The sequence below is a fragment of the Phaeobacter sp. B1627 genome (assembly GCF_006265095.1).
In the GTDB taxonomy this organism is placed as follows: domain Bacteria; phylum Pseudomonadota; class Alphaproteobacteria; order Rhodobacterales; family Rhodobacteraceae; genus Epibacterium.
In genome coordinates, this window is record NZ_VCNK01000026.1 from 1 (window position 1) to 57,671 (window position 57,671).

General features: G+C 62.1%; 47 protein-coding genes, 1 tRNA gene, 4 pseudogenes and 2 riboswitches (1 of these 54 running past the window's edge). Of the genes and pseudogenes, 29 read left to right on the forward strand and 23 right to left on the reverse strand.

Annotated features, from left to right (window positions below; translation table 11 throughout):
• Positions 1–53: 53 nt before the first annotated feature.
• From FGE21_RS14430 to FGE21_RS14440, 3 genes and pseudogenes are all read right to left on the reverse strand, one after another.
• A complete protein-coding gene (locus tag FGE21_RS14430) occupies positions 54–1,292 on the reverse strand; it encodes a hypothetical protein (protein WP_139664019.1) in 1,239 nt (412 codons plus the stop codon).
• A 134-nt stretch (positions 1,293–1,426) separates the two neighbouring features.
• Positions 1,427–1,833, reverse strand: a pseudogene (locus FGE21_RS14435) (transposase); the annotation flags it as partial.
• A gap of 402 nt (positions 1,834–2,235) precedes the next feature.
• A pseudogene (locus FGE21_RS14440) lies at positions 2,236–3,312 on the reverse strand (IS110 family transposase).
• A 25-nt stretch (positions 3,313–3,337) separates the two neighbouring features.
• On the opposite strand from FGE21_RS14440, the gene FGE21_RS14445 reads away from it, so the two are divergent.
• A complete protein-coding gene (locus tag FGE21_RS14445; RefSeq protein WP_139664020.1) occupies positions 3,338–3,643 on the forward strand; it encodes a hypothetical protein in 306 nt (101 codons plus the stop codon).
• A gap of 330 nt (positions 3,644–3,973) precedes the next feature.
• On the opposite strand, the gene FGE21_RS14450 is transcribed toward FGE21_RS14445, so the two are convergent.
• Positions 3,974–4,063: transfer RNA gene (locus FGE21_RS14450), tRNA-Ser, on the reverse strand.
• Between the two features lie 283 nt (positions 4,064–4,346).
• On the opposite strand from FGE21_RS14450, the gene FGE21_RS14455 reads away from it, so the two are divergent.
• From FGE21_RS14455 to FGE21_RS14485, 7 genes are read left to right on the forward strand one after another with little or no spacing between them, the layout of a single operon-like run.
• Positions 4,347–5,261: an SPOR domain-containing protein gene (locus FGE21_RS14455; protein WP_139664021.1), complete on the forward strand. Its 915-nt coding sequence runs from the start codon at positions 4,347–4,349 to the stop codon at positions 5,259–5,261.
• Between the two features lie 56 nt (positions 5,262–5,317).
• Complete coding sequence (locus FGE21_RS14460) at positions 5,318–6,505, forward strand: D-alanyl-D-alanine carboxypeptidase family protein (RefSeq protein WP_255731599.1); 1,188 nt, start codon at positions 5,318–5,320, stop codon at positions 6,503–6,505.
• On the forward strand, positions 6,502–7,146 hold the full coding sequence (gene tmk, locus FGE21_RS14465) for a dTMP kinase (RefSeq protein ID WP_139664023.1): 645 nt from the start codon (positions 6,502–6,504) through the stop codon (positions 7,144–7,146). The genes FGE21_RS14460 and tmk overlap by 4 nt, the downstream gene beginning before the upstream one ends.
• Complete coding sequence (locus tag FGE21_RS14470) at positions 7,143–8,264, forward strand: DNA polymerase III subunit delta' (RefSeq protein WP_139664024.1); 1,122 nt, start codon at positions 7,143–7,145, stop codon at positions 8,262–8,264. Before tmk ends, FGE21_RS14470 begins: the two co-directional genes overlap by 4 nt.
• A gap of 55 nt (positions 8,265–8,319) precedes the next feature.
• Positions 8,320–9,135, forward strand: a complete 816-nt coding sequence (locus tag FGE21_RS14475; protein WP_139664025.1) for a TatD family hydrolase — start codon at positions 8,320–8,322, stop codon at positions 9,133–9,135.
• Positions 9,135–9,932 (forward strand): MBL fold metallo-hydrolase, encoded by a 798-nt coding sequence (locus FGE21_RS14480; RefSeq protein ID WP_139664027.1) that lies wholly within the window; start codon positions 9,135–9,137, stop codon positions 9,930–9,932. The genes FGE21_RS14475 and FGE21_RS14480 overlap by 1 nt, the downstream gene beginning before the upstream one ends.
• A 54-nt stretch (positions 9,933–9,986) precedes the next feature.
• Positions 9,987–10,919 carry an AEC family transporter gene (locus tag FGE21_RS14485; protein ID WP_139664029.1) on the forward strand — a complete coding sequence of 311 codons (933 nt, stop codon included), beginning with the start codon at positions 9,987–9,989 and terminating at the stop codon, positions 10,917–10,919.
• Positions 10,920–11,112: 193 nt separating this feature from the next.
• Here FGE21_RS14485 and FGE21_RS14490 read toward each other — a convergent pair whose 3' ends face one another.
• The 16 genes and pseudogenes from FGE21_RS14490 to cobO form a co-directional block, all read right to left on the reverse strand.
• Complete coding sequence (locus tag FGE21_RS14490; RefSeq protein WP_139664030.1) at positions 11,113–11,847, reverse strand: amino acid ABC transporter ATP-binding protein; 735 nt, start codon at positions 11,845–11,847, stop codon at positions 11,113–11,115.
• A complete protein-coding gene (locus FGE21_RS14495) occupies positions 11,844–12,518 on the reverse strand; it encodes an amino acid ABC transporter permease (protein WP_139664031.1) in 675 nt (224 codons plus the stop codon). Before FGE21_RS14495 ends, FGE21_RS14490 begins: the two co-directional genes overlap by 4 nt.
• A gap of 3 nt (positions 12,519–12,521) precedes the next feature.
• The gene (locus tag FGE21_RS14500; RefSeq protein WP_139664032.1) at positions 12,522–13,289 is read right to left on the reverse strand and encodes an amino acid ABC transporter substrate-binding protein; all 768 of its coding nucleotides are present in this window, start codon (positions 13,287–13,289) and stop codon (positions 12,522–12,524) included.
• Positions 13,290–13,613: 324 nt separating this feature from the next.
• Entirely contained in the window at positions 13,614–14,531 is a 918-nt protein-coding gene (locus tag FGE21_RS14505; RefSeq protein WP_139664034.1) for an MYG1 family protein, read from the reverse strand.
• A gap of 294 nt (positions 14,532–14,825) precedes the next feature.
• Positions 14,826–15,062, reverse strand: a pseudogene (locus FGE21_RS20645) (glycosyl transferase family 3); the annotation flags it as partial.
• A gap of 124 nt (positions 15,063–15,186) precedes the next feature.
• Positions 15,187–17,892, reverse strand: coding sequence for a nitrate reductase (locus FGE21_RS14515; protein WP_255731600.1), 2,706 nt, complete (start codon positions 17,890–17,892; stop codon positions 15,187–15,189).
• 220 nt (positions 17,893–18,112) lie between these two features.
• A pseudogene (locus FGE21_RS14520) lies at positions 18,113–19,403 on the reverse strand (NAD(P)/FAD-dependent oxidoreductase); the annotation flags it as partial.
• Between the two features lie 7 nt (positions 19,404–19,410).
• Positions 19,411–21,087 carry an ABC transporter ATP-binding protein gene (locus FGE21_RS14525; RefSeq protein ID WP_139664039.1) on the reverse strand — a complete coding sequence of 559 codons (1,677 nt, stop codon included), beginning with the start codon at positions 21,085–21,087 and terminating at the stop codon, positions 19,411–19,413.
• A 5-nt stretch (positions 21,088–21,092) separates the two neighbouring features.
• Positions 21,093–22,175, reverse strand: a complete 1,083-nt coding sequence (locus tag FGE21_RS14530) for an ABC transporter permease (protein WP_139664094.1) — start codon at positions 22,173–22,175, stop codon at positions 21,093–21,095.
• Between the two features lie 112 nt (positions 22,176–22,287).
• Complete coding sequence (locus FGE21_RS14535) at positions 22,288–23,655, reverse strand: CmpA/NrtA family ABC transporter substrate-binding protein (protein ID WP_139664040.1); 1,368 nt, start codon at positions 23,653–23,655, stop codon at positions 22,288–22,290.
• Positions 23,656–23,927: 272 nt separating this feature from the next.
• Positions 23,928–25,103, reverse strand: a complete 1,176-nt coding sequence (locus tag FGE21_RS14540; RefSeq protein ID WP_139664041.1) for a CmpA/NrtA family ABC transporter substrate-binding protein — start codon at positions 25,101–25,103, stop codon at positions 23,928–23,930.
• Positions 25,100–25,684, reverse strand: a complete 585-nt coding sequence (locus FGE21_RS14545; protein ID WP_139664043.1) for an ANTAR domain-containing response regulator — start codon at positions 25,682–25,684, stop codon at positions 25,100–25,102. Before FGE21_RS14545 ends, FGE21_RS14540 begins: the two co-directional genes overlap by 4 nt.
• A gap of 210 nt (positions 25,685–25,894) precedes the next feature.
• Positions 25,895–27,097: a GAF domain-containing sensor histidine kinase gene (locus FGE21_RS14550; protein ID WP_255731601.1), complete on the reverse strand. Its 1,203-nt coding sequence runs from the start codon at positions 27,095–27,097 to the stop codon at positions 25,895–25,897.
• A 269-nt stretch (positions 27,098–27,366) separates the two neighbouring features.
• Positions 27,367–29,475: a catalase gene (locus FGE21_RS14555; protein ID WP_139664045.1), complete on the reverse strand. Its 2,109-nt coding sequence runs from the start codon at positions 29,473–29,475 to the stop codon at positions 27,367–27,369.
• A 103-nt stretch (positions 29,476–29,578) separates the two neighbouring features.
• The gene (locus FGE21_RS14560) at positions 29,579–31,228 is read right to left on the reverse strand and encodes an FAD/NAD(P)-binding protein (protein ID WP_139664047.1); all 1,650 of its coding nucleotides are present in this window, start codon (positions 31,226–31,228) and stop codon (positions 29,579–29,581) included.
• A gap of 172 nt (positions 31,229–31,400) precedes the next feature.
• Positions 31,401–32,048 (reverse strand): cob(I)yrinic acid a,c-diamide adenosyltransferase, encoded by a 648-nt coding sequence (gene cobO / locus FGE21_RS14565; protein ID WP_139664048.1) that lies wholly within the window; start codon positions 32,046–32,048, stop codon positions 31,401–31,403.
• Between the two features lie 53 nt (positions 32,049–32,101).
• Positions 32,102–32,337, forward strand: a riboswitch (cobalamin riboswitch).
• Between the two features lie 111 nt (positions 32,338–32,448).
• Between cobO and FGE21_RS14570 the strand changes: the two genes are divergently transcribed.
• From FGE21_RS14570 to cobJ, 7 genes are all read left to right on the forward strand, one after another.
• On the forward strand, positions 32,449–32,886 hold the full coding sequence (locus FGE21_RS14570; RefSeq protein WP_139664050.1) for a DUF1636 domain-containing protein: 438 nt from the start codon (positions 32,449–32,451) through the stop codon (positions 32,884–32,886).
• Positions 32,887–32,889: 3 nt separating this feature from the next.
• Positions 32,890–33,924 (forward strand): cobalamin biosynthesis protein CobW, encoded by a 1,035-nt coding sequence (gene cobW / locus FGE21_RS14575; protein WP_139664051.1) that lies wholly within the window; start codon positions 32,890–32,892, stop codon positions 33,922–33,924.
• A gap of 125 nt (positions 33,925–34,049) precedes the next feature.
• Positions 34,050–37,295 (forward strand): cobaltochelatase subunit CobN, encoded by a 3,246-nt coding sequence (gene cobN, locus FGE21_RS14580; RefSeq protein ID WP_139664053.1) that lies wholly within the window; start codon positions 34,050–34,052, stop codon positions 37,293–37,295.
• Positions 37,292–38,560: a precorrin-3B synthase gene (cobG, locus tag FGE21_RS14585; RefSeq protein WP_139664055.1), complete on the forward strand. Its 1,269-nt coding sequence runs from the start codon at positions 37,292–37,294 to the stop codon at positions 38,558–38,560. Before cobN ends, cobG begins: the two co-directional genes overlap by 4 nt.
• A gap of 1 nt (position 38,561) precedes the next feature.
• The gene (locus tag FGE21_RS14590) at positions 38,562–39,191 is read left to right on the forward strand and encodes a precorrin-8X methylmutase (RefSeq protein WP_139664056.1); all 630 of its coding nucleotides are present in this window, start codon (positions 38,562–38,564) and stop codon (positions 39,189–39,191) included.
• Positions 39,188–39,913, forward strand: coding sequence for a precorrin-2 C(20)-methyltransferase (locus FGE21_RS14595; protein ID WP_139664057.1), 726 nt, complete (start codon positions 39,188–39,190; stop codon positions 39,911–39,913). The genes FGE21_RS14590 and FGE21_RS14595 overlap by 4 nt, the downstream gene beginning before the upstream one ends.
• Positions 39,910–40,782 carry a precorrin-3B C(17)-methyltransferase gene (gene cobJ, locus FGE21_RS14600; RefSeq protein WP_139664058.1) on the forward strand — a complete coding sequence of 291 codons (873 nt, stop codon included), beginning with the start codon at positions 39,910–39,912 and terminating at the stop codon, positions 40,780–40,782. Before FGE21_RS14595 ends, cobJ begins: the two co-directional genes overlap by 4 nt.
• Here cobJ and FGE21_RS14605 read toward each other — a convergent pair.
• Positions 40,779–41,537 carry a cobalt-precorrin-6A reductase gene (locus FGE21_RS14605; RefSeq protein ID WP_139664060.1) on the reverse strand — a complete coding sequence of 253 codons (759 nt, stop codon included), beginning with the start codon at positions 41,535–41,537 and terminating at the stop codon, positions 40,779–40,781. The genes cobJ and FGE21_RS14605 overlap by 4 nt on opposite strands.
• Here FGE21_RS14605 and cbiE point away from each other — a divergent pair.
• From cbiE to cobF, 7 genes are all read left to right on the forward strand, one after another.
• Positions 41,536–42,732, forward strand: a complete 1,197-nt coding sequence (cbiE, locus tag FGE21_RS14610; RefSeq protein ID WP_176695449.1) for a precorrin-6y C5,15-methyltransferase (decarboxylating) subunit CbiE — start codon at positions 41,536–41,538, stop codon at positions 42,730–42,732. The two genes, FGE21_RS14605 and cbiE, sit on opposite strands and share 2 nt — an antisense overlap.
• Entirely contained in the window at positions 42,729–43,100 is a 372-nt protein-coding gene (locus FGE21_RS14615) for a cobalamin biosynthesis protein (protein ID WP_139664062.1), read from the forward strand. The genes cbiE and FGE21_RS14615 overlap by 4 nt, the downstream gene beginning before the upstream one ends.
• A complete protein-coding gene (gene cobM, locus FGE21_RS14620) occupies positions 43,097–43,891 on the forward strand; it encodes a precorrin-4 C(11)-methyltransferase (protein WP_139664064.1) in 795 nt (264 codons plus the stop codon). The genes FGE21_RS14615 and cobM overlap by 4 nt, the downstream gene beginning before the upstream one ends.
• A gap of 69 nt (positions 43,892–43,960) precedes the next feature.
• A complete protein-coding gene (locus tag FGE21_RS14625) occupies positions 43,961–45,277 on the forward strand; it encodes a cobyrinate a,c-diamide synthase (protein ID WP_139664066.1) in 1,317 nt (438 codons plus the stop codon).
• A complete protein-coding gene (gene cobA, locus FGE21_RS14630) occupies positions 45,274–46,014 on the forward strand; it encodes a uroporphyrinogen-III C-methyltransferase (protein WP_139664068.1) in 741 nt (246 codons plus the stop codon). Before FGE21_RS14625 ends, cobA begins: the two co-directional genes overlap by 4 nt.
• 48 nt (positions 46,015–46,062) lie before the next feature.
• Positions 46,063–46,297, forward strand: a riboswitch (cobalamin riboswitch).
• Between the two features lie 32 nt (positions 46,298–46,329).
• Positions 46,330–47,007: an energy-coupling factor ABC transporter permease gene (locus FGE21_RS14635; RefSeq protein ID WP_139664070.1), complete on the forward strand. Its 678-nt coding sequence runs from the start codon at positions 46,330–46,332 to the stop codon at positions 47,005–47,007.
• A gap of 146 nt (positions 47,008–47,153) precedes the next feature.
• Positions 47,154–47,930: a precorrin-6A synthase (deacetylating) gene (cobF, locus tag FGE21_RS14640; RefSeq protein ID WP_139664071.1), complete on the forward strand. Its 777-nt coding sequence runs from the start codon at positions 47,154–47,156 to the stop codon at positions 47,928–47,930.
• A 187-nt stretch (positions 47,931–48,117) separates the two neighbouring features.
• Here cobF and kynU read toward each other — a convergent pair whose 3' ends face one another.
• Together kynU and FGE21_RS14650 are read right to left on the reverse strand one after the other, a co-directional pair.
• Complete coding sequence (gene kynU / locus FGE21_RS14645) at positions 48,118–49,308, reverse strand: kynureninase (RefSeq protein ID WP_139664073.1); 1,191 nt, start codon at positions 49,306–49,308, stop codon at positions 48,118–48,120.
• A 1-nt stretch (position 49,309) separates the two neighbouring features.
• Entirely contained in the window at positions 49,310–50,149 is an 840-nt protein-coding gene (locus FGE21_RS14650; protein ID WP_139664075.1) for a tryptophan 2,3-dioxygenase, read from the reverse strand.
• Between the two features lie 1,654 nt (positions 50,150–51,803).
• Between FGE21_RS14650 and FGE21_RS14655 the strand changes: the two genes are divergently transcribed.
• The 7 genes from FGE21_RS14655 to FGE21_RS14685 form a co-directional block, all read left to right on the forward strand.
• Positions 51,804–52,586, forward strand: coding sequence for an ABC transporter ATP-binding protein (locus FGE21_RS14655; protein ID WP_139664077.1), 783 nt, complete (start codon positions 51,804–51,806; stop codon positions 52,584–52,586).
• Between the two features lie 64 nt (positions 52,587–52,650).
• Complete coding sequence (locus tag FGE21_RS14660; RefSeq protein ID WP_139664079.1) at positions 52,651–53,418, forward strand: transporter substrate-binding domain-containing protein; 768 nt, start codon at positions 52,651–52,653, stop codon at positions 53,416–53,418.
• Positions 53,419–53,488: 70 nt separating this feature from the next.
• A complete protein-coding gene (locus FGE21_RS14665; RefSeq protein ID WP_139664080.1) occupies positions 53,489–54,202 on the forward strand; it encodes an ABC transporter permease in 714 nt (237 codons plus the stop codon).
• Between the two features lie 13 nt (positions 54,203–54,215).
• Positions 54,216–54,908 (forward strand): ABC transporter permease, encoded by a 693-nt coding sequence (locus tag FGE21_RS14670; protein ID WP_139664082.1) that lies wholly within the window; start codon positions 54,216–54,218, stop codon positions 54,906–54,908.
• Positions 54,909–54,945: 37 nt separating this feature from the next.
• On the forward strand, positions 54,946–55,743 hold the full coding sequence (locus tag FGE21_RS14675) for a dimethylarginine dimethylaminohydrolase family protein (protein WP_139664083.1): 798 nt from the start codon (positions 54,946–54,948) through the stop codon (positions 55,741–55,743).
• A gap of 211 nt (positions 55,744–55,954) precedes the next feature.
• Positions 55,955–57,301: an ABC transporter substrate-binding protein gene (locus FGE21_RS14680; protein ID WP_139664084.1), complete on the forward strand. Its 1,347-nt coding sequence runs from the start codon at positions 55,955–55,957 to the stop codon at positions 57,299–57,301.
• 98 nt (positions 57,302–57,399) lie between these two features.
• A protein-coding gene (locus FGE21_RS14685) for a carbohydrate ABC transporter permease (protein ID WP_139664086.1) crosses the window boundary here: on the forward strand, positions 57,400–57,671 show its 5' portion. 1,030 nt of this gene lie beyond the right edge of the window; 272 of the gene's 1,302 nt are visible here — the first part of the coding sequence; the start codon lies at positions 57,400–57,402; its stop codon lies off the right edge, out of view.

The following is a 57,671-nucleotide window of genomic DNA, read 5'->3' on the forward strand; positions in this document are numbered from 1 at the left end:
AAAATCAATGGGTCCTGAGCCTACGGCTTTCAGATACTTGCAAGGCGTTCTACCTATCCCGAAATAATTGAGATGTAATGCCTTAATGCTCGTAAATGAGGCTCAAGTTTGCCTGTGGCTTCCAAAAGCCAGAGCGCTCCAACTGAAAGTCCAGCGGTTGAAAGTCGGCCGCTCCACTTGCCAAACTCCTTGAAGAATTCATCGACGGTTCTATCTGCTTTCTCCGCAAAGTATTGGCCCCAAGATTGACGAATTCCTTCTATTGTTTCCCGCGCATTTTCAAGTTTGTCGATCTCTGGACTCGGTTTCGCGATTTCCTCAACTACGCTATTTAGAGCTACCTGAATAGCCTGCGTCTGCAGCATGACCTCAGGCTCAAATGTCATATGTATTGGTGGATTGTTGTGGCCAATCATATTCTGTGGCCCGTCGCTTTTGGGAGCTTCTGCTTCGATAGCTTTCAGCGCGTCTTCTAGTTCGTGAACCCTTGCAAGAAGCAGTTCCCCAAGTTCATCCTTGAAAGCCATTTTCACCAGATGACTTGGGCCTTGTTCCCATCCCGAAGCATCGATGTCCGTTAGTTTTTCAAATACACTTGCCTCGTCGATCTTGTCGGTGCCAAGATAATTGTTGAAGATCAAGTCGAAGAGTGGTTCCAAGATAGTGTTTGATACTTCCTTTCTCTTTGGTATTTTTTCGTCCCTCTCATAAGAACGAATTGCATTTGTACGGTTGGGGCGATCAAAGGCGTTGAGCATCTGTTTTCCGTCAGGAGACAAGTCACGCTCGATGATAGTGTCCAAGAAGTCTCCATCATAGAGCCCAAGTAAGCCTCTCACTGCATCGTGGTCATCCACGCCTTTCAGGTTGGCTGACAAGTACAAGCTCGCAGATTGCCGGATTACCCTAACGGCCAACTCAATGTCCGTTTTTTCAAGTTGGTTGGCACAAAGCTCACAAAGGTCTGCGCAAGCATTCGCTACAGTGTGGGAATTCCCTATGCCGAAATCTGCCGTGTGTTGGTGGAGATACTCTTGTGCCAGCTCGCAACGATTGGCCCAATATTTGTTAGGGTGCCTGAGAAACTGATTGACCGCAACGTAACCTCGCAGCGCCGCAAGGCTACGGTCATGATGATCATCACCGTTCACAGGATATGGATCGGCAAAATATTCGATTACTCTATAGATTGCGCGAAACGCAATGATGGGGACTAGGCGTCTTTCCGCAGACGAAAGCTCTGTTCGAATTCTATCAAGCTTTCGATCTACCAGTTCTTCGTGGTGGTTCATGTTGAAGCCGTTTAATCGATGTCCAAAATGATTTATGCGGTCTGTAGCTGGCCTCGGCAAATGAATACAGACTTGCCGCTAGCGACCATCTGGGTAAACCTTCCGTTTTTAACGGGACGAGGTCGTAGAACTTTCGCATCTATTTTCAGTTTCGTTGGGGGTGTGATGCCACCGATGCTCATGTTCGGTCGGTCATTGTTGTAAGTCTAGAGCCACTTTGTGGTAAAGTGTTGGGCCTCCTCAATGCCGTTGATGTTGTATTGGTCCAGCCATTCCTGCTTGACCGTGCGATTATAGCGCTCGATGTAGGCGTTCTGTTGCGGCTGGCCCCGAGCTTGCCGCGCGATTCGATGGTGTTGTTGAGGCTCTGGATGACCCGCTCGGCGGGCAGGGAAAAGTCCACCTCAATGCCCAAGCCTTCTCGGTTGACGTCATCCAAGACGTTCAGCAGCCGGAAGGCACGACGGTCAACCAGTCGATCTGCCACGAAATCCATCGACCAGGTCACATTCGGCCGCTCCGTCAAAGCCAGAGCGTCTGGCAGGCGTAGCTGCTGCGGGTTGCTTCTTCGAAACATCGCAATGTCAGTTCCGCAGAACGGCCGCGTTCCCGTTTTTGCGCAGAACGCTTACTTCGCGAATGCAGCGAACGACAGCAATGGGTAAATGCAAGTGCAGCAACCCAATGGGTGAACGGATGTCGTGTGTGGATGGCTCCTGCATTGCAAGCGTTTTTTGTGTTGCGATCATCCGTCAGTACAGTCGTGCGCCCGGCCTGTTTGTGTGGCGATTGCCACTGGCCCTGATGAGTTCCGCAAGCAAGGTTCCTATCGGCTAAACGACCTCTGAGGGCCGCGACATTCGTCGGAGTGTCCTGGCTTTTGGTTGACTTCATTTCGCATCATCACATCAAGCGTCTTGCATCTTTGGGCAGTTAAGCCCGATCAGGCGATCGGCTGCCGGTATTCCTCTCTTTTTGTGAGCATGGCCCAGATAATCCGGGCGGACTTATCTGCCATGGCAACGGTCGCCAGCCGGAACGGCTTTTCCGCGAGCATTTTCGCGGTCCAGATGTCTGCCTTTTCCGGTTTGTTCCGCGCCATCAACGCGCGTGACGTCATCCCAATGATCAATAGCTTTCGAATATATCGGTCGCCATTCTTGGTGATCCGACCAAGGCGCTCTTTCCCGCCGCTAGACTTGTTCAGAGGTGTCAAACCCAACCAAGCAGCCAGATCACGACCAGTCCTGAACTGATGCGCATCGCCGATCGTCGCAACAATTGCTGAAGCCGTGATCGGACCAATGCCGGGCATGCGCATCAAGCGACGGGCATTGGCGTCAAGCCACGCATGTTGCCCAATCAACTTGCTCAGGCCATCGATCCGGGCATTGAGCCCCAAAAGTTGGTGGCACATTACGCCCAGGATGCCATCTGCGATCTCTGGCATCTCCAGTTGGTCTTTTGTGCCATGGCTGCGCGCGAATGCGGAAACCGCTTCGATGCCTGTCGGCAAGATATGACCAAACTCACGAAGAATGCTTCTGATCATGCTCACAACTTGCGTGCGCTGTCGCACGACTAAATCCCGTGACCTGTGGATCGCAAGAACAGCCTGCTGATCCTCTGATTTGATCGCAACAAACCGCGTTCTGCGCCTTTGAACGATCCCCCAGATCGTTCAATCCGCTGGCGCGGACCGGCTTAAACTCGGGCGGCGCAACGCTTCACAGATTACCTCGGCATCAGCGGCGTCCGTCTTGCCACGCTTAACGTATGGTTTGACATAGGCAGCCGACATTAAACGCACATCATGGCCCAGCTTGCGCAGCTCGCGACCCCAATGATGGGAAGAGCCGCATGCCTCCATGCCAATCAAGCATCGCGGAAGTGTTTCAAAGAACGCCAATAACTTGGCGCGCTTGATCTTCTTGTTGAAGACCTTACGACCGGTTTCAGAAATTCCGTGAACTTGAAATACATCCTTGGCCAGATCCAGGCCAACTGTTTTAACTGTCATTGGGTGGCTCCTCTCTCAGCAGTATATGACATCTGCAGTATGGCGCATTGCGACGCCGAGTGAAGCAGGAGCCATCCACCTCATCCGCTACACAACCAACCCCAAGACGCGCACCGGATTCTGGGAGGTGAAGTTCGCCGCGAACGTTGCGCGGGACAGCGCCGTTCGGACCGCGCTGCTCGAAGCAGGCTGGCGCGTCGCTACGATCTGGGAGTGTACCCTTCGAAAGCCGGAACAGATCGCGGCAGCGGCCGACCGGCTTTCAACATGGTTGCTCTCCGAAACTGAGACGCTCGAGCTCGGCGGGCGCGAGATCTTGCCAGCTACGTGAGAAGGCGAAGATGTCAGGTCGTCCAGCTGATTGGTACAGCCCTGCATGGCATGAAGTGCCCGTAGAATGTTCGATCTGAGTGTCTTCTTGCGCATGCCACTGGCGTCGAAGTGTTTAGCCAGGGACTCCGCAAAGGCATTTTATTTCAGTGGCTTGCAACCAATTCACCAAATCGGTGCAGTCATGAGGTCCGGAGAATATCGGCCCTCAGAGATGGACTTTGGGCCTTCGGGCCGCCACCGCAGTTAACAGCCAACCAGGCATAACCCTCGAAAACAACGGAAAAATCCTGCCGCAGCCGGATCGGGAGAACGCTTTCGCGGGGGCAAGTGGCGGGGAGACAGGGATTCGAACCCTGGGAACGCTCTCACGTTCAACGGTTTTCAAGACCGCCGCATTCGACCACTCTGCCACCTCCCCGGTCAACAGTTCGAACTGACGTGCGGTTTAGGGTGCCCGTGCCCCATAGGCAAGAAGAAATCCACATCCCGGCACAGATCACAAACGCGCAATCCGTCGCCCATCCCCCGAAAGACAGCATACGGCAGGCTTTCAATACCAAACCGCAGCGTTTAAGGTTCGCCAAAGAGGCGTAAAACCAGCGAGCCTGCATCAAAAACAGCCAACCGGGAACGGCCGGTGTCGGCTGGTGTTGCGCGCAAGCAAATAGGTGAAGCAGACCATGAGCAGGCAGGATACGGGCATGAGCAAAAGAACTTCTGGCGGCACAGCGTCCCGCAGGCAGACCCCCAACCGGCTGGCACTGGCATTCGTTGGCCTCGTCGCGCTTGGCGCCTGCGAAGGGGGCGGCGGGCTGCCCTTTCTCCAGTCCAAAGTCGCAGATGATCAGGCAACACCGTCGAATTCGACCAAGCTGATCGATCGCGATGTCGAGGCCCCGGATGTCTTTCAAGTCACCGAAGCTGGTCTTTGGGACGGGCGTCCTTCGATTGGTGGCGTGTGGGTTGCGCATCCCGACGTGTCCGACCCCGAGCGGGTCATCATCCGCAACAATGCAAACGGCAAGTTTGTGATCGGCGCCTTGTTCCGCCGCGAGCGGGCCATTCCCGGCCCCCGACTGCAGGTGTCATCCGATGCGGCTGCTGCGCTGTCCATGCTGGCCGGCGCCCCCGTGGAGCTGAATGTCACAGCGTTGCGCCGTGAAACCGTTGAGGACACCCCGCCCGAGGCCGCGAGCACCGACACTGAAACTCCGGGGGACAGCAGCCCGGTCGCAGCCGTCCCCGAAGTTCAGACAGAGGCTCTGGACCCGATTGCCGCCGAAGCCGCCGCCGCCATTTCTGCGACGCCCCCCGCCGCAACTGCCGCTGCCACATCGCCGCAGCCGCAGCTCAATTCCACCCCTGCCCCGCAACGGTCAGCGCTTGACAAACCCTATATCCAGATCGGTATTTTCAGCGTCGAGGCCAACGCCAAAAGAACTGCGGATCAGATGCGCAACGCAGGCGTCATCCCGACGATCTACGAACAGGCAGCAAACGGAAAACCGTTCTGGCGCGTGGTTGTCGGCCCCGCGCAATCACGTAGCGAACGTTCGCAACTTCTGAAGACCGTAAAAGGCGCCGGGTTTGCGGATGCCTATGCCGTGACCAACTGACCCGGCCCGTTCGGTTTTTTGACCAAAGACACGCGATTTCAGGGAGGAGCTCCCCCGTGACCACCCAAATCAGTTCCGCACCGACCTTTCGCCTTGGCATATTGGCCGGGGTCTGGCTGGCCCTTTCAGCATCTGCCACATGGGCCTTTGACACCAAGGCGCGGGCCGCCTTCGTGATGGATCAGGGCACCAATACCGTGCTTCTGGACAAGAACGCCTCCACGCCCTTGCCGCCGGCCTCAATGTCGAAACTGATGACGCTTTATGTGGCGTTCGAGGCGGTGCGCGCCGGGCGGCTGACCATGGACGAAGAGCTCCCGGTCAGCGCCCATGCCATGAGCTATACCGGCTCGACCATGTTTCTGGATACCACGGACCGGGTTCGGGTCGAGGATCTGCTGCGCGGGATCATTGTCCTGTCAGGGAACGACGCCTGCGCCGTCATTGCCGAGGCGCTCAGCCCGGATGGCACCGAGGCGGGATTTGCGCGCTATCTGACGCGTCGCGCCCGTGAAATGGGCATGTCCGACAGTACGTTCACGAACTCCAACGGCTGGCCGGATCCCAGGCATCGCATGTCGGTCCGGGATCTGGCGATCCTTGCAAAACACCTGATCGAGGACTTTCCGGAATTCTATCCGATGTTTTCCGAGCAGGAATTCGCCTTTGACGGTCGTGCGCCCTCCAATGTACGCAACCGCAACCCGCTCCTGTCGCTGGACATCGGCGCCGACGGTTTGAAAACCGGCCATACCGAAGAAGCAGGCTACGGGCTTGTGGGCTCTGCCAAACAAGGGGATCGGCGGGTGATTTTCGTCATTTCCGGCCTCAACAGCACCCGAGAACGCGCCGAGGAAAGCGAGGCGATCGTAAATTGGTCGTTTCGCCAGTTCACCAAAAAGACACTGGCCCGCGCAGGCCAGGCCGTAGAACAGGCCGAAGTCTGGATGGGCAGCAGCCCCACCGTGGGTCTGGTGCCCGCGCAGGACCTGGAGATCCTGCTGCCTGCCCTGTCAGACGGAACCGTCACCGCCGAGGTGGTCTATACCGGTCCCGTCGCGGCCCCCATTCTTGCCGGCCAACAGCTGGCCGAACTTGTCCTGCAACCCGAGGAGCTGCCGGAAATGCGGCTGCCACTGGTTGCCCAGAGCGACGTCACTCTCGGGGGGTTCCCGGTCAAGGTGATGACCGCCGCACGGGTGTTGATGTCGCAGCTCTTGAACGGACCTGAGGACGAATTGTGAACCAAAAGACCAATCGCGGCCTGTTCGTCACCTTTGAAGGGATCGACGGGTCAGGAAAATCCACGCAGTGCCGCCTGTTGGCGGATCATCTGCGCGCCAAAGGCCATGCGGTCGTCCTGACCCGGGAACCCGGCGGCTCACCCGGAGCCGAGGAGATCCGGCGGCTGGTGCTCGAGGGCGAGCCGGACCGTTGGTCGGCGGAAACGGAAATCCTGTTGTTCACGGCCGCCCGGCGGGACCATCTGGAACGCACCATTCAGCCTGCGCTCGAGGCCGGCAAGGTGGTGGTCTGCGACCGCTTCGCCGATTCAACACGGATGTATCAGGGCCTGTCGCGCGGCGATCTGCGCGACACCGTCGATCAGTTGCACAGTCTGATGATCGCGCGGGAACCGGATGTGACGGTGCTGATCGATATGGACCCCGCCACTGGCCTTGCCCGGGCGAAGGGTCGGCAAGGAACCGAAGAACGGTTCGAAGATTTCGGCGTCGACCTGCAGGAGAAGATGCGGACCGGGTTTCTGTCGCTGGCGCAGGAATACGCGGACCGATTTCGCGTGATCGACGGTGCGCGCGACATGGCATGCGTCGCCTCTGATGTTGTCGCTACCGTGCAGGCCGTACTGGATGCACGCCTATGAGCGACAAGGATGATCTTCCGCGCGCCGATCAGGCGGATGGCGCGCCTCATCCGCGCGAGACTGACCGGCTGTTTGGCCATGCGGCAGCGGAGGCCGCGTTTCTCGAGGCCTTCACGTCGGAGCGTCTTCACCATGCCTGGCTGATCATGGGGCCTCGCGGCGTCGGAAAGGCGACCCTGGCCTGGCGCATTGCGCGCTTTCTGCTGGCAACACCCCCGATGGAGGACGACGGTCTGTTTGGCGCTCCTCCGCCACCTGCGAGCCTTGAGATCGGGGCGGACCACCCGGTCAGCCACCGTATACAGGCGCTGGCCGAGCCGGGGCTGGCGGCGATCACCCGCAGCTATAATGACAAGGGACGTCTGCGCGATCAGATCGTTGTGGATGATATCCGCGTCCTGAACAAATTCTTTGGCCTCTCCTCTGCAGAAGGTGGCCACCGCGTGGTGATTGTCGACAGCGCCGACGAGATGAACGTGAACGCCGCAAACGCGTTGTTGAAAATGCTGGAAGAGCCGCCGGCGCGCACCACGCTGTTGCTGATCTCGCATCAGCCCTCCCGCCTGCTGCCAACGATCCGGTCCCGCTGCCGCACCCTGCGATTGGGCCAGCTGTCGCCTGCCGACATGCAGGCCGCACTGACGCAGGCCGGCGCCGAGTTGCCGCCCGACCCGACCCATCTGTCTGCCCTGGCTGCCGGATCGGTGGGCGCCGCCATGCGCTTGCTGTCACTGGAGGGGGGGAAATTATACTCCGAGTTGTTGGCGATTGCCGACAGCATGCCCCGGCTTGACCGGCAACGCGCCATGGCCCTGGCAGAAAAAGCCGCCGCGCGGAATGCCGGAGAACGGTTTGAACTGATGCTGACCCTGATTGATGTGCTTTTGGTGCGGCTTGCCCGGACCGGCGCCACCGGCCAGCCCCCGGCCCCCGAAGCCGCCGCGAATGAGGGGGCTATATTATCTCGCCTGTCGCCGGATCCGCACAAAGCGCGGGCATGGGCCGATCTCGCGGCCACGGTCACAGAGCGTACGCGCCACGGTCAGGCGGTGAACCTTGACCCTGCGGCGCTGGTCCTAGATACGGTGTTCAAGATGCAGGACACCGCATCGCGCTGAGGGCCGCCCCGGCCCTGCGTACAACAGGCGGCAAGAACGCGACAGAGGCCTCAATATGACCAATTCTACCCCGCCCCGGATCACGGACAGCCATTGCCACCTGGACTTTCCGGATTTCGACGGCGAACTGCCCGACATTCTGGCCCGCGCCGCCGAGGCCGGTGTGACCCGGATGGTCACGATCTGCACCCGACTGAGGAACGAGCCCACTGTGCGCGCCTTGGCCGAGGCGCATGCGCCGGTGTTCTACGCAGCCGGAACCCACCCGATGAGCGCAGCAGAAGAGCCCCTGACCTCAGTCGATGAGCTGGTCACACTCTCGCAACACCCGAAATTCGTCGGCATCGGAGAGACGGGTCTGGACTACCACTATACCGCCGACAGCGCCGAGGTGCAGAAGGAAAGCCTGCGTATTCACATCCAGGCCGCGCAGGAAACGGGGCTGCCGCTGATCATTCACGCGCGGGCCGCAGATGAGGACATGGCCGCGATCCTGAGTGCCGCCCATAGCGAAAAACCCTATACCTGCGTCATGCACTGTTTCTCTTCTTCCGCTGCATTGGGACGGGCCGCGCTGGATCTCGGGTTCTATCTGTCGATGTCCGGTATTGCCGCCTTCCCCAAGAGCCAGGAGCTGCGCGATATCTTTGCCGAGGCCCCTCTGGACCGGATCCTGGTGGAAACCGACAGCCCCTATCTCGCGCCGCCCCCGTTCCGTGGCAAACGCAACGAGCCCGCCTATACCGCCCATACGGCGAAAGTGGGCGCCGAGCTCTTTGGCTTGGACTACGCGGATTTCGCCGCCCGCACGCAAGAGAATTTCGACCGCCTGTTCTGGAAAGCCGCCCGGTTCGAAGGTGGGGCTTCCTGATGCCCGAATTGCGCTGCACGATCCTTGGCTGCGGCTCTTCAGGCGGCGTGCCGCGACTGGGGGGGCATTGGGGCGACTGCGATCCTGAAAACCCCAAGAACCGGCGCCGTCGGTGTTCGATGCTTGTCGAGCGTGATGGCCCCGAAGGCACGACAACGGTGCTGATCGACACCAGCCCCGACATGCGCAGCCAACTGCTTGATGCGGGCGTTGGACGGCTGGATGCGGTGGTCTATACCCATTCCCACGCCGACCATGTGCACGGTATCGACGATTTGCGCATGATCGTTTTCAACATGCGCGACCGTATTCCGGTCTATGCGGATGCCGAAACCAAAACAGCCTTGCTGGACCGCTTCGGCTATGCCTTCATTCAGCCGGAAGGGTCGAGCTACCCGCCGATCCTCGATATCCGCGATATCGACGGCGCATTTGCCATCGACGGCGCCGGCGGCGAAATCCCCTTCCTGCCCTTTCGGGTCCGCCATGGCGGCATGGACGCCTTGGGGTTCCGGATCGGGGATCTGGCTTATTTGCCAGATGTGGCCGAGATCCCCGAAAGCGTTGTGCCGCTCCTCGAAGGGCTCGATTGCTGGGTCCTGGATGCATTGCGCCATGCGCCACATCCCACCCATTTCAATTACCCAACCGCGCTCGCCTGGATCGACCGGATGCAACCGGCGCGGGCGGTTCTGACCAATATGCATATCGATCTGGACTACAACACGGTCGAGGCCGACACGCCCGACCACATCACCCCGGCCTATGACGGGATGGTGATTCACACGGATTTTTGACCCTGAATTTCTGAACACACCCAAATTTCAGACCGCACCGAGGCGTCGCTCAACATGATTTTCAACCTTATCAACGTCGTTCTTCCGGTCTTTGTTGTGGTCGGGATCGGATACGGGCTGACCCTGCGGGGGATGTTCCAGCAAAATCAGATCGACGGGTTGATGAAATTCGCCCAAGGAGTGGCGATCCCGTTTCTGTTGTTTCGGGCGATGGCCGGGCTCGATGTCAGCGCAGGCTTTGACCCCAAACTTCTGATCAGCTTCTACACCGGTGCCGGCACGTGTTTCTTCGCAGGTCTGCTGGGCGCGCGTTTCGTGTTCAAGCGAGAGTGGGAAGATTGCGTCGCGATCGGATTTTGCTGTCTCTTCTCCAACTCTGTCCTCTTGGGGTTGCCCATCACCGAGCGCGCCTTCGGGCCGGATGCGCTGGTCGGAAACTTCGCGATCATCGCCTTCCACTCGCCGTTCTGCTACGCGCTCGGCATCACCGCGATGGAGATCGTCCGCAATCGCGGCAAGGGCGGGTTGCGGACGGTAACATCCGTCCTGAACTCAATCTTTCACAACAACCTGATCCTCGCGATCATCGCGGGGTTTGCGGTCAACCTGATGGGGATCTCGATACCGGAACCGGTCGATGACGCATTGGCGCTGGTCGCCGCTGCCGGTCTGCCGACCGCTCTGTTTGCGCTGGGGGGCATCATGGTGCAATACCGGCCCGAAGGCGATCTGCGCACCATTGCGATGGTATGTGTCATCTCGCTGCTGCTACATCCGGCCATCGTCTACGCGCTCGGCAGCACGCTGGATGTGCGTCAGGATCTGTTCCGCTCCGGGGTGTTGAACGCTGCCATGGCGCCCGGGGTCAATGGCTATATTTTCGCCAATATGTATGGGCGCGCCAAAAGGGTCGCGGCCTCTTCGGTGCTGATTGCGACCGCCTCCAGCGTGGTCAGCGTCCTGTTCTGGCTCACGCTTCTGCACTGATCGTCTGGCAGTCGAAGACATATGCGGGCCATCATATCAGCGCGGCCACACGCGGCGGCCGTTGTCGGCATCGGCGTAGGTATAGGCAGCGGCGAGGGGAGAAGCCCCCACCCGCCGCAGCGTCAGACGGCGTCAGACGGCGACAGGCGGCGACGGAGGGGGGGGGGCGCCGCGTCGCAGCAGGCGGGTTGCGTCAGCGCCCCACCCGGGACAGGAAACGCTGCAGCCGGGCATCGCGCGGCGCTTCGAAGATCTCCGCAGGTGTCCCGGCCTCGACGATCCTGCCACCTTCCATGAACAGCACACGGTCGGCAATTTCACGCGCGAATTGCATCTCATGGGTGACGATCAGCATGGTTTGCTTTTGCTCGGCCACCCGCCGCATCAGATCCAGAACCTCTCCGACCCATTCCGGATCAAGCGCCGAGGTCGGCTCGTCAAACAGCATCAACCGGGCATCCAGCGCCATCGCACGTCCGATGCCCACGCGCTGCTGCTGCCCGCCCGAGAGCGCCGCGGGATAGCTGTCCGCCTTGTCGGCCAGCCCGGTCTCTGACAGGATCGCCAGTGCCCGTTTGGCCGCGTCTTCCCTTGGCAGGCGCTGCACGGTGACAAGCGCTTCCATGATGTTTTCCTTCGCCGTCTTGTTGGCGAACAGAGCGTAATTCTGGAAGACAAACCCGGTCCGCCGCCGCAGCGCCAGAATTTCGCCTTTGCGCGCCCGTGCCGCATCCACCGTGAGATCCCCGATTGAAATCTGGCCTGCATCAGGCCGGTCGAGGAAGTTCAGGCACCGCAGCAGCGTAGACTTTCCGGTTCCCGAAGGGCCGATGATGACCACCCGCTCGCCCGAGGCGATATCGAGATCGATATTGTCCAATACGGCCTTGTCTCCAAACCGCTTCGTCAGTCCACGGATCGAAATCATCGCACAAACGCCTTGTTCAGATAGGTTTCCAGCCACTTTTGCGCCTGGCTGAGGGTCTCCACCATGATCCAGTAGATCACCGCAACCACAAGGAAGGCCTCGAAATACAGGAAGCTGCCGGCCGCTTCCTTCTGTGCCGCGCCCATCATCTCCGTCACACCGAGGGTAAAGGCCAGCGACGTGCCGTTGAGCATGTCGATGAAGTAGTTCACCAGCGTCGGCGCCGCCACCCGAGCGGCCTGCGGCAGAATGATCCTCATCATCAATTGCGCCTGCGTCATGCCGATCGACTGCGCGGCCTCCCATTGGCTGCGATCAACCCCAAGGATGGCCGCCCGGATCGACTCCGCCATATAGGCCGCAAAGTGCAGCGTCAGACCCAGAACCGCAGCGGTCACCCCATCGATCCGGGTGAGAAAAGACACCACCTGCGGCAGCCCGTAGTAGAACAGGAACAATTGCACCAGCAACGGTGTCCCGCGGAAGAAGCTGATGAACAACACCACCAGCCAATCCAGCACCGGCACCCGGACAACGCGTTCGACGGCGAGCAGGACGGCAAGCACCAATGCCCCGGCCATCCCCGCTGCCGCCATTGCCAGCGTCAGCGGAACATAGCCGAGGATGACCGGAACCAGCCCCAACATGTATTCGAGATCGAGGCCTTGCATCGGTTACTGAGCCGCCGTGATGTCGGAACCGAACCACTTGAGTGAAATCTCGGTCAGGGTTCCGTTCTCGCGCAGCGTTGTGAGGGCTGCATCGACCGTGTCACGCAGCGCGCGCCCTTCTGCGTCATCCCGAAACGGCAGCGCGTTGCGGATCTCCGAGAACGGCTGGCCTGCCAGTTGCAGGGGCAACGGGCTTTCCTGGATCAACTGGGCAGAGGACACCCGGTCCATCACGAATGCATCCACACGCCCCAATGCGGTGTCCTGAGCAATATTGCTCTCGTAGGTCTTGATGGTGACCTCATCCGCGAATGGCAACTCGTTCAGAAGCTGTTCGAAGTTGGAGCCGAGGTTCACGGCAACGATCTTGCCCCGCAGATCCTCGACACCGCCAATTTCGCCATTCCCCTCGCGGGTCACAACCTGCGCCCCATCGAGCACATAGGCCTGCGTAAAGGCGAATTTTGCTTCGCGTTCCGGCGTGATGGTGATCTGGTTGGCAATCGTGTCTATCCGCCCTGCATCAAGGGCCCCGACCAGGCCGGAGAAGGACATGGTTTCGAATTCGATCCCGAGCCCGGTCTCGGCACCGACGGCATTCATCACATCGACCTCAAAGCCCTGCAGGACATCCTGACGCACGAAGGTGAACGGGAAATAGCCGCCGGACATGCCCACGGTCAGGCTGCGGTCCTCAGCCTGAGCCACGGTGGTGGCTGCTGCGGTCAAAAAACTTGCCACGGCTGTGGCCTGAAAGATCGCCTTGAACATTGAAAGAGACTCCTTGCTGTCTGCTGTTGAGGCAGAGGTGTCGCTTTTTCGGGCAGATTACAATGGAGGCCAGAAATCAGGAACCCGCGTCCCAAGTGCGGAACAGTTGGCAGGCAGATTGGCCTTTTGTCGCGACCAGCGCGTATAAAATTCTGACAGATCCGTCTTTCTCAGGACGAATGGTCTTGTGAGGCTCCATACGCGCCGCCCAAAACAGCGTCTTTCAAGGCGGCTATGCACCCCATGCATCTCACCGCATCGGGTCACGATATCGGGGAGCGACAGCCAATTTCCCCGCCCCTGCCCCCTGAAAGAGACGCGACCTCAAACCACGTCGGCGACGGCGAGATCCGCCATCCGCAGGATCGCCTCGCGACTGTTTGCGACCGCGATGAACCGTCCGTTGTGACAGAATTTCGCACCATTCACCCCGGTGACCTCTTCCAGCGCCCCGTCCGTCAACCCGGCCCAGGCGGCGGGCAGATCGGCGCGATTGTCGAATGTATCGCCTCCCACCCGGATGGTGGTCAGCGTCCAGTCGGTGCCGCGGGGGTGGATGACAAACAACAAATGATCCGCTCCGGTTTTTTCAATTGCGGATCGGAAGGGCATCCCCTGCGGCAACTCCAGAATGCGGGATGTCCCGGCCTTGGCAATCGCGCCACAGACCATGGCCTCTGCCCGAAGCCTGGCCGCTTTGCGCGAGATTGCGGCCTCCACGAAGCTGCGCGCCACGCCCAGCGCCTCCAGAAAGGCCCGATCATCGGCATTCGGATCATCCACATCAAACGGAGGCTTCAGCGTCTCCAGAAGCGCAGGCAGTGTCAAATCGGCCAGTGGCCCCGCGACCGACGGATCCAACGCGCCATTGTCCATCAGATCAACCGGCAACACAAAACTGCTATCAAAGGAGGCGTAGATGTCTTCAATGTCTGCTTGCGGCACCGAAAGCGCCTGCAGATAGTCCCGCCCGAAATGCCTCCAGATCAGCCCAAAGGAGCTGTAGGGCTGCCCGTCCTCACGCAACGGCGCATCCTTTTGGTGATGGTCGAAGACACCAGCCTCGGGATCATAGGCACGGCCTACATCATAGATCACCCGGTCCGGGGCCGGCGTGATCCAGCACTCCTCCCGGCTCCGCACAATCCTGGCCTCCGGGTACAAGCGGGTCAGAACAACCGACGACAACAGCTCATCCGCGTGGAAGCCACCAGAATGGGTGACAAGATAGGACAGGCTCATGCGGGTAATCTCCTTGAAAGGTATTGGGCTGCAACGGGCAGCGGGAACAAGTAACAAAAACGAGTGACAGGATCTTCCTGGATTGATGGATGGACCCTTCCGGATCAAGCACAATTCCGGATTGATCACTCGGATACGACAGTGCGGCCAACTTGTAGATGCGACTGTGGCACAGGCCAAGTCGCATTTTTCAGTCGTGACACTACGTTTTTCGAGGGTATTTGGGCTATTTTCCCGTGAACCTGCGGGATCCGGAGCCCGGGCCGCGTGGGACAGCGTGGGGCGATCGCACGATCAGCAACGGCAGAACCGCCCGTCACGCCCCGGCGCAACACCCCACCCATGAGAGGAGACGCCTGCCCACCTGCCTGTAAAAGGCGATGCTGGCGCCCGGTGCGCGCCCCGCGCCGCAGAACTGGGCCAGTCGCGATCCATGCCCTCGATTGGCGCCATCACGGCCTGTGCCGCTTGCGCGAAGCCCGCGATCTCCTGCAATGTTTTCCCCTTCATCCGCCAAAGCATCAGCAAGGCACCGAGGGTCGCGCGATCCGGTCACCGCCCAGCATCAGCGCCACCGCCTCTGTTGCTTGCTGTAGGCGCAGAGAACGGGATCGCCCCGGTCATCGGCCCAATATCCGCACCAGGTCTGCCAAAGTCATTCTGCGGCTTCCCGGACCTGGGCCGCAGACAACAGCGCGGCGATTTCCGGCTGGCAGGAGCCGCAATTTGTCCCCGCCTGCAGCGCTGCGCCGACGGCGTCCACGGTGACCAGACCCTGCGCTTCGATCGCCCGCAGGATGGTGTTCACCCCCACACCAAAGCAGGAACACAGGATCGGACCGGGGTCGGGCATGTCCGCAGAGGGGCGGCCTGACAACACGTCTGGCGCGGAGGTGCCCGGCAGGGTGGCGACATAGTCGCGCATCACCGCCACCGGTTCGCGGGCCACAAACAACGCGGCTGCAAGCACGTCATCCTGCATCAGCGCGATGCGGGCCAGACCACGCCCCGCATCCTGGAACGACACCGCCGCCGCCTCGGGCAAACCGAACAGGCGGCGTGCCTCTGTCTCCCAGTCGTCAGGCCGGTGATCGCCGGCCATTTCCGCACGGTAGCCAGCTCCGGTCCGGGCCCGCGCCCAATAGGAACAGCTGGGGTCCATCCGCGCGGTGGACACGGCAAACCCATACCACGCTGCCCTGTAGGGGCGGACCGAAACCACACTTGCCTTGCTCTCCGGCTGCCCGGACACAGGGTCGGTGGCCGCAGCGACCAAGGCGTCTATTCTGGCCGATGGCGCCGTTTCGCCGGTCCAATGCATGGATGCAAAGACCTGTCCCGGCTGCACGGCATCTGTAATCCGGGCCCGCAATATGGCTTGGCCCGTCGGGCTTTGCACCTGCACCAGATCGGACGGCGCGAGGGTCAGGCGTCTGGCATCCTCCGGGTGCACCTCAAGGAACGGCTCGGCCAGATGCGCAGACAGTCTCGGGCTCAGGCCGGTGCGCGTCATCGTGTGCCACTGGTCCCTGACCCGGCCTGTGTTCAGCCGATAGGGATAGCGTGGTTCGGTCTTTGCCGCGGGGCTTCGGTAGCGAACAGGCACAAACCGCGCTTTTCCATCGGCGTGAAAGAACTGTCCCTCCGCAAAGAAGCGCCCTCCCCTGCGCGTTGCATTCACCGGCCAGCGCACTGGCGCCATCTGTTCATAGCCCGCGTCATCCAGCGTCGCGAGACCGGAGATGTCAAAGTCGCGCCCCAACCGGGCGGCGATGCCCGACAGGGCTGCGTGCTCCCGAAAGATCTCCGAAGGGCTTTGGTAATCAAAGGCCCGGGGCCAGCCCATCCGCTGACCGACCTCGGCGAGGATCGCCCAGTCCGGCCGCGTTGCCCCCGGAGCAGGCAGAACCGCCCGCTGGCGGCTGATGGTCCGGTCCGAGTTGGTGACGGTGCCGTTCTTTTCCCCCCAGGCGGTTGCAGGCAGCACCACATCCGCCAGCCGCGCCGTATCCGTTGCCATAGTGATGTCGCTGACCACGGTGAAGGGACAGGCAGCGATAGCGTCACGCACCGCATCGGCCTCCGGCATGGACACCGCCGGATTGGTATGAATGATCCACAAGGCCTTGATCCGGCCATCGCCCGCAGCGCGGAACATATCCACTGCCTTCAACCCCGGCGCCTCCGCAATCGTCGGCGCGTTCCAGCATTCGCGCACCGCGGCCCGGTGATCGGGGTTTTCAAGATCCAGATGGCAGGCCAGCATATTGGCGAGCCCGCCAACCTCACGCCCGCCCATCGCATTGGGCTGGCCTGTCACGGAGAGAGGTCCCATCCCCGGACGTCCGATGCGGCCACTGGCCAGATGGCAATTGAGGATGGCGTTGACCTTGTCAGATCCGCTGGTGGATTGGTTCACGCCCTGGCTGAAGACGGTCACAACCTTCTCGGTCTGCATCCACAGATCGCAAAACTGCGCGATCTCGGCCTCGCTCAGGCCGGTGACACTCACATCATCCGCACGGGCGGCGTCCAGCGCGTCGGTGAACCCTTTGGTATGGGCAAGGTATGTCTGATCGACCATTTTCCCGGCGGAGAGTTCCGCCAGCAGCCGGTTGAACAAGGCAACGTCACTGCCGGGGGCCAGAGCAAGATGCATGTCTGCCGCGTCACAGCTTGCGGTGCGGCGCGGGTCGATCACCACAATCCGGGTGCCGCGCGCTTTCTTTGCGGCCAACACTTGTTGGTACAGGACAGGATGGCACCACGCCAGATTGGAGCCGACCAGCACCACCAGATCGGCCGCGCCCAGATCCTCGTAGGTGCCCGGCACAGTATCGGTGCCGAACGCGCGGCGGTGCCCCGCCACCGTCGAGGCCATGCACAGCCGCGAGTTGGTGTCGATATTTGCGGATCCGATGAAGCCCTTCATCAGTTTGTTGGCCAGGTAGTAATCCTCGGTCAACATCTGGCCAGAGGCGTAGATCGCCACGCTGTCGGGGCCATGCTCGGCAATCGATGTGCGGAACCGGTCGGCCACCAACTGAAGTGCATCGTCCCAACTCGCCTCCCGCCCGTTGACCCGGGGGGCCAGCAGGCGGTCACCCAGCCCGACGGTTTCCGCCAGCGCCGATCCTTTGGAACACAGCCGACCAGAGTTCGCAGGATGCGCCGGGTCCCCCCGGACCGAGATCCCCCCCTGGCCGTCGGCGCGCAGAAAGACGCCACAGCCCACCCCGCAGTAGGGACAGGTGGACCGGATCTCTGGCTGGCTCTCCAGCTTGCTCTCTGTCCGAATTTCTGGCCGAATTTCTGGCCGAATTTCTGGCCCAATCTCAGACCGGTCAGTGCCGTCCATCATGCGGCGCTCCGATTGCTCAGTGCCGCCCCATCCAGCAGACTACGCCCCCCTTCCTGTGTGACAGGATAGTCGGCGATCTGGCCGCGTATGATGCCGTCTGCCATGGCGACTGAAAGCAGGTCTGACAGGGGGCCTGCCCTGCGCGGGCAGCCCGGCAGCGCCCGCTCCACCTGATGCGGCCTCCACGCGCCCCAGCGCATCTGCCCCCCTTCGATCTCCTGTACGATAGTGCCTTTGAAAATGCCGTTGCAGCCACAATTTTCCGCCTCAGGCGGCAAGGCTGCAACGGCTGACAGCGGGTCCGATTGGGCACCCCCCTGATATGCCGGACCAAAGATCAGCGTATCGCGCATTTCCTCAATCGACGTGCGGTCCCGGATCAGCCCAAAGAACCAATTCCCGTCAGCCGTGTCGCCATACATGACGCAGCCCACCAGACGATCACCTTCGATCACCAGACGTTTGTAGACGCCGCGCGCGGGGTCGCGGTACACGATATCCTCACGGCCCTCGACGCCCGCGAAATCGCCTGCACTGAACAGATCGCAGCCGGTGACCTTCAGTTTTGTGGACAGGGTTTTCTGAACAAAGGCGGCCTCCTGGCCGAGGAGCGTTTGCGCCGCGACCCGCGCCTGATCGTACAGCGGCGCAACCAGTCCAAAGATCGCCCCGTCATGTTCGACACATTCGCCAACCGCGAGAACATCCCCGTCCGAGGTCACCATCTTGTCGTCGACATGAACGCCGCGCCCGACGGCCAGTCCGGCATCCTTGGCCAGAGCAGTGTTGGGACGAATACCCACGGCCATAACCAGCAGATCGCAGGGCAGTTCGGTGCCATCTTCAAGCTGTAGCGCCCGCACGCGACCGTCCGCGCCAAGGATTTGCTTTGAGTTGGCGCTGAGGCGGACGGTGATGCCCTTGGCTTCCAGCGATTTTTTCAGCAGATAGCCCGCAGCCTCGTCCAGCTGCCGCTCCATCAGGTGGCCCATGATATGGACCACAGTGACCTCTGCGCCGCGTGCGGCCATGCCTGCGGCCGCCTCCAGACCCAGCAGACCACCGCCGATCACAACCACACGGTTGCCTTTGGTCATGGTCATCATGCGTTGCGTGTCTTCCAGATCGCGGTAGGCGATGACGCCCTCCAGATCATGACCCGGCAGCGGAATGATGAAAGGGGTAGAACCGCCCGCAACAATCAGCTTGTCATAGGCCACCCGGCCCTTTTCGCCTTCAACCTGCTTGGCCTGCCGGTCAATCCGCAGAACCTTCTCGCCAAAGCGGCAGGTTACCGCGTTCTCTTTGTACCAGTCGTCGGAATGGGTCACGATCTCTTCGTAGGTCTTGTCGCCCGACAGCACCGGCGACAGCATGATACGATTGTAGTTCCCACGTGGCTCGGCATTGAACACCGTAATGTCGTAGGCTTCGGGGCAGGTTTCGAGCAAGTGCTCGATCACCCGACCGGAGGCCATGCCGGCGCCGATTATGACGAGTTTCTGTTTCATGAATGTTTTACTCCGCCGCCAAGGTTTGGGATTTTGGCTTGGGTTTCGCTCCGTGTTCGTATTCTTCGAGGAAATCGAGCACTTCCTGCCGGTAGGCATAGTAATCAGGGTGTTCCAGCAGCGCCTTGCGCGTGCGGGGACGCGGCAGATCGACCTTGGTGATTTTGCCGATGGTGGCCTGAGGACCGTTGGTCATCATCACCACCCGGTCGGCCAGAAGGATCGCCTCGTCAACGTCGTGGGTGACACAGATGGCCGTGACTTTGGTCCGGCTCCAGACCTCCATCAGGACCTCTTGCAGCTCCCAGCGCGTCAGGCTGTCAAGCATGCCAAACGGCTCATCCAACAGCAGCAGTTTGGGCGACAGCGCAAACGCCCGCGCGATGCCAACCCGTTGCTGCATTCCGTTCGACAATTCCGTGGCGGGCTTGTCCATGGCGTCGGCCAGACCCACCCGTTCGAGGTAGTATTCCACCACCTCCTGCCGCTCGGCCTGGCTGGCACGCGGATAGACCTTGTCTGCGCCGATGGCGACGTTCTGCTTGGCGGTGAGCCAGGGAAACAGGTTCGGTGACTGGAACACAACCGCCCGCTCGGGGTCTGCGCCTTCGACGTGGCGGCCATCCAGCTTGATGGCGCCCTTGGAGATAGGGTTCAATCCGGCCGCCATCGTCAGAACGGTGGATTTGCCGCATCCGGAGTGACCGATCAGACTGATGAATTCGCCACGGTCGATCTTGAGATCGAAATCTTCCACCACGGTCAGAGGCCCCTTGGGGGTAGGATAGATCTTGTGAAGCTGGCTGAAGTTCAAAAACCGGTCATCCAGCATCGTTTTCTGCGCTGATTTGACGGCCGCCGGAATATTGTGGATCGGTGTCACGTCAGGCAGCAGGCGGGTCCCTTCCACCTTGGCCTCGATCCCGACATCCATCAGGTATTTGGTGACCTCAGCCCGCAGCCGTTTGAACCCCTCATCGCTGTTCATGGCGGTGCGATCACGCGGACGCGGGATGGAGACCGGGAACTCCTGACCAAGGGTGCCGTCGGGATTGAGCGCGATGATCCGATCGGCCAGGATGATCGCCTCGTCCACATCATTGGTGATCAGAACGCAGGTTTTCTTGTCCTGCTCCCAGATCTGTTCGATTTCGTCGGCCAGATTTGCCCGAGTCAGTGCATCCAGCGCCGAAAGCGGTTCGTCCAGCAACAGCATCTCCGGGTTCATCGCCAGCGCACGGGCCACATTGACCCGCTGACGCATGCCGCCGGACAGCTCTGCCGGACGCCGGCTTGCCGCATGGCTGAGCCCCACCATATTGACGTAATAGGCAACTTTTTCAGCCTTCTGCGCCCGGGACAGACCAGGAAAGACAGTATCAACCGCAAGCCCGATATTGCCGCTGACCGTCAGCCAGGGCATCAGCGAGTAGGACTGAAAGATCACGCCCCGTTCGGGGCCTGGACCGATGACCGGCCGCCCCTTGAAGGTGACCTTGCCCTTGGTTGGCTGCTCCAGCCCCGCCATCAGATTGATCAATGTGGTCTTGCCGGTGCCGGAAAACCCCAGGATGACCAGAAACTCCCCCTCGGAGACCTCGAGGTCGATGTCCTTCAACACCTGGGTCGCATGGGTGCCGGTGCCGAAGCTCTTTGACAGGTTTTCGAATTTGAGAATACTCATGTCGCTCACCGGTTGTTCGTGAAGGTGAAAAGCGACTGCAGGGCAAACATCACCCGGTCCAGCATGAAACCGATGATCCCGATGGTCACCACGGCTACCATGATCTTGGCGAGGCTGCTGGAGGAGCCGTTCTGGAACTCGTCCCAGACGAATTTGCCAAGGCCCGGGTTCTGCGCCAGCATCTCGGCTGCGATCAGCACCATCCAGCCGACACCGAGGCTGAGGCGCAGGCCGGTGAAGATCAGCGGCAGCGCCGAGGGTAGCACCAACTTGGTGATCTTGGTCCAGGTGTTCATCTTCAACACCTTGGAAACATTGACCAGATCCTTGTCGATCGAGGCAACTCCGAGGGCTGTATTGATCAGCGTCGGCCACAATGAACACAGCGTCACTGTAATCGCGGAGATCAGAAAGGACTTCTCGAACCAGCCATCCTGCGAGGCGGAAAGCGCGCTGACGACCATTGTGACAATCGGCAACCATGCCAGCGGCGAAACAGGTTTGAAAATCTGGATCAAGGGGTTCAGGGCCGCATTCGCGATGGGCGACAGGCCGGCGGCGATGCCCAACGGCACGGCCACGACGGTCGCGATCAGAAACCCGAAGAACACGGTTTTGATAGAGATCCAGATCTGGTGGTAAAAGCTGGGCGCGCCGGTATAGGCCACGGTTTTCACCTCATCGGCCCGCCCCGCATCGATCAAACGCTGGTTGCGTTTTTCGACCATCGCCTCGAATTTCTCGCGTTTTTCGGCCTTGGCCTGGGCGTCCTGATGCAGGTTCACCACTTCTTCCCAGACCTGCACCGGGCCCGGTACGGCCCCAAGGCTGGTCTGCACTTTCGGCGCCAGCGTACCCCAGAGCAGCAGAAAGGCGAAAATGGCCAGCAGCGGCACCGCCAGAAGGCGCCAGATTTCCTTGACCTGCGCATGCGGATTGTCCCCGGCGCAGGCTTTGAGCAGTGGTGTGACCCAGCTCAGCCCGAGCACCTGAAACCATTTGTCGGCGACATTGATGCGGGTGAAGAGCCGGGCGCGACGGGCCTCGCGTGCGGCTGTTTCGGTGAAATTCGGATCGACGGTTGTCATTGTCATGTCCTCGTCATGAGGGGCGAGGCCCCGGGTCTGCGCCCGGGGCGCGCTTGTCTGGATGATGGGGGCCCCGGAAAATTCATCCGGGGCTTGCCTGTCGTTCTGGAAATCAGCCTTTGACGTCTGTGCCGGCGACGGTCTGGTCGCCCTTCATGCCGATCGGCAGACTGTCGAGATAGGCATTTGGATAGCGGCCGTCGTAGGGGATGCCGTCGATGATGTCGGCGGCAGGGGTCGGATCCTTGTAGCCATCGCTGTCCCACGGGAAATCCGCTTCCTGTGCGAGGTTTTCATCGACCAGCATCCGTGCGGCCTGCAGGTAGATGTCGGGCTTGTAGACATCGCGGGCGACCTCGTCGTACCAGGCGTCCGATTTTGGTTCTGCAATCTGACCCCAGCGCCGCATCTGCGTCAGGTACCAGATCGCGTCCGAATAAAACGGGTAGGTCGCGTGGTGCCGGAAGAACACGTTGAAATCCGGAATGTCGCGTTTGTCGCCTTTCTCAAACTCGAAAAACCCGGTCATGGAGTTGGCGATCACCTCGGCATCGGCACCGACATATTCAGGACGGCTCAGGATCTCCACGGCCTCTTTGCGGTTGGCGTTGTCGTTCTCATCCAGCCAGATGGCGGCACGGATCAACGCCTTGGTCACCGCCAGGGTTGTGTTGGGGTATTGTTCGGCAAAATCGGCGTTGATACCGAAGACCTTCTCCGGATTGTTCTTCCACAGCTGATAATCCGTGATCACAGGCACACCGATCCCTTTGAATACAGCCTGCTGGTTCCAGGGTTCGCCGACGCAATAGCCACTGATGGTGCCCGCCTCCAGAGTGGCCGGCATCTGCGGCGGAGGGGTCACCGACAGGAACACATCGGCATCAATCTGACCGGAGACATTTTCAGGGCTGTAGTATCCCGGGTGCAACCCGCCGGCCGCCAGCCAGTAGCGCAATTCATAGTTGTGAGTGGAGACCGGGAACACCATTCCCATGTTGAACGGCTTGCCCTCTGCCTTGAACTCCTCCACCACGGGCGCGAGGGCGCTTGCGGAAATCGGGTGCTGGGGACGGCCGTCCTCCATCTTGGGAATATGCGGCAGCATCTTTTCCCAGACATCGTTCGAGACCGTGATCCCGTTGCCGTTCAGATCCATCGAGAAGGGCGTGATGATATGGGCCTCGGTCCCGAACCCGATGGTGGCAGCCAGCGGCTGCCCTGCCAGCATATGGGCGCCGTCCAACTGGCCATCGATCACACCGTCCAGCAGCACTTTCCAGTTGGCCTGCGCCTCAAGCGTGACAAACAGGCCCTCATCGAGGAAATACCCCTGTTCATACGCGACAGCGAGCGGCGCCATGTCGGTGAGTTTGATGAACCCAAATGTCAGTTCGTCTTTTTCCAGCTCAAGCATTTCGGCGAAAGCAGGGCTGGTCAGTGCGGTTGAGGCTACAAGGCTCAAGATAAGTCTATTCATCTTCTGTCCTTTCCATGGACACTAGCGGAGGAGACCGCAGTCGAAACGCAAAAAAGGCCACATCACTAACCGCCGGGAATTGCCGGAGGAGAGTGAGCGACCTTGCTCAGCGTTTCCCTGTCATTGGGAGAAAATCGGATCGGCGCACGCCATTGTGTGCCGGTGACTCAAGATATGAAGAAGGCCACCATGGCGATCCAGAGAAAACTTCTGCGCTGCGGCACCGACGGTTTAATCAGCTGCATCAGCACGCCGGTTTGCCCGTTTTTTGGTCAGCTTTCCGCATCCGGGTCAAAAACGCGCCCATCAAAGAACGTGTCAGGAAGCAAGGTCAGCTGACCTTTTTGTGACGCGACCGCCGTGGCGTGGCGAATCGAGCCCTCGAGCTTTTCCGATGCACCGGGCATATCCGCGTCACCCGCCACCATATGACCGCGGTACAGATCACTGCGGTAGACCTGTGCCGCCTTGTCCATCGCCGCCTCTGGCGCGAGCCCGTGACGCAGGCTCAACCGGTGCGCCATCCAGCGGGCCTGACTGCGCCACGGGAAGCTTGCAGCGCCTTCGTGGAATTCGACAAAACCGGTCACCTCACGCTGTTCCGCATGACCGGAAATTGTAAATCGCCCGTGCAGCGCCCTGTCGATCAATTCAGGCGACACATCGAGATAGGTTTTTCGCGACAGAATCTCTGCGGCGGCCGTGCGCGCATCCGGCTGCGCCAACCATTGACCCGCCGTCCAGACCGCACGCATCAAACGGCGCAGCAAATGCGGCTCGGTCTCGGCCCAATCGGTACGGACCGCGAGAACTTTTTCCGGCGCAAAGGACCAGATCGCCTTGCCGGGCAGCAACAAGGCCCCGGACCCCTGATCGACTGCAACAGATCCCCAGGGTTCCCCAACGCAGAACGCATCAATATCGCCCGCAGCCAGTGCTTCGGCCATCAGCGGCGGCGGAACCGTGCGGATTTCAACCGCAGTTTGACCCAGCTCAGTATGTTCGAACCAATACCGCAACAGCTCGGCGTGCATCGAAAAGGGAAACGGGACCCCGAACACCATCGGCCCCTCAGCCACCCGGGCCAGCGCCTTTGCCGCACCGGCGACATCGGCAAAGTCAAAGCCATAGCCATTCTGACGCAGCCGCGCCTCCAGGGTGCGGCCCACTCCGATCACATTGCCGTTCACCGAAAGCACCATCACCGCCGACACCGGCGTCGTGACCCCACCAAGGCCAAGCGCCATGGCGACGGGCACGGGAGAGAGCAAATGAGCCGCATCCACGCGGCCAAAGGCCAACATATCGCGCACCGAAGACCACGAGGGCGCGGCGACCAGATCCAGCGCGATCCCCTCCGCTTCGGCAAAGCCCATTTCCTGCGCGACGATCAGAGGGGCCGCATCCACGAGCGGCATATAGGCGACCGGCAAAGTGACCGTCTTCATCGTAGCAACTCCGATGCCGTCACCAGTGCCTCTGCGACATCCGCCACCCGGCGCCCCTGATCCATGGCCGTCTTGCGCAACAGGGCATAGGCCGCGTCCTCCTCGATGCCCTTGGCCTTCATCAGCAGCCCCTTGGCACGATCCAGGACCTTGCGCTCTTCAAGGGCGCGCCGGGTCTCGGCAAGTTCCGTGCGCATCTGTTTGACCATGCGGAACCGGGCAATCGCCGTGTCCATCACCGGCTTGAGCCGCTCCGGGGACAGGCCGTCAACGACGTAGGCCGAGACGCCCGCCTCAATCGCAGCCCGCGCCAGCCCGCCTGCCTCGCCGGAGACAAACATCGCGACCGGCCGCTCCAGAGGTCCGGAGGCAAGCGTCAACTCCTCAAGCATGTCGCGGGTGGGGTTGTCGATGTCGATCAGCACGATGTCGGGCGCATGGGCAACGATCCTTCGCGCAAGGCCGCTTGCGTTTGCAATTACCACAACCTCGTGATCGCCAGCCGTCTTCAGCGCGTCGACGATCGCAATCGCGCGGTCCCGGTCATCTTCAACAACAACAATAGTAAGTTTCGGCTCCATGGAGGTTGCATGCCAAGGCCGCGTGGAGCGGACAAGAGAATTCGCATCCGATTGAGGCTCCGCCGCCAATCTCATGGAGGAGACTGGCCGGAGTGGTCACAGAATAGGCGGATCTGTCCAAGCGATCGGCGTGAGCTTGCCTGGCCGCAAAACTGGCCGCAAATCCGGCCCGACCTGCCCCGCCCTCCATTCAGCGCAACAGGATGAGGTCTATTGGGGGGAACACACAGATCGCATCACGAAGGAAAACCTGTTTCGATCCTCCTCAAACGACACGGATAGATTGCCGTCATGTCCCTTGGCGATTTCCGATGCGATAAACAGGCCCAACCCCAGCCCGTTGCGCTCCGAACGATTGGGGCCTTTCTTGAACGGCTCAAAGAGGCTCGGCAACTGCTCCTCCGGTATCGGATCTCCGTAGTTGGATATCGACAGAGCAAAGCGTTCTCCCTCCAGGCTGACGCCGATCTCGATCGGCAGTCCCGCTCGCCCATGAGACACCGCATTGCTCAGAAGGTTGGAAAACAGCTGGCAAATCCTTGGAACGTCGCAATGAACCGGGCCGGGAATATCAATGCTTGCCTGAATAGTCTGTTCCGGTGCAACTGCCTGAAACTCCGACACGATCTGCAGCAGCGCCTGGTCGAGATCATAGGCGACGGTACGTTCAATCAGCATGCCGCCGCCGCTACGTTTGCGGGCTTGATCAAGGAGGTTTTCAATCAGCAATCCCATGCGGTTCACGGACCCCCGCATCAACTTGACCAACTCCGCTGCCTTGTCATCAATGTCGCGCCGTTCCATCATCCGCAACCCGGCACTCAGGGCGCCGATTGGGTTGCGCAGGTCATGAGCCAGAATTGCAATGAACTTCTCTTGTGACGACGCAAGGTCGCGTTCGTGCGACAGGGCCAACTGACTTTGGGCATATGCCTCATCGGCGTCCAGCGCCTCTGCGATCATCCTGGCGAACAATCGAAACATCCCCAGAACACGGTCGTTCCTGAGCTGGCGGGGGGCCGGGTCGATCGCACAGAGCGTGCCGAAAAACGTACCATCCGCCTGTCGGATCGGAATCGAGATATAGCTGCGGAACCCGTACCGCTGTGGGCAGGGGTGATCCCTATAGAGCGGGTCTTGGCGCACATCGTCGATGACGATCTCCTGATCGAACTGCCTGACCTCATTGCAGAGCGTCGTTTCGACATCCAGCTCGTCGCCAGGGGTCAGCCCGAAAGATATTTGGTCAAGGGCGCGACAGGTCACCCAACGGGCGTCGGTCACACGCGCCACTGCCGCAAACCCCATTCCCGTTGCCAACAACACTGTCTCAAGAAGGATCGGAATGGTCTGATTGCGACCAATGGCGTCGATATCAGCCTGAAAATCATGGGGTGTTGCCGAAGTATTCAAATGACGCCCTTTTTTGATCGCATAACGTGTGTCGCATAAAAACGGTATCGCAGAACCAGACGAGCGTCACCCTGATTTTCCCGGATCCCCTGCGTAGGCTTCCGTTGGTCTGGCGGTGATAGACCGGAGGACAAGGTTGGCTCACAGGACTGCACGGCAGCTCCATAAAAACGGCATCTTTTCTCACCCCCAAGACAGACGTGCAGGGACTGCACAATGCATGCAGCCCCTGACATTCTGCGCTCGGAGAGAGAGTAGAGAGACCCCCGTCAGCTCAGGCGATCCCAATGCCTCACTTTCGCACATGTCGACACGAATTTTTCCGCATCACTCTTCTTGGCAAGCGATAGAACCCCCGCATCAAGGTCCGTGACCCCCGCTGCTTTCAGAAGCTCTGCGCCCGCATCGCCAACAGCAATGAACTTCCCATGGGCAAAGGCGTCCGCGACAAAGGTCCGGGCCGCATGCATCGCTTTCAAATCGCGCGCTCCCTCTTCCGACACCAGAACCACCACTGCATCATAGAGAACCGACGGGCCGCCATCGATCTTCTGCTGAGCCGGAACTTCCTTGCCATTGGCCGTCACGATCCCGCTGATCGTCGGCGCGACGATCTCGACCATGCCGCCGACCGCCTTGACCGCATCGATCATGCTCTCAAGAAGCCCGTCGTCGATGCCATCGGTCAACAACATCCCCATTTTGCGCCCCGCAAAGCTCTGAGGGCCATTCTTCAGGAGCGACAAAGCGTCCGAAGTCTGCAGGTCGTCGAGCGGCTCTCGCGCTGGCTCGTGGGCCGCAGGCACCGATTTCATACCGAGACCATCAGCCACGGCCTTGGCAAGACCCGCGTCGATATTCGGCAGATGCGCCACCATCCGGTCCCGGATTGCCGGGGTCTCGACCTTGGACAGTTCGAAAACGATGGCATCGGCGATGTGGGCCTGCTCGACTTCGGTCTGGCTCCGATAGAATTGCCGCGCCTGACTGTAGTGATCGGCGAAAAGCTCGCCGCGCATCTTGCGCTTTTCTCCGTCGACCTGCTCGGCAAAGGATTTGTGTCCCCGCTCGCGATCCGCGCGGGGACCGCCTTCGCTCCAGCTGTTGGGTTCGTAATTGGCGCGCCCGGCGGGATTGTGCATCGCCATGTGGCCGTCCTGCTGAAAGTGATGGAACGGGCATTTCGGGGCGTTGATCGGGATATGGGTGAAATTAGGCCCCCCCAGGCGCTTGGTCTGGGTATCAAGATAGGAAAAGTTGCGCCCCTGCAGCAAAGGGTCGTTCGTAAAATCGATCCCCGGCACGATGTTCTGGGTACAAAATGCCACCTGTTCCGTCTCGGCAAAGAAGTTGTCGACAACGCGGTCCAGCACCAGACGGCCAATGATGCGAACCGGCACATCTTCTTCCGGGATCAGCTTGGTCGCGTCGAGCACATCGAAGGGAAAGCTGTCCGCGAAGTCGTCATCAAAGACCTGAACACCAAGTTCCCATTCCGGATAGTCTCCGTTCTGGATTGCCGCCCAAAGGTCACGACGGTGGAAATCAGGGTCGGCCCCGTTGATCTTGACCGCCTCGTCCCAGATGACGGATTGGAGACCTTGTTTCGGCTTCCAATGAAACTTCACGAACTGGCCTTTTCCCTCGGCATTCACAAAGCGGAAGGTATGGACGCCGAAGCCTTCCATGAAACGGAACGACCTCGGGATCGCCCGGTCCGACATCGCCCACATGATCATATGCATGGATTCCGGCATCAAGGAGATAAAATCCCAGAAATTGTCATGAGCCGATTGGGCTTGCGGAAAGGCACGGTCCGGCGCCTCCTTGACCGAATGCACGAGATCCGGGAATTTCATCGCATCCTGAATGAAGAAGACAGGAATGTTGTTGCCGACGATATCCCAGTTGCCCTCCTCGGTATAAAGCTTGACCGCAAAACCGCGGACATCGCGTGCCAGATCGACCGACCCCTTGTTCCCCGCCACCGTCGAAAACCGCACGAACGCAGGAACTCTGCGCCCTTTTTCCTGGAACAAATGCGCGGAGGTCAGATCCGACAGGTTTTCTGTCGCTTCGAAATAGCCATGCGCCCCATATCCACGCGCATGCACGACACGTTCGGGGATACGTTCATGATCAAAGTGAAATATCTTTTCGCGGAAATGAAAATCTTCCATCAGCGCCGGACCCCGTGGCCCGGCGCGCAGGGTATTCTGGTTGTCGCTCACCGGAACGCCCTGAGATGTCGTCAGAACCGGGCCATCGCCGCGCTGATGGGGCTCCCCGCCGGTGCCGACCTCAACCGATCGGTCCACGGTTTCGGTGGATGACTGGGTGACCGCCGTAGCGCGGTAAAGTCTCTCGTGATCTGCCATTTAGCTGTCTCCTGGAAGGCCGCCACTCAACCGATGGCGGGGTGCTGCGTTCCCCTTCCAAACGCACAAGCTTCCGGTTTGGTTCCACCGGCCGCGCTCCGGTCTAGACCCGCCTGAGAACTCCGGCAGCCCAACGGTTTGTCGCGTCGCCAAAACAATCGTGGAGTGAATCGACGGCGACGACACTTCCGAGTGCGAGGCGCCCCAAAAGACAGAGCCCGGTGACCGGAGTGCCGTGGCGATCCAAGACGCGACCGTCCGCAGCGGTCTGCGCCGCCAGTCCCGAGGTCAAGGGGTGCAGCAGGCCGCTCTGCGTCAAATCAGGGACAAGCGGCGCGGCTATGGTCGACAGGTCAGGCGACGGAAGAACCGCATCGATCATGACCGATGCCTCCACTGCGTCCACAGCCTCCTCCTGCGATGACAGCTTCCACCCGGTTTTTGTCAGCTCTATGTCGGGGTCGATGGCAAGCGACAGATCAAGGATCCCCGCCTCGATCAAGGCGTCCATTTCGCGCGCCGAGGAGACAGGCGGGCCGTAGGAGTACCGCTTCAACCCCTCATCAAACCCGACGATGGCCTTTGCCGTTTCAGCCGCCACCACCACAGGATTGAACCCAGCGCGAAATTCGTCCTGCCATTTTCTCCAGACCTGCCCCACGATATAGCCGATGGTGGGGGGCTGTTTCCCTTCGGCAAGCGCGATACCCCGGCGCAGGATTTCACGCGGGCTGCCGGTTTCCTGTGTCGAGGGCGATGTCCACTCGGTCTGCAGCCAGTCGATGACGTCAGTTGCGCCGTCAGAAGCCCTGTCAGAGGCCGAGGACATCTCCAATATCCGCGTCACCACGGGCACCAGGGCGGCATTGATAATCTCCGCCGCGCTGTCAGGATCCGAGGTTGCCGCGCGGTCGAGCGCTGATACGAACACCTCCGTTTCGGCGGCCAAAGGTTCGAACCACGCATCAATCTGCTCCGTTTCCGGTTTGGCAAAGGGTGGTTTGCCATCCAGGGAAAACGCAATGATCCGCTTGGGTTCGCGGCCCGAGGCGATGTAGCCCTGCGCCTGAAATTGCCCGCCCTGCGCCGCGGTCAGCGCCCGGCACACGTCAAAGGACGACAAGGCCAGCCCCCGTATGGCGACGATCTCTCCCTGCCAGCCCTTCGCCTGTTCCTCCAGACGTCTGGCCGGATAGGCATCTGACAGATGAAGTCCCGCGCGTTGTGCGTGTTCTGTCCACTCCGCGAGCTGGTCGTCAGGGGCCGTCCTGGGCTGGCCCAGCGTCAGCAGAACCTCTGCATAGGGACCAAACCAACGGTCGCCGGCGTTCAGTTTCCAGCCCTCTTCACTGCGTTCAATCTGATCCACACACTCCGGATGCAGGGTCACCGGCATCCTGTCCAGCGCGCGCACATCCGCCAGACGCGCCTGCAGATAGCGCCCCAGATCCGCGCGGGTGGGAAAACTGTCCGGGTCTGGCGTCCGGTCGAGCCAATCTGCAAACTGTCCACAGGTGGAAAAGGACGGCGGGCGAATGGCGATGTCCCGGTTCGGTATGTTCAACAGACAGAGCGGGCTCTCTTCGGGGCAGAAGTTGGGCCCGGCCCCGGGAAAGGACGCAGGATCAAACACATCGACCGCCATCCGGCGACCGTCGCGTAAAAGTCGCTCGCCCAGCGCCTCAAGCGCGCCCAGTCCGCGGGGCCCCAAACCGACCACGGCTATTCTTGCGGCGTTTTCATTCACGTCCATTCCAAACCTTCCAAAGCAGGCGCATCATCCGTTTTGGTGATGGCTTCTTGCAAGGTAGGCGGGAACGCCGCGTCCTCAAGCCATAGTTTGAACTTCCCCCGTCGGGCCCGCCCCATGCACAGGCCCGCCCCATGCACAGGCGCGCCGCCCGGCGGCGCAGCCGGGACGGAGATCAGAATTCGACGCCCTTCTGCGCCTTGATGCCAGCCCGGAACGGATGTTTGATCTGCGTCATTTCCGTCACCAGATCGGCGATCTCTATCAGCTCGTCCTTGGCACCCCGGCCGGTCAGCACCACATGGGTCATCGGTGGTTTGTGCTCCACCAGAAAGTCCAGCACCTCGTCGAGGTCGAGATAGTCATACCGCAACGCGATATTGATTTCATCCAGCAAAACCATCGTGTTGGCTTCGTCCAGTATCATCTCCTTGGCCTTTTCCCAGCCCTTCTGCGCAGCCGCAATATCGCGCGCCTTATCCTGCGTTTCCCAGGTGAAACCTTCGCCCATTGCATAGAACTGACACAGGTCCGAAAAGTTTTCCTCGATCAATGTGCGTTCGCCGGTCTGCCAGGCGCCTTTGATGAACTGTACCACCGCCGAGGGCATCCCATGCGCGATACACCGCATGATCATCCCGAAGCCGCTGGAGGATTTGCCCTTGCCCGGCCCGGTGTGCACAATGATCAGGCCCTTTTCGCCATCCTTCGTTTTCATCATCTTGTCGCGCGCGGCCTTTTTCTTGGCCATCTTGGAGGCGTGGCGCGCCGCTTCCTCTTCGGAAATGTCGCTTTTGGTCGTCGAAGACGTCTGATCGCTCACGGGGCTCACTCCTGCTGTTTGCCCCCATGTCTTGACAAAGAGTGCCGCCATGGCGCAAGGGGGTTTTTGTTGGTTCCCGAAGGCATGTCCTTTGGGCGAAGAGGGAATGTGACAGGGCCGCAGACAGTGGCCCCAAGCACAGCCGCCCCCGCGACCGTGACCGGAGAGGTCTCCAGACGCCACTGGCCCCTGCCGCAAGGCACAGCCGGGAAGGCGGGAAGACCGTCAGCGCCCCGTTCGGCACTGGCATCCGCAAGCCGGGAGACCTGCCAACGTATGACGTCAACCGGCGGACGGGGTGTTCCGCGACCGGTCGAGGGCCTGTCACCACCGTCGAGTGGGCGCAGAACCCCCTTCTGGCCTGCCCCACCCGCCCGAGAGGAGGAGGAGAAGAGGCCGCATGGGTGATATCCCGCCACTGCCCGCAGAACCGGTTGTCCTGACCGTCTGCACCACCTGTCGCCGCACCGGGGCCGAATCCGGGGCCGATCCCGAGGCCATGCGCCCCGGTCGGGTGCTGACCGAACGTCTCGCCGGGGCCGACTTGCCCGCAGGCGTCACTGTGCGCGGCGTCGAGTGTCTTTCCGCCTGTTCCCGCGGTTGCACCCTGCATCTGTCAGGCGGCCCCGATCGCTGGAGCTACATCTACGGCGATCTTGACCCGGACAGCCATCTCGATGACATCCTCGCAGGCGCGTCCGCCTATGCCGCCACCACGGATGGGTTCGTGCCCTGGCGCGAACGACCGGTGGTGTTTCGCAAACAATCCATTGCCCGTATCCCGCCGGTCCATATGCCCGGTGTCGACCTCTCCGCAGACCCTGCTGCAAAGGACTGATCCATGAGCACGCTCAACAAGATCCCCGTCACCGTCATCACCGGCTTTCTCGGCGCCGGCAAGACCACTTTGATCCGTCACCTGATGCAAAACCCGCAGGGCAAGCGCCTTGCGGTGGTGGTCAATGAATTCGGCACCGCCGGTGTCGATGGTGACATCCTGAAATCCTGCGCCGATGAAAACTGCCCGGCGGAAAACATCATGGAGCTGGCAAACGGCTGCATCTGCTGCACCGTGGCCGATGACTTCATCCCCACCATCGAACAGCTGATGGCCCTGCCGGAACCGCCCGAGCATATCGTGATCGAGACCTCCGGGCTGGCGCTGCCGAAACCGCTGCTCAAGGCGTTTGACTGGCCCGCGATCCGGTCCCGCATCACCGTTGACGGGGTGATTGCGCTGGCCGATGCCGAGGCCGTCGCAAAGGGTCAGTTCGCACCGGACCCCGCCGCCGTGGAGGCCCAGCGCGCGGCGGATGAAAGCCTCGACCATGAGACGCCGCTGTCCGAGGTCTTTGAGGATCAGATCTCCTGCGCCGATATCGTGTTGCTGTCCAAGGCCGATCTGGCCGGCGAAGACGGTGTTGAAAAAGCCCGCGCCGTGATCGAGGCCGAAGCGCCCCGCAAACTGCCGATCCTGCCGATGACCGAAGGCGCGATCGACCCGCGTGTGATCCTGGGCCTTGAGGCCGCAGCCGAAGACGACCTCGACGCACGTCCCAGCCATCACGATGGTCACCACGATCACGAGCATGACGATTTTGAAAGCATCGTGGTCGAATTGGGCGAAGTCTCCGATCCCGAAGCGCTGCACAGTCGGATCATCGAAATGGCCCGCGCCCGCAACATCCTGCGGGTCAAGGGCTATGTTGCTGTCGAAGGAAAGCCGATGCGAATGCTGGTACAGGCGGTGGGCGAGCGCCTGCGCGCGCAATATGATCAACCCTGGGGCACGCAGGAGCGCAGGACCCAGCTGGTGGTGATCGCCGAGCATGATAACATCGACACCGCAGGCATCCACGCCGATCTCGGCGCCTGATCGTGACAATACAGGGCGCGACCTCCCGCCATTGAGGTCGCGCCCGCCTCCCCGGGATGGCGCATCCCCCACGCCAAGTGGTCCGGCGCTGCCCCCTTCTGATTTGAACGAAGCGGACCAACCTCATGCACGTCGTCTTCCGCGAAAGCCACGGGCTCGGTGAAACCGACACCCCCTATGACGTCGGGCAGACCCCCGGCGATCTGGTGGTGCTGTCGTTTTCCGACAGTGACCTCGGCGCCTTTGCCGCCGGCTGGCATCGCGGGCGCGACCGGCTGCCGACGACCCGGCTGGCCAACCTCGTGGCGCTGAAGCATCCGCTCTCGGTCGATGTCTACGCCGAACAGACGCTGGAGGGGGCCAAGGGCGTTCTGGTCCGGCTAATCGGTGGCGAGAGCTATTGGCCATACGGTCTCGCCACCCTGCAGGACCTCGCCCGCCGCAAAGGCATCGCCCTGGCGATCCTGCCTGCCGATGGTCAGGAAGATCCACGTCTGGACGCGCTGTCCACCCTGCCCACCTCGACGCTGCGGCGTCTGCAGGCGCTCTGCGACGCGGGCGGAGCCGTCGCCGCACAGGCGGCGCTGGCGCAGCTCGCGCTGGCGGCCGGGCTCTATGCGGGACCGGTGATCGGGCAGAAATCCGTCCCGGACCATGGCTTCTACGACCCCGAACAGGGCGTGTTGGGCCGCCTGCCAGACACAGACAAGCCGCTGGTTCTGGTGAGCTTTTACCGCTCCTACCTGACCTCCGCCGACACCGCGCCGGTGGATGCGCTGATCCGGGGGCTGCGGGCGCGCGGCTACGCGGCCTTCGGGGCCTTTGCCAGCAGCCTCAAGGCCACCACCGCCGTCGAATGGCTACACGCCGAACTCCCCGCGCTGACCCCCGCCGCCATCATCAACGCCACCGCCTTTTCCGCCCAGGGGCGCGACGGCAGCGCCTCCCCTCTCAGCCTCACCGGCTGCCCGGTGTTCCAGGTCGCGCTCTCCACCGCGCGGCGCAAGGACTGGGATCTGGCCGACCGGGGCTTGTCTCCAGCCGACCTCGCCATGCATGTGGTCCTGCCCGAGGTGGACGGGCGGCTGTTTGCAGGTGTCGTCAGCTTCAAATCCCCCACCAAACGCGACCCGGATCTGGAATACTCCCGCTTCATCCACCGCGTCGATCCGGAACGGGTGGAGGCCGCGCTCGATCGCGTCGATGCCCAGTTGCGACTGGCCCGAACTTCGCCCCGCGACAAGCGTCTCGCGCTGGTGCTCTCGACCTATCCAGGCAGGGACTACAACATTGCCCATGCGGTGGGGCTTGATGCCTTGGCCTCCACCGAGGCGATCGTCGCCGCGCTTGCCACCGAGGGCTATGATATTGCGCCAGCAGGCGATCTGGGCGCCCGCCTGTCGTCCGAGACCCTGAGCTGGCCGCTGTCGGACTATGAGGCCGCGTTGCAGTCGTTGCCCTCCAGCCTGCAATCCGACCTGACTGCCGCATGGGGTAATGTGGAAAGCGACCCCTCGGTCCAGGACGGCGCAATCCGGTTTCGCGCCCTGCGCAGGGGCAAGGCGCTGATTGCGCTGCAACCCGAGCGCGGCGATGTGGCGGCCCGCGACGAGGAATACCACGATCTGGACCGCACGCCGCGCCATGCCTATGTGGCTTTCTACCTGTGGATGCGAACGCAGGCGGATGCGCTGGTGCATGTTGGAGCGCATGGCACGCTGGAATGGCTCCCCGGCAAGGCCGTGGCCCTGTCGCAGACTTGCTGGCCCGAAGCGCTGCTCGGGGCGATGCCGGTGATCTATCCGTTCATTGTCAACGACCCGGGCGAGGCGGCGCAGGCCAAGCGGCGGATTGGGGCTGTGACCCTTGGCCATATGCCACCACCACTGGCCCAGACTACGCTGCCTGCCGGGATGGGGCGGCTGGAGAGCCTGCTGGATGAGTATTCCACAGCGGACGGGCTGGATCCGGCGCGCCGCGATCGGCTGATCGCCGACATCCGGACAGAGGCGCAGGGCACCGGCGTCGAACAGGATCTCGGCCTTTCGGCGAGCGCCTCCGCCGCAGAGGCGATCACACGCATCGACCGTTTTGTCTGCGACATCAAAGAGAGCCAGTACGGCGAGGGGCTGCATGTTTTCGGCAGCGGCGCACATGGTCCGGCAGAACTGAAGGGGCTGACGGATGCGCTGGCCGGGCGCATGATTGCACCGGGGCCGTCGGGGTCGCCCTACCGCGGGCGCTCGGATGTGATGCCGACTGGGCGCAACCTCTTTACCACCGATCCACGGGCGGTGCCGTCCCGGGCGGCACAGGCGCAGGGGGTCAAACTGGCGGAAGAGCTGCTGCGCCGCCACCTTCAGGACCACGGCGACTGGCCGAAGGGTCTGGTGGTGGATCTGTGGGGGTCTGCCACCATGCGCACGGCGGGCGAGGAATTCGCAATGGCGCTGCACCTTGCAGGCCTTGCGCCGCAATGGGACGCGGGGTCGGACCGCGTCTCGGGCTTCGAGATCATCCCTCTGGCGCTTCTGGGCCGCCCCCGTATCGACGTGACCCTGCGCGTTTCGGGCTTGTTCCGCGATGTGTTCCCCGGCCTCGCGCAACTCTTCGAAACTGCCGCCGCCGCGCTGTCCACCCGCGAGGAAACTCTGGCAGACAATCCCTATCTGGCCAGATCGCCGCGTGTGTTCGGTCCCAAGCCCGGCCAATACGGCCTCGCCATGACAACCCATCTCGACACCTATTCCGATGCCGCGCGCGCTGCCGCCGGAGAGGCCTGGCTGGCCGCCTCTTCCCATGCCATCGATGCCCGCGGCGACATCACCGAGGCCCGCGCAGCATTGGAAGAGCGCTTGCACAATGCCGATAGTTTCGTGCATCTGCAGGACCTTGCGGAGACCGATGTGCTGGTGGCCTCAGACTATGCCGCACATGAGGCCGGATTTGCGGCGGCCATGGCCCGACTCGGAGCGCAGGCGCCCGCGCTCTACCACATGGACGCCACCCGACCGGACCGGCCGCAGGCCCGCAGCCTGCAGGAGGAAATTGCCCGCGTCACCCGCGCCCGCGCCGCCGATCCCCAATGGGCCAGTGCAATGATGAACCACGGGTTTCGCGGCGGCGCCGAAATCGCCGCCACGCTTGACCATATGGCAGCCTTTGCCCATCTGGCGCAGGTGGTGCCGACGCATCTCTTTGACCTCTACTTCGAGGCCACGCTGGGGCGCGAGGATCTGGTCGATTTCCTTGAGCGCGAGAACCCGGCGGCGCTGCAGGCCATGTGGGACCGGTTTCGCGCCCTGCGCGCGGCCGGGCTTTGGGTGACGCGGCGCAATTTCATCCTTTCGTCGCTGGAGGGCGCCGCATGAGTGTGCCGGTGGCCCCATCAAGCGCCGACCCAAAGATCTACGGCTGGTGCCCCGGCGCACTGCGGCCGATGATGTCGGGCGATGGGTTGGTGGTCCGCATCAGACCTCCGTTCGGGCGCCTCACCTCTGATCAAGCACAGGCCGTAGCCGACCTTTCGACGCGCTTTGGCAATGGCATGCTCGATATTTCATCCCGTGCCAACCTGCAGATGCGCGGCGTGCGCCCCGAGGATCATCCAAGGCTGATCGCCGCACTCCGGACGCTTGGGCTGGTGGATCAGGACCACGCAGCAGAGACCCGCCGCAATGTCCTGATCACCCCATTCTGGACCGCCGGGGATCGCAGTCATCGGCTCGCCGCTGATCTGGTCGCCCGGCTGGCATCCGCAACGGACCTCGTCCTGCCCGGAAAGTTCGGCTTTGCGGTCGACAGCGGCGACGTGCCCCTGCTGCGGGACGTCGCCGCCGACATTCGCATCGAAGGCGACGGTGCCAATCTGATGGTGCGGGCCGATGGTGCGGAAGCCGCCCTGCCCGTCGGGGAAGACAGTGCAGCCGAAGCGGCGCTTGCGCTCGCCCGCTGGTTCCTCGCCCAAGGCGGCGCGCCCGAAGGTCGGGGCAGGATGCACCACCTGATTGCGCGCCGCGGGCCACCTCCATCGCATGACGCAACCGCCCCCGGCGGCCCTGTCCCGCCAGGCAACACTGTCCCGCCAGGCGGCACGCTTCGTCCAAGTCCAGGCAGGACCGCAGTCGGAACCTTGGTGGCGTTGGAGTTCGGTCAGATCCCGGCCGCCACCCTCGCGGCCCTGGGCGGGACCGGCCACGCGTTGCGACTGACCCCGTGGCGGATGTTGCTCGTCGAGGCTACGGCCTGCGACAGTCCACTGCCACGGACGGCCTCATCGCAACTGCCTGATCCGCTGTCCGGCCCACCCCTGCCCGGTCTGATCCTCGACGCAACGGACCCGCGCCTGCAGGTGATCGCGTGCACCGGAGCGCCAGGTTGCCTGCAGGCGCACGCCCCCACCCGCGCGCTGGCCCGCGATTTGGCCCCGTATCTTCCGCCCGGGACCCAGCTCCACGTCTCTGGCTGCGCCAAAGGCTGCGCCCATCCCAAGCCCGCCGATGTCGCCCTAGTGGCCACCGGGCGCGACCGCTTCGACCTCATCCGCAACGGGCGCGCCGACGCCAGCCCGGCCCTCACCTCGCTCAGCGCCGCAGCCCTGCGCGCCGCGCCCGACGTCCTGACGAAAGACCGCTGACATGCTGCACACCTATGAAACCGACGGCGCCAAGATCTATGCCGAAAGCTTTGCCACCATCCGGGCCGAGGCCGATCTCGCCCGGTTCACCCGCGACGAGGAAAGCGTCGTGGTCCGGATGATCCACGCGGCCGGCATGGTTGGCCTCGAACATCACGTGCGTTTTTCTGATGGCATGGCCGAAACCGCGCGGGCGGCGCTCGCCGGGGGCGCACCGATCCTTTGTGATGCCTATATGGTCTCTGAGGGGATCACCCGGCCGCGCCTGCCTGCCGCAAACGAGGTGATCTGCACCCTGCGCGACCCCAAGGTCGCCGGTATGGCACAGGACATGGGAAACACGCGCTCTGCCGCCGCGCTCGAACTCTGGCGCCCCCATCTTGCAGGGGCCGTTGTCGCCATCGGCAACGCCCCCACCGCCCTGTTTCATCTGCTCAACATGTTGAAAGATCCAGACTGCCCGCGCCCCGCGGCAATCATCGGCTGCCCCGTGGGCTTTGTCGGTGCGCGCGAGTCGAAAGACGCGCTGATGCAGGATCTCCCCGTGCCTGCAATGATCGTCAAAGGCCGTCTTGGCGGCTCTGCGATCACAGTAGCGGCGGTAAACGCGCTCGCATCCTGGAAGGAATGACAATGGCCGGCAAAGTCATCTGCGCGGGGCTTGGCCCTGGTGATCCGGAACTGATGAGCGTCAAAAGCTGGCGGGTGCTGCAATCTGCCCGCCACATTGCCTATTTTCGCAAGGCCGGTCGCGCCGGACAAGCGCGCGCCATCGTCCAAGGGCTGTTGCCGGACGGGGTGAGCGAACACCCGATGGAATATCCCGTCACCACCGAGATCCATTTCTCCGACCCGGAATACAACCGGCTGCTGTCGGAGTTCTATGACCGCTGGGCCGATACGCTGGCAGAGATCGCCCAGACCGAGGATCTCGTGGTTCTGTGCGAGGGAGACCCCTTTCTCTATGGATCCTTCATGCACCTGCACAGCCGCCTCCAAGGCCGCGCCCAGGTCGAGATCATCCCGGGCATTACCGGCATGTCCGGCTGCTGGACCGCAACCGGCGTCCCGATCACCTGGGGCGACGATGTTCTGACAGTCGCCATGGCAACCCTGTCTGAACAGGAACTGACCCAACGTGCTGCGCAAACCGATGCCCTTGTGGTGATGAAAATCGGACGCAACCTGCCCAAGCTGCGGCGCGCGCTGACGGCTGCCGGTCGGCTGGAGGACGCCTGGCTGGTGGAGAGCGGGACCATGCCAACCCAAACAGTGCGCAAACTCACGGATGTGACGGGTCCGGTTCCCTATTTCTCGATTGTGCTGCTGCACGGACAAGGGCGGCGGCCATGACCCCTCCGGCACATGCTCAAAGCGGTCACACCGAACCGGGCCGCATCGTGATCGCAGGCCTCGGCCCCGGCGCGGAGGACATGGTGACACCGGAGGTCCAGGCCGCCCTTGCGACGGCCACCGATGTGGTCGGCTACATACCATACGTCAACCGTATCAAGCCACGCAGCGGCCTGGTGCTGCATGCCTCCGACAACCGCGTCGAGGTCGACCGCGCCACCCACGCGCTGCAGATGGCGGCGGCGGGACGGCGGGTTGTCGTCGTCTCGTCCGGCGATCCCGGCGTCTTTGCGATGGCCTCGGCTGTGTTCGAGGCGCTGGAAGCGGGGCCTCGTGCCTGGCGCGAGTTGGAGGTCAGGGTGCTGCCGGGCATTACCGCGATGCTCGCCGCCGCCGCCGCCATCGGCGCTCCGCTGGGGCATGACTTCGCCGCCATCAACCTGAGCGACAACCTGAAACCCTGGGCGCTCATCGAACGCCGGTTGCAGTTGGTGGGCGAAGCCGGTCTGGCCATGGCCTTTTACAACCCGCGTTCGAAATCCAGGCCCCATCAGTTCGCCCGAGCGCTCGAAGTGCTCCGCGCGGCCTGTGGCGAAGACACCCTGATTACCTTTGCCCGGGACGTGACCAAACCCGATCAGCATCTGCTGACGGTGGCCCTGCGCGACGCGACGCCGGAGATGGCTGACATGCGGACCATGGTGATTGTCGGCACCCGCGACACCCGCCGGGTCGGGACATATGTCTACACCCCGCGATTTGCGCCCGGACATCAGCCCCGCCATCAGCCCGGCGCCCAGCCCGCGTCTCCGCCCGCTCCGCCATCCGCTGTTCCCTCTCCGTCTCAATCCGACCAGAAAGAGGATTAGGCGTGGTCCAGCCAGCTCATCACCTCTGCAACCGACCCGCGCACCTGACGGGACGGAATGCGCGGCCGGTCCATCATCACGACGGGCAGGCCCAGCGCACGGGCGGCGACCAGCTTGGCTTGTGCGCCGCTGCCACCGGCATTCTTGGCGACGACATGGGTGATGGCATGGGACCGCATCAATTCCTCATCCCCCGCGGCGTCAAACGGCCCGCGGGCCACCACGACACAGCTGTCCGCAAGCGGCAGCGGGGCGACGGGCGCGTCCACCAGCCGCAACAGATAGTGGTTCCCGGGCCGTGTGGAAAACGCAGACAGATGCTGCTTGCCGATTGCAAGGAACACCCGCGCGCCCGCTTCGGGCAATGCGGCAACCGCAGCCGCCATATCGGCGACACGGATCCAGCGGTCCCCGGGCCGAGCGATCCATTCCGGTCGCTCATACCCCAGCAGCTTCACGCCCGCTTCCTCACAGGCCGCCACGGCATTGGCCGACATCTGCGCCGCAAAAGGGTGGGTCGCGTCGACCACATGTGTGATCGCCTCACGGCGCAGATAGGCAACCAGCCCCGCAACGCCCCCGAAACCGCCGATCCGGCAGGGCAACGGCTGCGATGCCGGGCGCGCGGTCCGGCCGGCATAAGAGAACACCGCCTGACGCCCGGCCCCCGGACCGGCACCTCCCCATGCCTCCGCAACGGCCATTGCCAACCGCGAGGCCTCCGTGGTGCCGCCCAAAAGCAGGAGTTTCGTCATGGCTGATCCTATCCATAGCCCGTGGTTGACCCTGGTCGGGCTGGGCGAAGATGGCCTCGATGGCCTGTCAAGTGCAAGCCGAAGGGCGTTGGACGAGGCAGAAATCATCATCGGAGGTCCGAGGCATCTGGCTCTGGTGGGTGCCGGCCCTCGCGGTCAGGCCTGGCCCGTGCCCTTTTCAACTGCTCCGGTTCTGGCGGCGCGCGGACGCCCGGTGGTCGCCCTCGCCTCCGGTGATCCTTTCTGGCACGGTGCGGGCGGCAGCCTGTTGCGCGACCTCGACCGCGCCGACTGGGTGTCGCATCCGGCTCCGTCCTGTTTCACACTTGCCGCAAACATGCTGGGCTGGAAACTGGAGGACACGCTGTGTCTCGGCCTCCACGCCACGTCGTTTTCATCCCTGAGCCCCCTGCTCGGGCGCGGTATTCGGGCGATCTGCACCCTGCGCGACGGCGACGCCGCCACCGCATTGGCACAGTGGCTGCAGGACCGAGGCTACGGGGCCAGCCATTTGCATATTCTCGAACGTCTCGGCGGGCCGCATGCGCGCCATCGCCAGGCGACGGCACAGGGCTTCGACCTGACTGCTATCGCGGCCCCGGTCGTTGCCGCAATCGATTGCGCCGGAGACGGGCTGCCGCAGGCCGCAGGCCTGCCCGATGCAGCCTTTGCCAGTGACGGCCAGATCACCAAAAGGCCTGTGCGCGCACTGACGCTCTCGGCCCTTGCTCCGCGCCACGGCGAACATCTCTGGGATATCGGTGGCGGCTCGGGCTCGGTCTCCGTCGAGTGGTGCCTTGCCGCGCGCGGCACCACCGCAACCACATTCGAGCCCCGCGCCGACCGGCTGGTGAATATCCACAGCAACGCAGAGACCTTCGGCGTTGCCCATAGGCTGACGGCTGTCCAAGGCCGCGCGCCCGAGGTTCTGGCAGGCCAGCCGCTCCCCGACTGCGTCTTTATCGGTGGCGGCGGATCACAGGCGCTGCTGGATGCCCTCTGGACCACCCTGCCTAGGGGCACCCGGCTGGTGGCAAATGGCGTTACCTTGGAAACGGAAACCCTGCTGATGGAGGCCCATGCTCGCCACGGAGGCCATCTTCTGAAGGCCGAATTCTCCGAGGCGGGCCCGCTCGGCTCCATGCGCGGATGGAGCCGGGCCCGCCCCGTCCTGCAATGGAGCGTCACCCGATGATAATCGCCGGAATCGGCTTCTCCTCCCGGGTAACCGCCCATAGCCTGACTGCGGCGCTGGCGGCCCTGACGCCCGCTCCGGCCGCCATTGCCGTGCTCCGGACCAAGGCGGAGGTTGCGCAGTTTCAGGACTTTGCCCGGGCGGCCGTGCTGCCCGTCATTCCCGTCGATGACACCGCAATTTCCGGCGTCCCGACCCCCAGCTTTTCGCCGCGCATCCACGCGCGGTTCAACACCGGATCGGTGGCCGAGGCCCTGGCACTGGTTGCCGCAGGACGTCACGGCGCCGAGGTCCACCTGATCCAGACAAGACGAGTGACCGCGGATGGCCATGCCACCGTGGCCATAGCGGAGACGATGACATCATGACTGTTCACTTCATTGGCGCCGGACCGGGCGCTGCCGACCTGATCACCCTGCGCGGACGCGACCTGATCGCGGCCTGCCCGGTCTGCCTCTACGCAGGCTCGCTCGTGCCCGAGGCGCTGCTGTCGCATTGTCCGGACGGCGCCCGGATCGTTAATACGGCCCCCCTGTCGCTGGAGGAGATCATGACAGAGATCGCAGCCGCCGATGAGGCCGGTCACGATGTGGCACGGCTGCATTCCGGCGATCTGTCGGTCTGGTCGGCGATGGGGGAACAATTGCGCCGCCTGCTGCATCTCGGCATTGCCTATGACATCACGCCGGGCGTTCCGGCCTTTGCCGCCGCTGCCGCCGCATTGGGCACTGAACTGACCCTGCCCGGTGTGGCGCAATCGCTGGTGCTGACGCGCACCTCCGGACGAGCCTCGGCCATGCCCGAGGGGGAGACGCTGGAAAACTTTGCCCGCACCGGCGCGACGCTGGCGATCCATTTGTCGGTGCAGGTGCTCGACGATGTCGTGGCGCGGCTCTCCCCCGCCTATGGCGGCGACTGCCCGGTAGCGATCGTCTGGCGCGCCACATGGCCGGATCAAAGGATCATCAAGGCGACCCTCGGCACCATCATCGAGGCCACCGACGGCGCCCGCGGACGCACCGCGCTGATCCTCGTTGGGCCCGCTCTCGGGGCGGAGGATTTCGCCGAAAGCTGCCTCTATGGCGCCGATTACGACCGTCGCTACCGCCCGCAGAGCGCAGCCAGCCCCTGGTCGGAGTGGAGCGAAGGAGATGACTGAAGCCCTGTATCTGCCAACCGCGCCAGCCGCCGCCTGTCCCGCCGCCTGTCCCGTCGGAGGGCTCTTGCCATGACCGATTTCCCTAAGGGGCTGATGATTTCAGCCCCTTCCTCCGGCACTGGAAAAACGACGGTGATGCTGGGGCTTCTGCGCGCCCTTTCCGAGGACGGCCTGACGGTGCAGCCGTTCAAGAGCGGCCCGGACTACATCGATCCGGCGTTTCACTTCGCGGCCGCCGGGCGAGCGTCCTTCAACCTCGATACCTGGGCAATGGACAGCCTACTGCTGGACGCGGTGACCACCCAGGGGGCGGGGGCCGATATTTGCATCGGCGAAGGGTCGATGGGGCTGTTCGACGGAGTCGCCACGCGCGGGCAATCGGGATTTGGCTCTTCGGCCGAAACCGCGTTGCGCATGGGCTGGCCGGTGGTGCTGGTCATTGATGTGGGCGGTCAGGCGCAATCCGCCGCCGCCACCGCACTTGGGTTCAAGAGCTACCTGCCAGACCTGCCCTTTGCGGGCGTGATCCTGAACCGGGTCGCCAGCCCACGCCACGAACGGCTCACCCGGCTGGGGATGGAGCGCGCGGGCATCACCGTTCTGGGCGCCCTGCCCCGACGCGGTGATCTGGCCCTGCCGGAACGCCATCTCGGCCTGATACAGGCTGTCGAGCATCCCGACCTTGAGGCCGCCATCGCAGGCTATGCGGCATTCCTGCGTGCCCATGTGGATCTGGACGCGATCCGTGCTCTTGCCGGTGGCGCGGCGGCCCCGGCCCCGGCTGCATTGCCAAAACCGCCCGCGCAACGGATCGCCCTCGCGCGGGATGCGGCATTCTCCTTCACCTATCCGCACCTGCTGGAAGGCTGGCGCGCCGCCGGAGCCGAAATCCTGCCCTTCTCGCCACTGAATGACGAAGCCCCGGCGGGCGACGCCGACCTGGTCTGGTTGCCCGGCGGCTATCCGGAGCTGCATGGTGCAACGCTGGCTGCAGCCGCGAACTGGCGCCGGGGCCTGCAGACCCATGCGCAGACCAAGCCGGTACATGGTGAATGCGGGGGCTATATGGCCCTCGGAGAGGCCCTGATCGACAAGGATGGCCACCGCCACCAGATGGCAGGCCTGCTGGGGCTGGTGACCTCCTATGAGAAACGCAAGTTCCACCTTGGCTACCGCCGCGCCCACCTGCAGTCGGCCATGCCGGGCTTTGCCGCAGGTGCCTTCCTGCGCGGGCATGAGTTCCACTACTGCACCATTCTCGATGAACCCGACGCGCCGCTGGCCCGGGTCATGGACGCCGATGGCAACCCGGTGCCGGAAACCGGTTCGGTCAAGGGCCATGTGACAGGAACCTTCTTCCACCTGATCACGGGGGAAAACGCATGAGCGGGTTTGTCAGCTTCGTGTCCTCCGGCCCTGGTGATCCCGAGCTTTTGACCGTGAAGGCGGTCAAGCGGCTGGAGGCAGCGGATGCCGTGTTGTTCGATGACCTGTCGTCTGGTCCGATCCTCGCCCACGCCCGCCCTGACGCGGATCTTGTGGGGGTTGGAAAACGGGCCGGGCGCCCCTCGCCGAAACAGGACCACGTCAGCCGGTTGCTCGTCGATTATGCCCGCTCCGGCGCCAAGGTGGTCCGGTTGAAATCCGGCGACTCGGGCGTCTTTGGCCGGCTGGAGGAAGAACTGACCGCGCTTCGGACAGCCGGGATCGCCTATGAAATCATCCCCGGCGTCACCGCGGCCTCTGCTGCTGCTGCTGCTGCGGGCATCCCCCTCACCCGTCGCCTGACCGCGCGCCGGTTGCAGTTCATCACCGGCCATGACGTGACCGGCGGCCTGCCCGAGCACATGAACCTGCAGGCCCTGGCCGACCCGGAGGCCACCACCGTCGTCTACATGGGCAAGCGCACCTTTGCCGCACTTCTGCCCCTGCTGGCTGAGGCCGGCCTGCCGAACACCACTCCCGCGCTGGTGGCATTGGGCATCTCCACACCGGCCCAGGAACTGCACCGTGCCACGGTGGCAGAGCTGCCGTCGCTGCTGGCCCATATCGACAGCCCGGCGCCGGTCCTGATCCTGTATGGTCCCCTGGCAGAGCCGGAAGAGACATCAACGTCGGAATAGACCCCGGTCAGGACGTATTCAAACTTGACCCGCACCCGGAGCGGAGTCACACAGGAGAATGCATTTGGTGTCCGTGGTGTGCTTGAGCACCCGGGACTGAAACGGGAATGAGGAACGGCGGACCCAATCGCGGCGCCGAAGCCTCAACCGCCCCCGCGACTGTGAGCGGCGAGCGGCCTTTCGACACCCACTGAGCGCGCCCGCATCGGGTCTGCACTTGGGAAGGGGAAAGGTCCGCATCGACCCGCGAGTCAGGAGACCGGCCAAGTGCGACACATATCAAACCGTCGGGTGAGACGGAGAGGAGACAGACATATGCATATCGAACCAGGGATCGTCGACGGCGCCAAGATCGCACTGTCCTATGCGACCGCCGCAGGCGCGCTCGGCTACGCCGCCAAGGAAACCTTCGCCGACCTGAGAGCCACGAATATCGCGTCATATGCGCTGCGCGCGGCGATCGCCACGCTGGGCGTTTTCGTATTCTTTGAAATCATGCCCCATTTCCCGGTCGGCGTGTCCGAAGTTCACTTCATTCTGGGCTCGACCCTGTTCCTGATCCTGGGCGCCGCTCCTGCGGCCTTTGGTCTGGCCGCAGGTCTGCTGATCCAGGGCGCGTTCTTTGCCCCTATCGACCTGCCGCAGTATTTCATCAACCTCACCACGCTGCTGGTGCCGCTGTTTGCGATGCAGGCTCTGGCCAGCAAGGTGATCGCGCCGGGCACCGCATATGTGGACCTGAGCTACGGTCAGGCGTTGGCCCTGTCGACGGCATATCAGGGCGGCGTCGTGGCTTGGGTGGCATTCTGGGCCTTTTACGGTCAGGGCTTTGGCGCCGAAACACTGGCGTCGGTCTTCACCTTTGGCGCGGCCTATATGCTGGTTGTCGCGATCGAGCCCTTGGCTGATCTGGCCATTCTGGCCGGCGCAAAGGGCCTGCGTGCCCTGGAGCGCTCCGGCCTCGTCAGCCCGCGCCTCTACTCTGCGGCATAGCGGCGACACACAACGGACGCGCCCTGGCGCCAGTGTGGCAGACACCGAGCCGCACCTGAGCATCTGAGACGGGCACCCCGATCTGACATCCCGACGCGGCCCCAAGCGGGGCCGCGTTTTATCATGAGGCTGACGAAAGACGCGCCATGATCCATCTCTCATTGATCGGCATCGGCACCGGCAACCCAAAGCACCTGACGCTGGAGGCCGTAGACACCATCCGCACGCAGGATCTGATCCTGATCCCCAACAAGGGCGTCGGCAAGGATGACCTCGCTGGGCTGCGCCGACAAATCTGTGCCGACCTGCTGGCAGGCGCGGCAAAGCCGCCGAGGATCGTTGAATTCGACCTACCGCAACGCGATCCCGCCATAGCGGATTATCAGAGCCGGGTGGACCACTGGCATGACGCCATTGCCGAGGTCTGGGACACGGCATTGAACCGGCATCTGCCTGAGGGCGGGCGGGCGGGTTTTCTGGTGTGGGGGGATCCCTCACTTTATGACAGCACGATACGGATTGCGGAGCGGCTGCAGCTGCGGCGCGCCATGGAACTGCGCGTCATCCCCGGCATCACCTCGATCCAGGCGCTGACCGCGGCGCATAAAGTGCCTCTCAACACCATAGGCGCGCCGGTTCAGATCACCACTGGCCGCAGGCTCCGGGACTCTGGCTGGCCCGAGGGCTGCGACACGCTGGTCATCATGCTGGACGGAGCCTGCGCATTTCAGGACGTCGCTCAGCCCGAGAATGTGACCATTCATTGGTCTGCCTATGCGGGCATGGCCAATGAACTCAATATCTCGGGCAGATTGCAGGACGTCAGCGCGCGAATTCTGTCCACCCGGGCCGCACTGCGGGCTGACCATGGCTGGATCATGGATATTTACCTCTTGCAGCGAAGCAGGCCTCAGCAGGACTGACGCCACTCCTTGTTCCCCGAGACCTCCTCCACGCAACGGGGCCCACCTCTTCTTGATGGCACCGGACCCGAGGTCCGGTGCCGCAGCCTGTCCGCAGGACAGGCTGCCCGGCCCAACCCCAAGGGCCCTTTGCGCAGCAATGGGCCAACGCGGGGACGGGAGCGCCCCCGGAAGCTGTGCGCTGCGATCACGTCACACGAGAGCGGATCTGATACTTCGGTTCCTTCCAGATCTCACCCGCCATCACCTTCTCAAGGATCTCGGCCGCCTGCACCACATCATCGTGACCGATATATAGTGGGGTGAATCCGAAACGCAGGATATTCGGCGCCCGGAAATCGCCGATGACCCCGCGATCGATCAACGCCTGCATGACCGGATAGCCCTCTGAGAAGGCAAAAGAAACCTGCGAGCCCCGCTGCCCAGCATCGCGGGGAGAGGCCAGCGTCAACTGTGGACAGCGCCGTTCCACCTCTTCGATGAAGGTCTCGCAGAGCGCGACTGACGCCGTGCGGATGTCCTCCATCTCGACACCATCCCAGACATCCAGTGCCGCATCCAGAATGGAGAGCTGAACAATCGGCGGAGTGCCCACCCGCAGGCGTTCTGTCGTCATCGCAGGCCGATACGCAGGCTCCATCGCAAAAGGAGCTTCGTGACCAAGCCACCCCGACAAGGCCGGTTCCACCGCCAGGACAATATCAGGTCGCGCGTATATAAACGCCGGAGCGCCGGGCCCGCCGTTGAGGTATTTGTATGAACAACCCACCGCAAATTCAGCATTGCAGGCCGTAACATCCACCGGCACCGCACCGGCGCTATGGGCCAGATCCCAGATCATCACGGCACCGGCCCGATGCGCTTTGGCCGTCAGCTCATTCATGTCATGGCGGCGGCCCGACCGGTAGTCGACCTCGGTCAGCATGACTGCGGCCACGTCCTCGTTGATGGCGTCCGTAACATCCTCTGGCGCGACAGTGACCAGTTCGTAGTCTTTTCCGATCGTGGCAATCAGCCCCTGCGCCATGTATAGATCGGAGGGAAAATTACCGGTATCGGACAGGATCACACGGCGGCTCGGTCGCAATTTCAACGCAGCCGCCAGCGCCTGATACACTTTGATCGACAGGGTATCGCCGGTGGCCACACTGCCTGGCGCGGCGCCAATCAGCCCTGCGATCCGGTCGCCCACCTGCTGGGGAAGCCCCATCCAATCGGCAGTATTCCATGCCCGGATCAGCTCGCGCCCCCATTCCTCTGTCAGCACTTTGGTCGCGCGCTGGACAGCGCCCACCGGCAAGGGCCCCAGTGAATTGCCATCCAGGTAGATCGTGCCTTCGGGGATGTCGAAGAGATGCTTCAGGGGCAGTGTCGTCATGTCAGAGATCGCCTCTCAGGGTCCAGAGTTCGGGAAACAGCTCCACGCTGAGCATGCGCCGCAGATAGTCAACGCCGGATGTGCCACCGGTGCCGCGTTTGAAGCCAATGACCCGCTCGACGGTGGTTACATGATTGAAACGCCAACGCCGGAAATAGTCTTCGAGATCAACGAGCTTTTCGGCCAGCTCATAGAGGGTCCAATGCGCATCGATATCGCCGTAGACCTGTAGCCAACGTGATTGAATATCGGCGTTCACCCCATGCGCAGAGCCGAGATCCGGCGCCGGCATGGCATCCGTATGACCATCGAGCGTTTCATAGAGATAGCGGGTCACCTCATCATAGAAACTGGGTCGCGCCAGCTCCGCCGACAACATCGCATGCACGTCCGGTACGTGCTCATGAGGGCGCAGCAGGTTCGGATTTCGGTTGCCCAGAATATATTCGATCATCCGGTATTGATGCGACTGAAACCCCGACGATGGGCCCAGCGCCGCGCGGAACCGGGTGTAGTCAGCAGGCGTCATGGTCCGCAACACATCCCAGGCGCTGTTCAGCTGCTCAAAGATGCGGCTGACCCGGGCAAGCATCTTGAACATGGCCTGTACCTGTCGCTGCTGCAGAGCCGTCCGCGCCGCCTGTAACTCGTGCAGGGCCAGCTTCATCCACAATTCGCTGGTTTGATGCTGAATAATAAACAACATCTCGTCATGCGCATCGCTGAGCGTATGCTGCTGCGTCAACAGCGTATCCAGGTGCAGGTAGTCGCCATAGGACATGGCGTCGGCGAACCCCATGCGCGCCCCTTCTGTACCGGGATCATATGGTTTTTTGCTCATCCGGCCCCCGCTGTCTCTGCAGATCCGCTCATGCAGCCACTCACCGGCCACCCCGGCAGGAGGCAAGCCTATGGCGCGGCAGAGAACAGCGCAAGGCAAAAGCTTCAAGCCTAAAGAATAATATGGGAGCGGTCAGAAAACGCCCGGGACACAGTGGCCTACCTTGCCCGAACAAGGCCTGCTGCGTATGGCGCGTCCGGCGTTGCGCTGCGGCCAGGAGGGAGCGCCAAGACCGGGTGATGAGCTGCGGTCGCCTCATGCCCGATCTGTTCCGCCGATCAAAACGGCAGAAACCGATGACCACCCACGGCGCAATTTGCCGACTGCGCGCCCGACTCCCCCTCCGCCACCCTCTTCGCGCCCCGATGTGTGACCCGATTTGTGCCCCGCCCTGTCCAGGGTTTCGAGAAACCGCCGCGTCCTGTGAGATTGGTTAATTTTTTGCACTCTTTTTTTGACCTCACCATTTTCAGTGAGGCCGACGTAGAGAAAAATATCCGCATACAGCTTTCACACATGCCCGCTGCAGAACGCCCCTACAGGGATCAGACGCAGTCAAGGCCACATCCACCCTATATGCAGCCCATCGGGCTTGCGTTGTTCACGGGGGCCGCTAAACTATCATGACGTGTATTTTGTTGGTTGGTAGCATGTTATGTATGAACTGGGCGTCGTCGCAGGGCGCATCTTAACCGTTGAAATTCGTGTGCCCGAACCGGGCTTGGCGCCTCCGCTGGAAACCATACGGCTGCAGGCAGGCCAGTTTCAGAGCATACTGCTTTTTTCAGGCGCAAAATCGGTGGACCGACACAGCGCCAGTCGACACTGCGGCTTCGCCTCATCCTCTGACAGCAGCCATATCCGGCAAAGGCGCTTTGGCGAACAATACCCGCGAAGCGTGCCAAGAAACAGCGCCGTGTTCGGGCATCCGACAACGCATCATGCCCCGCCCCATGGCCCGTGTGATCCCCATCTGCTGAATACAATCCAGACTCTGGCCCAGACTCTGACCCAAACTTTGACCCGGAGTCTGACCAAAATCCAGTGGCAGTCCCCCAGCCAGGCCATTGCTGTCCGCGTTGCCCGGCTCAGCAAGCTGTTCCACAGGATCTGTCACCGCACATCTTCCACAGCTGAGGCGGTGCCCTTTCGCAAAACACGCAGAACGGGTCAGGCTCCCGACAATATATACCCTTCGCTTTCCTATGTCGCTCAGTATATTGATCTGCTTCGCGAACGGCACGCGGCGACCCAGGGAACGGCCAATTGCCCCCTCATGCCCGGCGAAGATGCAATCGAGATATGTTTCTATACGGAACTGTTGCGGCGATACGTCGATGATTGCATCCGCGATCGAGAGGCATCGCGGGACAAAGCGACGAAAGCAGCATCGCGCGCCGAGCTGACGCCCGCACCAGAGCTGTAGAGCCGCACCTCTGTCCCCGATCAGCACTCTAGATCACCGAACCCGCGTCCCTTTTGGTCCCGCACGGGCCGGTCACGCCCCGTCCTGAACCGCTTTGGCGGGCATCTGTTCTGGACCTCAGGCAGGGTGTGTCACAAATTATAGACTGCACATTCGTGCAACAGTGTTGACGTATGGACCGCAACAGACCTAGGCTTCGGACAACCGACGCAACCCCGGACCCAGCTGATGACCGACGCTCCCACGCCCCTGCCCCCTGCCATTGAGGTGCGTGACCTGCACAAACATTTTGGCGCGGCGCATGTCTTGCGGGGGGTCAGTGTGGCTGCACAGGACGGCGATGTGGTTTCTCTGATCGGATCAAGCGGCTCCGGCAAAAGCACTTTTTTACGCTGCATCAATATGTTGGAAGCGCCGACCAGCGGCCGGATCCTTTTGGACGGTCAGGAACTGAACCTGAAGCCCGGACGCGAGGGGCTGATCGCACAAGACCGCCGACAGCTCGAAAATTTCCGCGCGAGACTTGGTATGGTGTTTCAATCCTTCAATCTGTGGCAACATATGACCGTGCTGCAAAATGTGATCGAAGGCCCCATACAGATCCTTGGCCTCGGCCGTTCCGAGGCCACCACCCGGGCAGAGGCCCATCTGGCCCGCGTGGGTCTGTGGGAAAAACGCGACGCCTACCCAGCCTATCTGTCGGGAGGCCAGCAGCAAAGGGTCGCAATCGCCCGCGCACTGGCGATGGACCCGCAGGTGATGCTGTTTGACGAGCCGACGTCGGCGCTGGACCCGGAACTGGTGGGCGAAGTGCTGAAGGTGATCCGGGAGTTGGCCGACGAGGGCCGGACAATGTTGCTGGTCACGCATGAGATGCGCTTTGCCCGCGATGTGTCCAGCAAGGTTCTTTATTTGCATCAGGGACAAATCGAAGAAGAGGGCCCCCCGGAGCAGGTCTTTGGCGCCCCACTCAGTGACAGATGCAGGGCCTTTGTCGCCTCCGTCCACTAGATTTCCCGACCTTGGGACATCGCGGGAACAACATGACGAACCACAACACAGGGAGCTATAAATCATGCAAAAAATGAACAGATTTGCCGCCGCCACCGCTGCACTCTTGCTGAGCACCGGCATAGCCAGCGCCGATGTGAAAATCGGCATCGCTGCAGAACCCTATCCCCCCTTCGCCGAAAAGGCCGCCGATGGCAGCTGGCAGGGCTGGGAAGTCGAAATGATCGGCGCCATATGTGCCGCGATGGAAGAGAGTTGCGAGATCGTCCCGGTTGCATGGGATGGCATTATTCCGGCCCTGTTGTCGGAAAAGATGGACGTCATCATGGCCTCCATGTCGATCACCGAAGAGCGCATGAAGACCATCAGCTTTTCCGACAAATACTACAACACACCTGCGGTTCTGATCGGCCCCAAATCGATGGAGCTGACCGGCGACCCCGCCAGCCTTGACGGGAAATATGTCGGTGTTCAGGTCTCCACCACTCACGCAAACTTTGTGGACGCTCATTTTGGCGAGACCGCAGAGATCAAGACCTACAACACTTTCGACGAGCACAATCAGGATTTGGTTGCAGGCCGCGTCGATGCAGTCGTGGGCGACAGTCTGGCGTTTCAGGACTTTCTGAACAGCGACGCCGGACAGGGTTTTGAAATCAAGGCCGAACTCGCCGATGTCGCGATCTTCGGTCCCGGTGTGGGCGGTGGCCTTCGCAAGGACGACACAGAGCTGCGCGACAAGATGAACGCCGCTATCCAGAAAATCCGGGACGACGGCACGTATAAAAAAATCTCCGACAAATACTTCGATTTCGACATCTACGGCGGCTGATCCCTGCTGAACTGACCGGGTTGCGCCGCAGGTGCAGCCCGGCATCTTATGTGACGAAAGCCTCCGCCCCATGGACAGTGCCCTCGATCTCCTTGCCCTGCGCCCGCCCGGTTGGGGCGGCAATCTGCTGATGGGACTGCTGCGGACGGTGCAGATCGCGGCGGGGGCCTATGCGCTTGGGCTGATCATTGGCCTGTGCGGCGCCTTGGGAAAACTGCATGGCGGTGTCGCGCTGCGCTGGGGGCTGGAAATCTATACCACCGTGATCCGTGCCGTGCCCGAGCTGGTGCTGATCTTGCTGCTCTACTATGTCGGCACGGACCTTTTGAATGCCGGACGCGCGGCATTGGGTCTGGAGCGCGCCGACATCAGCGGTCTCTGGGCCGGGATCTATGTCATCGGATTGGTTCAGGGGGCCTATTCCACCGAAGTGTTCCGGGGGGCATTTCAGGCGGTGCCGCGGGGTCAGATCGAGGCGGCCCGGGCGATGGGATTACCGCCGCTGAAGGTCCTTCGCCGCATCACCCTGCCGATCATGTTGCCCTACGCGCTGCCGGGTTTGTCAAATCTCTGGCTGATCACGACCAAGGACACGGCATTGCTGGCCGTCGTGGGATTTGGCGAATTGGCACTGGAGACCAAACAGGCTGCTGGCGCGACGCGGGAATATTTCATGTTCTACATGGCCGCCGGGCTGCTTTACCTGATGCTCACTCTGGTCTCCACTCTGGGCTTCAGCTTGCTGGAACGCCGCCTGCGGCGTGGCCAGCCGACGCAGACGTAGAGGGGCGCGCAAGATGGAATGGTACTGGCTGCCGGAATACGCGCCGAAATTTCTGGAAGGGCTTTGGGTCACCCTTCAGCTTTTGGGCCTGTCGATTTTCTTTGGCATGACACTGGCAATCCCGATCGGGCTGGTACAGGTCATCGGCCCCTGGCCGCTTGCCTGGGCCGCGCGCGCCTTTTGCACAGTAATCCGTGGCACGCCGCTGCTGATCCAGCTGTGGCTGATTTACTACGGTCTCGGCTCGTTGTTCCCCTTTATCCCCGGCATCCGCGAAACACTGATCTGGCCGCTCCTGCGAGAGGCCTTTCCCTATGCCGTTGTTGCTTTTTCGCTGAGTGTTGCGGGCTATGAGGGCGAGATCATGCGCGGCGCCTTTCGCAGCGTTCCGCGCGGCGAGCTGGAGGCGGCGCGGGCCATGGGCATGCCCCCCTTCACCGTGCTGCGCCGAATATGGCTGCCGAGAGCCTTGCAGAACGTGTTTCCCACCTTGGCCGGCGAATTCATCCTGACGCTGAAATCGACGCCTCTGGCGGCGACCATCACTGTCTTTGAGGTCTACGGCGTCGGCGGCATCGTCCGGCAGGAGACCTACCGCATCTACGAGCCACTTCTGTTTGTGGCGCTGATCTACCTCTGCCTGACCTTCGCGCTGGTGGTGGCTTTCCGGCTGATGGAACGCCGGATGCCGCGCCATTCGGCCTGAGACGCCCCTGAACTGATCTGACAAAGGAATCCTCCCCATGACGGACCGCTCTTTCCGTTTTACCCATGCCATCTCGCGTCGGCCCAGCGCCAGCATCACAGACGGGTTGCGGGCAGTAGATGTCGGAACGCCCGACCTCGCCCTGTTTCAGACGCACCACGCCCAGTATATCGAGGCCCTGCGTGACACCGGCGCCGAGGTCACCCTGCTGGACCCGCTGGAGCCCTACCCGGATGCGGTTTTTGTCGAAGACACCGCATTGTGCCTGCCTGAAGGGGCCATCATCATGCGCCCCGGCGCGCCCTCCCGGCTGGGCGAGGCTGCAGAAATGGCACCGCATCTGCGCGCGCTTTACGGCGAGGTCCGAGAAATCACCGGCACCGAGAGCTATATCGAGGGCGGCGACATTCTGACCACCGAGCGCGAAATCCTCGTGGGCCGGTCCGCCCGCACCAATGCAGCCGGGATTGCAGAGCTGCGCGCCCGGGTCGCCGACTGGGGCTATAGCGTGCGGGAAGTCATCACCCCGAAAGGCGTGCTGCATTTCAAGACCGATTGTTCACTTCTCGACGCGACCACGGTTTTGGCCACAGAGCGGCTGGCGGCATCGGGATGTTTTGACGGATATCAGGTCATCCATACCACCGAAGGCGAGGAAGCAGCCGCCAATACCATCCGCTTCAATGACCTTGTGCTGATGCCCGCAGGCTTCGCCGCGACTCGTGAGCGGCTCGTGAACGCAGGATACACGGTGCGTGAGATCGGAAACTCCGAGGCCGCCAAAGTGGATGGCGGAATGTCCTGCCTGTCCCTGAGGTTCACACCAACCCGCTGAATAGGATACATATTTCCGCCCACCGCAAGGGGCGCCCCGGCAATCACTCCGGGGCGCCCCTTTGGTTTTTTCGCGCCGCACAGGGCCACCGTCAAAAAAGTGAAACACGAATCGACTACCTCTGCCCCCGTTGATGCACACGTGTGCACGACACCGGAACATATACGCCAAATCACATCGCTCCCATGACCAACCAAACGGGGAAACGACCATGACAAACCTGCGCGCTCTTCTTGCAACCACGGCTCTGGTGGCCTGCGGCACTGCCGCTGCGGCCAGGGATATTACCATCGACGTCTGGGCCGGCGGCTCCAATGACGCGGACAGCTACCGCTGGGAGGCTATCGAACTCGCGGCCGACATCCTGGAGCGTGAATACGCCATCCAGGGCGAAGAGCTGAACATCACCATCGAAGCCAAGCGCGACTTTGGCGGATGGGACGAGTTCAAACAGTCCGTGACGCTCGCGGCAGAGGCAGGCACCGCACCGGCCATCGTCGTGACCTCGCATCTCGACATCGCGCCCTGGTCCCAGGCCGGCTATATCGTGCCCGTCGAGGATTATCTGGATCTGGATTCCTGGCCCCTGAATGACATTTACCCGAACCTGATGGAAATCGCGGCCTATGATGGCGTGCAATGGGGCCTGCCGCAGGACGCCGAAAGCCGTCCGTTCTTCTTCTGGAAGGACACCATGAAGGGCATCGGCTATTCCGACGCCGAAATCGACGCGCTGCCCGCGAAGGTGGCCTCTGGTGACTACACCCTGCGCAATGTGCTGGAAGACGCCAAGAAAGCCGTGGAATTGGGCCTCGTCGAAGAGGGGTATGGCTTCTACCCCCGTGTCTCGAACGGGCCGGATTACGCCCAGTTCTATCAGTCCTTTGGCGGCCAGCTACAGGATCCCGAGACCGGCAAGCTGGTGCTGGACAAGGCCGCAATGGAAGAGATGTACCAGTTCTTCGTTGATGCAGTGGCCGCAGGTGTCACTCGCAAGAACCACATCGGCACCGAATGGAGCCAGTGGTACAACGAAGTTGCCAACGGCAAGGCGGCCCTGTGGCACGGCGGCACCTGGCACTATGCCCGGTACACCGGCAAAGAGGGCAACGAGGATTTCTTCGGCACCATCCAGTTCTCGCTGATCCCCTCCGGCAACGATACAGGCCGCGCCAATACGATCACCCATCCGCTCGTCTATCTCATGACAGATCAACAGGATGACATGATCGAAGATGTGGCGGCTCAGCTGATCAAAATCGCCTCGGAGCCGCGCATGAACTCTCTGCATGCGATCAAATCTGCCCACCTTGGCATCACCCGGCAGCAGTCCAATGTTGAGCTGTACTCCGGCAACCGCTGGGCAGATGAGGCCACAACCCGCCTTCTGGGAACCGCGAATGCACAGCCCAACCACCTGCAATACGGTGCCTTCTCTGAAACGATGTGGAAAGGGCTGGAGGCGGCCTGGACCGGCGTTCAGACCCCGGCAGAGGCAGTCGCCGCCGTCGAAGCGGAACTGAAGGCCAAGCTTGGCGACGAACTGATCGTCCGCTGAATTTCTTCCCCCCAAGAAGATTGGGAGGGCGGTCCGCCGCCTTCCCACCTTTGACCTTATCACCTCAGACATCATCACCTCAGACATCGGGACTTGTCATGCGCAGAGTAAACTGGCTGGGCCTCGCTTTCCTCAGCCCCGCCCTTGTCATGGTGGCGTTGTTCTTCCTGTTGCCCGTGGTTTTGACGGGGTTCTTTGCTTTTACCAATATGTCGACCGCCACTGGCGTCACCGGTGGAGAATATCTGCTGAACAGTGCCACGCTGCGGAGTCTTGCGGATGACGGCCTGCCGCAGGACACATTGGAGAAACTCGCGTCAGGCGGCTACCGGGTGGATGCGGAGGGGCTGGCCGCGCTGGCCGCCGCGAC

Bases quoted from the DNA above. Each gene is read 5' to 3' on its own strand.
- FGE21_RS14430 (WP_139664019.1), bottom strand. From the start codon at position 1,292: ATGAACCACCACGAAGAACTGGTAGATCGAAAGCTTGATAGAATTCGA.
- FGE21_RS14445 (WP_139664020.1), top strand. From the start codon at position 3,338: ATGACATCTGCAGTATGGCGCATTGCGACGCCGAGTGAAGCAGGAGCC.
- FGE21_RS14455 (WP_139664021.1), top strand. From the start codon at position 4,347: ATGAGCAAAAGAACTTCTGGCGGCACAGCGTCCCGCAGGCAGACCCCC.
- FGE21_RS14470 (WP_139664024.1), top strand. From the start codon at position 7,143: ATGAGCGACAAGGATGATCTTCCGCGCGCCGATCAGGCGGATGGCGCG.
- FGE21_RS14475 (WP_139664025.1), top strand. From the start codon at position 8,320: ATGACCAATTCTACCCCGCCCCGGATCACGGACAGCCATTGCCACCTG.
- FGE21_RS14480 (WP_139664027.1), top strand. From the start codon at position 9,135: ATGCCCGAATTGCGCTGCACGATCCTTGGCTGCGGCTCTTCAGGCGGC.
- FGE21_RS14485 (WP_139664029.1), top strand. From the start codon at position 9,987: ATGATTTTCAACCTTATCAACGTCGTTCTTCCGGTCTTTGTTGTGGTC.
- FGE21_RS14490 (WP_139664030.1), bottom strand. From the start codon at position 11,847: ATGATTTCGATCCGTGGACTGACGAAGCGGTTTGGAGACAAGGCCGTA.
- FGE21_RS14495 (WP_139664031.1), bottom strand. From the start codon at position 12,518: ATGCAAGGCCTCGATCTCGAATACATGTTGGGGCTGGTTCCGGTCATC.
- FGE21_RS14500 (WP_139664032.1), bottom strand. From the start codon at position 13,289: ATGTTCAAGGCGATCTTTCAGGCCACAGCCGTGGCAAGTTTTTTGACC.
- FGE21_RS14505 (WP_139664034.1), bottom strand. From the start codon at position 14,531: ATGAGCCTGTCCTATCTTGTCACCCATTCTGGTGGCTTCCACGCGGAT.
- FGE21_RS14515 (WP_255731600.1), bottom strand. From the start codon at position 17,892: ATGATGGACGGCACTGACCGGTCTGAGATTGGGCCAGAAATTCGGCCA.
- FGE21_RS14525 (WP_139664039.1), bottom strand. From the start codon at position 21,087: ATGAGTATTCTCAAATTCGAAAACCTGTCAAAGAGCTTCGGCACCGGC.
- FGE21_RS14530 (WP_139664094.1), bottom strand. From the start codon at position 22,175: ATGACAACCGTCGATCCGAATTTCACCGAAACAGCCGCACGCGAGGCC.
- FGE21_RS14535 (WP_139664040.1), bottom strand. From the start codon at position 23,655: ATGAATAGACTTATCTTGAGCCTTGTAGCCTCAACCGCACTGACCAGC.
- FGE21_RS14540 (WP_139664041.1), bottom strand. From the start codon at position 25,103: ATGAAGACGGTCACTTTGCCGGTCGCCTATATGCCGCTCGTGGATGCG.
- FGE21_RS14545 (WP_139664043.1), bottom strand. From the start codon at position 25,684: ATGGAGCCGAAACTTACTATTGTTGTTGTTGAAGATGACCGGGACCGC.
- FGE21_RS14555 (WP_139664045.1), bottom strand. From the start codon at position 29,475: ATGGCAGATCACGAGAGACTTTACCGCGCTACGGCGGTCACCCAGTCA.
- FGE21_RS14560 (WP_139664047.1), bottom strand. From the start codon at position 31,228: ATGGACGTGAATGAAAACGCCGCAAGAATAGCCGTGGTCGGTTTGGGG.
- FGE21_RS14570 (WP_139664050.1), top strand. From the start codon at position 32,449: ATGGGTGATATCCCGCCACTGCCCGCAGAACCGGTTGTCCTGACCGTC.
- cobW (WP_139664051.1), top strand. From the start codon at position 32,890: ATGAGCACGCTCAACAAGATCCCCGTCACCGTCATCACCGGCTTTCTC.
- cobN (WP_139664053.1), top strand. From the start codon at position 34,050: ATGCACGTCGTCTTCCGCGAAAGCCACGGGCTCGGTGAAACCGACACC.
- cobG (WP_139664055.1), top strand. From the start codon at position 37,292: ATGAGTGTGCCGGTGGCCCCATCAAGCGCCGACCCAAAGATCTACGGC.
- FGE21_RS14590 (WP_139664056.1), top strand. From the start codon at position 38,562: ATGCTGCACACCTATGAAACCGACGGCGCCAAGATCTATGCCGAAAGC.
- FGE21_RS14595 (WP_139664057.1), top strand. From the start codon at position 39,188: ATGACAATGGCCGGCAAAGTCATCTGCGCGGGGCTTGGCCCTGGTGAT.
- cobJ (WP_139664058.1), top strand. From the start codon at position 39,910: ATGACCCCTCCGGCACATGCTCAAAGCGGTCACACCGAACCGGGCCGC.
- cbiE (WP_176695449.1), top strand. From the start codon at position 41,536: ATGGCTGATCCTATCCATAGCCCGTGGTTGACCCTGGTCGGGCTGGGC.
- FGE21_RS14605 (WP_139664060.1), bottom strand. From the start codon at position 41,537: ATGACGAAACTCCTGCTTTTGGGCGGCACCACGGAGGCCTCGCGGTTG.
- FGE21_RS14615 (WP_139664062.1), top strand. From the start codon at position 42,729: ATGATAATCGCCGGAATCGGCTTCTCCTCCCGGGTAACCGCCCATAGC.
- cobM (WP_139664064.1), top strand. From the start codon at position 43,097: ATGACTGTTCACTTCATTGGCGCCGGACCGGGCGCTGCCGACCTGATC.
- FGE21_RS14625 (WP_139664066.1), top strand. From the start codon at position 43,961: ATGACCGATTTCCCTAAGGGGCTGATGATTTCAGCCCCTTCCTCCGGC.
- cobA (WP_139664068.1), top strand. From the start codon at position 45,274: ATGAGCGGGTTTGTCAGCTTCGTGTCCTCCGGCCCTGGTGATCCCGAG.
- FGE21_RS14635 (WP_139664070.1), top strand. From the start codon at position 46,330: ATGCATATCGAACCAGGGATCGTCGACGGCGCCAAGATCGCACTGTCC.
- cobF (WP_139664071.1), top strand. From the start codon at position 47,154: ATGATCCATCTCTCATTGATCGGCATCGGCACCGGCAACCCAAAGCAC.
- kynU (WP_139664073.1), bottom strand. From the start codon at position 49,308: ATGACGACACTGCCCCTGAAGCATCTCTTCGACATCCCCGAAGGCACG.
- FGE21_RS14650 (WP_139664075.1), bottom strand. From the start codon at position 50,149: ATGAGCAAAAAACCATATGATCCCGGTACAGAAGGGGCGCGCATGGGG.
- FGE21_RS14655 (WP_139664077.1), top strand. From the start codon at position 51,804: ATGACCGACGCTCCCACGCCCCTGCCCCCTGCCATTGAGGTGCGTGAC.
- FGE21_RS14660 (WP_139664079.1), top strand. From the start codon at position 52,651: ATGCAAAAAATGAACAGATTTGCCGCCGCCACCGCTGCACTCTTGCTG.
- FGE21_RS14665 (WP_139664080.1), top strand. From the start codon at position 53,489: ATGGACAGTGCCCTCGATCTCCTTGCCCTGCGCCCGCCCGGTTGGGGC.
- FGE21_RS14670 (WP_139664082.1), top strand. From the start codon at position 54,216: ATGGAATGGTACTGGCTGCCGGAATACGCGCCGAAATTTCTGGAAGGG.
- FGE21_RS14675 (WP_139664083.1), top strand. From the start codon at position 54,946: ATGACGGACCGCTCTTTCCGTTTTACCCATGCCATCTCGCGTCGGCCC.
- FGE21_RS14680 (WP_139664084.1), top strand. From the start codon at position 55,955: ATGACAAACCTGCGCGCTCTTCTTGCAACCACGGCTCTGGTGGCCTGC.